General features: G+C 36.1%; 45 protein-coding genes (2 of these 45 cut by a window edge). 26 read left to right on the top strand and 19 right to left on the bottom strand.

Annotated features, from left to right (window positions below; translation table 11 throughout):
- The 4 genes from K350_RS30420 to K350_RS31735 form a co-directional block, all read left to right on the top strand.
- Window positions 1-70: the end of an imelysin family protein gene (locus K350_RS30420; RefSeq protein WP_211236780.1), read on the top strand. Its footprint begins 1,145 nt before the window's first position; the window shows 70 of its 1,215 coding nt (coding positions 1,146-1,215); the start codon falls outside the window, past its left edge; the stop codon is at window positions 68-70.
- A gap of 1 nt (window position 71) precedes the next feature.
- Window positions 72-1,514, top strand: coding sequence for a di-heme oxidoreductase family protein (locus K350_RS0125695; RefSeq protein ID WP_051313702.1), 1,443 nt, complete (start codon window positions 72-74; stop codon window positions 1,512-1,514).
- A gap of 10 nt (window positions 1,515-1,524) precedes the next feature.
- Window positions 1,525-2,646: an imelysin family protein gene (locus K350_RS0125690; protein ID WP_028982369.1), complete on the top strand. Its 1,122-nt coding sequence runs from the start codon at window positions 1,525-1,527 to the stop codon at window positions 2,644-2,646.
- Between the two features lie 222 nt (window positions 2,647-2,868).
- Complete coding sequence (locus tag K350_RS31735; RefSeq protein ID WP_081671149.1) at window positions 2,869-5,061, top strand: cellulase family glycosylhydrolase; 2,193 nt, start codon at window positions 2,869-2,871, stop codon at window positions 5,059-5,061.
- A 92-nt stretch (window positions 5,062-5,153) separates the two neighbouring features.
- On the opposite strand, the gene K350_RS30410 is transcribed toward K350_RS31735, so the two are convergent.
- From K350_RS30410 to K350_RS0125660, 5 genes are read right to left on the bottom strand one after another with little or no spacing between them, the layout of a single operon-like run.
- Window positions 5,154-6,959 (bottom strand): IucA/IucC family protein, encoded by a 1,806-nt coding sequence (locus K350_RS30410; protein ID WP_051313698.1) that lies wholly within the window; start codon window positions 6,957-6,959, stop codon window positions 5,154-5,156.
- Window positions 6,956-8,134 (bottom strand): MFS transporter, encoded by a 1,179-nt coding sequence (locus tag K350_RS0125675; RefSeq protein ID WP_162144214.1) that lies wholly within the window; start codon window positions 8,132-8,134, stop codon window positions 6,956-6,958. Before K350_RS0125675 ends, K350_RS30410 begins: the two co-directional genes overlap by 4 nt.
- 10 nt (window positions 8,135-8,144) lie before the next feature.
- Window positions 8,145-9,461: a lysine N(6)-hydroxylase/L-ornithine N(5)-oxygenase family protein gene (locus tag K350_RS0125670; protein WP_028982367.1), complete on the bottom strand. Its 1,317-nt coding sequence runs from the start codon at window positions 9,459-9,461 to the stop codon at window positions 8,145-8,147.
- A complete protein-coding gene (locus tag K350_RS30405) occupies window positions 9,454-11,916 on the bottom strand; it encodes a GNAT family N-acetyltransferase (RefSeq protein ID WP_051313696.1) in 2,463 nt (820 codons plus the stop codon). The genes K350_RS0125670 and K350_RS30405 overlap by 8 nt, the downstream gene beginning before the upstream one ends.
- Window positions 11,888-13,474 (bottom strand): pyridoxal phosphate-dependent decarboxylase family protein, encoded by a 1,587-nt coding sequence (locus K350_RS0125660; RefSeq protein ID WP_245598699.1) that lies wholly within the window; start codon window positions 13,472-13,474, stop codon window positions 11,888-11,890. The genes K350_RS30405 and K350_RS0125660 overlap by 29 nt, the downstream gene beginning before the upstream one ends.
- 182 nt (window positions 13,475-13,656) lie before the next feature.
- On the opposite strand from K350_RS0125660, the gene K350_RS31730 reads away from it, so the two are divergent.
- The gene (locus K350_RS31730) at window positions 13,657-14,652 is read left to right on the top strand and encodes an AraC family transcriptional regulator (protein ID WP_028982365.1); all 996 of its coding nucleotides are present in this window, start codon (window positions 13,657-13,659) and stop codon (window positions 14,650-14,652) included.
- Window positions 14,653-14,907: 255 nt separating this feature from the next.
- Here K350_RS31730 and K350_RS0125650 read toward each other — a convergent pair whose 3' ends face one another.
- Window positions 14,908-15,681 carry a DUF4397 domain-containing protein gene (locus tag K350_RS0125650; protein WP_162144213.1) on the bottom strand — a complete coding sequence of 258 codons (774 nt, stop codon included), beginning with the start codon at window positions 15,679-15,681 and terminating at the stop codon, window positions 14,908-14,910.
- Between the two features lie 176 nt (window positions 15,682-15,857).
- Between K350_RS0125650 and K350_RS0125645 the strand changes: the two genes are divergently transcribed.
- Both K350_RS0125645 and K350_RS0125640 read left to right on the top strand, forming a co-directional pair.
- Window positions 15,858-18,191: a TonB-dependent receptor gene (locus K350_RS0125645; RefSeq protein WP_028982363.1), complete on the top strand. Its 2,334-nt coding sequence runs from the start codon at window positions 15,858-15,860 to the stop codon at window positions 18,189-18,191.
- A gap of 2 nt (window positions 18,192-18,193) precedes the next feature.
- A complete protein-coding gene (locus K350_RS0125640; protein ID WP_028982362.1) occupies window positions 18,194-19,573 on the top strand; it encodes a PepSY-associated TM helix domain-containing protein in 1,380 nt (459 codons plus the stop codon).
- A gap of 99 nt (window positions 19,574-19,672) precedes the next feature.
- Here the strand turns inward: K350_RS0125640 and K350_RS30395 are convergent, their stop codons facing one another.
- The gene (locus K350_RS30395) at window positions 19,673-20,089 is read right to left on the bottom strand and encodes a LexA family protein (RefSeq protein WP_051313694.1); all 417 of its coding nucleotides are present in this window, start codon (window positions 20,087-20,089) and stop codon (window positions 19,673-19,675) included.
- Window positions 20,090-20,292: 203 nt separating this feature from the next.
- On the opposite strand from K350_RS30395, the gene K350_RS30390 reads away from it, so the two are divergent.
- A complete protein-coding gene (locus K350_RS30390) occupies window positions 20,293-21,699 on the top strand; it encodes an exonuclease domain-containing protein (RefSeq protein ID WP_081671147.1) in 1,407 nt (468 codons plus the stop codon).
- A 74-nt stretch (window positions 21,700-21,773) separates the two neighbouring features.
- Here the strand turns inward: K350_RS30390 and trpA are convergent, their stop codons facing one another.
- Entirely contained in the window at window positions 21,774-22,586 is an 813-nt protein-coding gene (gene trpA, locus K350_RS0125625; protein WP_051313692.1) for a tryptophan synthase subunit alpha, read from the bottom strand.
- Complete coding sequence (gene trpB, locus K350_RS0125620) at window positions 22,570-23,745, bottom strand: tryptophan synthase subunit beta (protein WP_028982360.1); 1,176 nt, start codon at window positions 23,743-23,745, stop codon at window positions 22,570-22,572. Before trpB ends, trpA begins: the two co-directional genes overlap by 17 nt.
- A gap of 261 nt (window positions 23,746-24,006) precedes the next feature.
- On the opposite strand from trpB, the gene K350_RS0125615 reads away from it, so the two are divergent.
- Entirely contained in the window at window positions 24,007-26,997 is a 2,991-nt protein-coding gene (locus tag K350_RS0125615) for a T9SS type A sorting domain-containing protein (RefSeq protein ID WP_037577285.1), read from the top strand.
- Window positions 26,998-27,045: 48 nt separating this feature from the next.
- Here the strand turns inward: K350_RS0125615 and K350_RS0125610 are convergent, their stop codons facing one another.
- Both K350_RS0125610 and gluP read right to left on the bottom strand, forming a co-directional pair.
- Complete coding sequence (locus K350_RS0125610; RefSeq protein ID WP_028982358.1) at window positions 27,046-28,665, bottom strand: GAF domain-containing protein; 1,620 nt, start codon at window positions 28,663-28,665, stop codon at window positions 27,046-27,048.
- A gap of 12 nt (window positions 28,666-28,677) precedes the next feature.
- A complete protein-coding gene (gene gluP, locus K350_RS30385; RefSeq protein ID WP_156027202.1) occupies window positions 28,678-29,946 on the bottom strand; it encodes a glucose/galactose MFS transporter in 1,269 nt (422 codons plus the stop codon).
- A gap of 301 nt (window positions 29,947-30,247) precedes the next feature.
- Between gluP and K350_RS0125600 the strand changes: the two genes are divergently transcribed.
- On the top strand, window positions 30,248-31,099 hold the full coding sequence (locus tag K350_RS0125600; protein WP_156027201.1) for a universal stress protein: 852 nt from the start codon (window positions 30,248-30,250) through the stop codon (window positions 31,097-31,099).
- A 29-nt stretch (window positions 31,100-31,128) separates the two neighbouring features.
- Window positions 31,129-32,736: a phosphoenolpyruvate carboxykinase (ATP) gene (gene pckA / locus K350_RS0125595; RefSeq protein ID WP_028982356.1), complete on the top strand. Its 1,608-nt coding sequence runs from the start codon at window positions 31,129-31,131 to the stop codon at window positions 32,734-32,736.
- A gap of 5 nt (window positions 32,737-32,741) precedes the next feature.
- On the opposite strand, the gene K350_RS0125590 is transcribed toward pckA, so the two are convergent.
- The gene (locus K350_RS0125590) at window positions 32,742-33,833 is read right to left on the bottom strand and encodes a BamA/TamA family outer membrane protein (RefSeq protein WP_028982355.1); all 1,092 of its coding nucleotides are present in this window, start codon (window positions 33,831-33,833) and stop codon (window positions 32,742-32,744) included.
- A gap of 385 nt (window positions 33,834-34,218) precedes the next feature.
- Here K350_RS0125590 and K350_RS0125585 point away from each other — a divergent pair, with 385 nt between their 5' ends.
- Complete coding sequence (locus K350_RS0125585; RefSeq protein WP_028982354.1) at window positions 34,219-34,803, top strand: hypothetical protein; 585 nt, start codon at window positions 34,219-34,221, stop codon at window positions 34,801-34,803.
- A gap of 101 nt (window positions 34,804-34,904) precedes the next feature.
- Entirely contained in the window at window positions 34,905-36,842 is a 1,938-nt protein-coding gene (locus K350_RS30380; RefSeq protein WP_051313686.1) for a biosynthetic peptidoglycan transglycosylase, read from the top strand.
- A gap of 224 nt (window positions 36,843-37,066) precedes the next feature.
- Here K350_RS30380 and K350_RS0125570 read toward each other — a convergent pair whose 3' ends face one another.
- Window positions 37,067-37,339 carry a hypothetical protein gene (locus K350_RS0125570; RefSeq protein ID WP_028982353.1) on the bottom strand — a complete coding sequence of 91 codons (273 nt, stop codon included), beginning with the start codon at window positions 37,337-37,339 and terminating at the stop codon, window positions 37,067-37,069.
- Between the two features lie 80 nt (window positions 37,340-37,419).
- Here K350_RS0125570 and K350_RS0125565 point away from each other — a divergent pair, with 80 nt between their 5' ends.
- Window positions 37,420-37,899, top strand: coding sequence for a TspO/MBR family protein (locus tag K350_RS0125565; RefSeq protein ID WP_156027200.1), 480 nt, complete (start codon window positions 37,420-37,422; stop codon window positions 37,897-37,899).
- Window positions 37,900-37,951: 52 nt separating this feature from the next.
- Here K350_RS0125565 and glgP read toward each other — a convergent pair whose 3' ends face one another.
- A complete protein-coding gene (gene glgP / locus K350_RS0125560; protein ID WP_028982351.1) occupies window positions 37,952-39,607 on the bottom strand; it encodes an alpha-glucan family phosphorylase in 1,656 nt (551 codons plus the stop codon).
- A 138-nt stretch (window positions 39,608-39,745) separates the two neighbouring features.
- Window positions 39,746-40,522 (bottom strand): DUF72 domain-containing protein, encoded by a 777-nt coding sequence (locus tag K350_RS30375; RefSeq protein ID WP_037577405.1) that lies wholly within the window; start codon window positions 40,520-40,522, stop codon window positions 39,746-39,748.
- A gap of 128 nt (window positions 40,523-40,650) precedes the next feature.
- On the opposite strand from K350_RS30375, the gene K350_RS0125550 reads away from it, so the two are divergent.
- From K350_RS0125550 to K350_RS0125505, 10 genes are all read left to right on the top strand, one after another.
- Window positions 40,651-41,037, top strand: coding sequence for a transmembrane 220 family protein (locus tag K350_RS0125550; RefSeq protein WP_028982350.1), 387 nt, complete (start codon window positions 40,651-40,653; stop codon window positions 41,035-41,037).
- A gap of 18 nt (window positions 41,038-41,055) precedes the next feature.
- Entirely contained in the window at window positions 41,056-41,973 is a 918-nt protein-coding gene (locus tag K350_RS0125545; protein WP_028982349.1) for an EboA domain-containing protein, read from the top strand.
- 10 nt (window positions 41,974-41,983) lie between these two features.
- Entirely contained in the window at window positions 41,984-42,913 is a 930-nt protein-coding gene (locus K350_RS0125540; protein ID WP_028982348.1) for a TatD family hydrolase, read from the top strand.
- Window positions 42,913-43,806, top strand: a complete 894-nt coding sequence (gene eboC, locus K350_RS0125535; protein WP_028982347.1) for a UbiA-like protein EboC — start codon at window positions 42,913-42,915, stop codon at window positions 43,804-43,806. Before K350_RS0125540 ends, eboC begins: the two co-directional genes overlap by 1 nt.
- A 93-nt stretch (window positions 43,807-43,899) precedes the next feature.
- Window positions 43,900-45,063, top strand: a complete 1,164-nt coding sequence (locus K350_RS0125530) for a 3-dehydroquinate synthase (RefSeq protein ID WP_028982346.1) — start codon at window positions 43,900-43,902, stop codon at window positions 45,061-45,063.
- On the top strand, window positions 45,060-46,289 hold the full coding sequence (eboE, locus tag K350_RS0125525) for a metabolite traffic protein EboE (RefSeq protein ID WP_028982345.1): 1,230 nt from the start codon (window positions 45,060-45,062) through the stop codon (window positions 46,287-46,289). The genes K350_RS0125530 and eboE overlap by 4 nt, the downstream gene beginning before the upstream one ends.
- The gene (locus K350_RS0125520) at window positions 46,277-47,662 is read left to right on the top strand and encodes an alkaline phosphatase family protein (protein ID WP_028982344.1); all 1,386 of its coding nucleotides are present in this window, start codon (window positions 46,277-46,279) and stop codon (window positions 47,660-47,662) included. Before eboE ends, K350_RS0125520 begins: the two co-directional genes overlap by 13 nt.
- 169 nt (window positions 47,663-47,831) lie before the next feature.
- Window positions 47,832-48,122, top strand: coding sequence for a hypothetical protein (locus K350_RS0125515; RefSeq protein WP_156027199.1), 291 nt, complete (start codon window positions 47,832-47,834; stop codon window positions 48,120-48,122).
- Window positions 48,123-48,223: 101 nt separating this feature from the next.
- Complete coding sequence (locus tag K350_RS0125510) at window positions 48,224-49,795, top strand: SulP family inorganic anion transporter (protein ID WP_028982342.1); 1,572 nt, start codon at window positions 48,224-48,226, stop codon at window positions 49,793-49,795.
- Between the two features lie 81 nt (window positions 49,796-49,876).
- Entirely contained in the window at window positions 49,877-50,470 is a 594-nt protein-coding gene (locus K350_RS0125505) for a hypothetical protein (RefSeq protein WP_156027198.1), read from the top strand.
- Between the two features lie 198 nt (window positions 50,471-50,668).
- Here the strand turns inward: K350_RS0125505 and K350_RS0125500 are convergent, their stop codons facing one another.
- From K350_RS0125500 to K350_RS0125485, 4 genes are read right to left on the bottom strand one after another with little or no spacing between them, the layout of a single operon-like run.
- A complete protein-coding gene (locus K350_RS0125500) occupies window positions 50,669-51,439 on the bottom strand; it encodes an MBL fold metallo-hydrolase (protein WP_028982340.1) in 771 nt (256 codons plus the stop codon).
- A complete protein-coding gene (locus K350_RS0125495) occupies window positions 51,436-51,711 on the bottom strand; it encodes a hypothetical protein (protein ID WP_028982339.1) in 276 nt (91 codons plus the stop codon). Before K350_RS0125495 ends, K350_RS0125500 begins: the two co-directional genes overlap by 4 nt.
- A gap of 3 nt (window positions 51,712-51,714) precedes the next feature.
- Window positions 51,715-52,092 (bottom strand): response regulator, encoded by a 378-nt coding sequence (locus K350_RS0125490; protein ID WP_028982338.1) that lies wholly within the window; start codon window positions 52,090-52,092, stop codon window positions 51,715-51,717.
- 12 nt (window positions 52,093-52,104) lie between these two features.
- Window positions 52,105-55,764, bottom strand: coding sequence for a PAS domain S-box protein (locus tag K350_RS0125485; RefSeq protein WP_028982337.1), 3,660 nt, complete (start codon window positions 55,762-55,764; stop codon window positions 52,105-52,107).
- 312 nt (window positions 55,765-56,076) lie between these two features.
- On the opposite strand from K350_RS0125485, the gene K350_RS0125480 reads away from it, so the two are divergent.
- The gene (locus K350_RS0125480; RefSeq protein ID WP_051313684.1) at window positions 56,077-57,171 is read left to right on the top strand and encodes a glycosyltransferase; all 1,095 of its coding nucleotides are present in this window, start codon (window positions 56,077-56,079) and stop codon (window positions 57,169-57,171) included.
- Window positions 57,161-57,671, top strand: the 5' portion of a protein-coding gene (miaA, locus tag K350_RS0125475) for a tRNA (adenosine(37)-N6)-dimethylallyltransferase MiaA (RefSeq protein WP_342665067.1). Its footprint extends 407 nt past the window's final position; only the first 511 of its 918 coding nucleotides appear in the window; it begins with the start codon at window positions 57,161-57,163; the stop codon falls past the right edge of the window. Before K350_RS0125480 ends, miaA begins: the two co-directional genes overlap by 11 nt.

Here is a 57,671-nt window from a genome sequence, read left to right as displayed (position 1 = left end):
ATCACTATATAAACAGGCTGATCTGATAACAGAAATAGCAGCTAAACTTGGAATTTCTTTTAATAAGTAGAATGAGTTTATTGAAAATTATAAAAAGCCGCACCAGGGGATTATTACTCCTTGGTACGGCTTTTTTATTTAGCTTCCTTTTTATTATCACTTCTTGTAAAAAGGATAAAGAACCTTCCAATGTAAATGCTGCAGAAGCTGGTGAAGAGCTGGCTGGTGGAGTGGCAACTGTTTTCGATCAGACTGAAAATGCTTTTGGCCATTCCATTCCTGGAATAAGCGTAGAAGACAATGCCAGATTTGTTGTTGGCAATTCTTTCTTTCGTGATAACTGGGTAATTGCACCATCTTCAACTGCTGGTCGCGACGGAGTTGGACCTTTGCTCAACACATTGTCATGTTCAGGATGTCATTTCAAAGATGGAAGAGGGCAACCTCCTCTCGATGGGTATGATCCTGTTTCTATGCTTATGAGGCTTAGTATTGAGGGTACAGACATTCATGGCGGACCGCTTGGGCATCCTGATTATGGGACTCAGCTTAGCCCAAATGCCATTTCCGGCGTACTTCCTGAGGGGACATTCAAAATAACCTACCTTCCTCTTGATGGCACTTTTGATGATGGAGAGGCTTATCAATTAAGGAAACCTTTATATGAATTTATAAAGTTAAATTATGGAGATCTTGGCGCAAATATATTATACTCTCCAAGGGCAGCCCAGCAGTTACCAGGCTTGGGCTTGCTTGAAGCTGTAGATGAAGCAGTCATTCTATCTTACGCAGATGAGAATGACTCTGATAAGGATGGTATCTCGGGAAGACCTAACTACGTTTGGGATGAAGCTCTGAAGCAGAATACACTCGGGCGATTTGGCTGGAAAGCGAATCAGCCAAATATCAGACAGCAGGTTGCAGGAGCATTCTCCGGTGATATGGGGATTACCTCATCTCTTTTTCCTAAAGAAAACATGAGTCCTGTTCAGTTTCAGAATTATGGCAATCTGCCGAATGGCGGTATACCAGAAATTCAAGATGATCTATTTGGCAAAGTAGTTTACTATACCATCACTTTGTCCGTACCCGGAAGACGTAACTGGACAGATACGAAGGTGTTGAGAGGAAAGCAATTATTTACTGAAGCCAAATGCAGTAAATGCCACATACCTAAAATGAAGACAGGCTTCTATAGTCCTGTCAATGAATTGTCAAATCAGGAAATTCGTCCATATACAGACCTGCTGTTACATGATATGGGAGTGGGTCTAGCGGATGGTCGACCTGATTTTCTTGCTAACGGGAACGAATGGAGGACACCGCCGCTATGGGGTATAGGTCTTGTTAAAAATGTAAATAAGCATACATATTTTCTTCATGACGGCCGTGCAAGAAACTTTCAGGAAGCCATTCTATGGCATGGAGGAGAGGCAGAGCAATCTCAGAAAGCATTCAAAGCAATGTCAAAATCAGATAGGGAAGCACTTGTAGAATTTCTCGAATCTCTTTAATTATTATCCAATGAAACACACTATATTCATTTTGCCCTTTCTATTTCTGCTTATTACCGGATGTAAAAAGGATTCAGAGCAGCAGCCTTCAGATGCTTTCAATTCCTTTGACAGAAAAGGAATGCTGGAAAATATAGGTAAAAATATTATAATACCTTCTTATAAGGAATTGAATAAGTCTTCACATACTATGACGGCTGCATGTGAAGAATTTGTAACTAACCCCACAGAAGAAAATCTGATTGCTTTGCAAGATGCCTGGAAATTATCAGCAAGTGCCTGGAAGAGATGTGAGCTTTATAAAATAGGTCCTGGTGATGATTTGTCTGTAGCTCTTTACAGCAGTATTGATTTTTCGCCCGTTAATACATCTTTAATTGAAGATGCAATTAATACTAACTCCGTAATTGATACAAATTATATTTACAATAAGGGTGCTTCTGTGAAAGGCTTTCCAGCTATTGAATACCTTATTTTTAACAATGCTAAAGGAAATGTTTATATTCTCGATAAGTTTGGAGGAACAGAGACTTTAATGCAAAACAGGAGAAGCTACCTGCTCTCTTTATGTATGGCTTTAGAAGCAAAGTCTCTTCAAATCCTTGATCTTTGGGAGTCCGTGTACATCAATACGTTTATAGCTTCAGATGGAAAAGGTATAAATAGTTCAATAGGAATGTTGGTTAATCAGCTGATCTACCTCACAGAGGTTGTCAAAAATAAAAAGATTGGAAAGCCATTGAACAATATGGGAGTCCCACTAATTAGTCAGCTTGAGGCTCGTGAGAGCGGAATGTCGCTGAGTCATATTAAAGAGAATGTTATTTCTCTTGAAAATGCATTCCTTGGTAAAAGCCCTAAGGGAGATCTGGCTGGGATTGAAGATCTTCTCGATCATGTCGGAGCCAGGCATGAAGATGTCCTATTAAGCACTAGGATTAAACAACAGTTTGATAGCATTTATATTGCGATAGATAGAGTAGAACCCTCTTTGCAGACAAGTCTTGAGACTTCTCAATCAAACGTTAAGGACCTGTATTTGAAAGTATTGGAACTCGTTGGTTTATTTAAAGTTGATATGACAACTGATCTTGGTGTTTTGGTTACTATTTCGGATAATGATGGTGATTAATGGATTAAAATGAGATTAGAATAGATGAGTCCCGAGTATTCGGGACTCTTTTTTTTGAAAAAAATTAAATAAAAGAACAAGGAATTCTTAGCTAAATACAATGAAAGTTATGCTTGGTTAAATATTATTGTATTATTTGTATAGACAGTTGGATTAAAGATTAAAATTGAAAATTGCGGGAAATTAATTTTGGGTAATTTCATCCTGGATATAAATTCTAACATGATGAATAAACCCATATTGTTTTTTTTATTGATTGTATTGCTGACACCGCTGTCGGCATTTTCTCAGTCTGCTACTCCCTGGCTTCACGTTGAGGGAAATCTGATTAAAGATCCAGCAGGAAACACTGTTATTCTCAGAGGTGTGGACTTTCAGGATATTAAAGAACAAGCCACTGATAGAACTGTTGGTTTGAATGGATTAATTGATGTAGTCACAAATCTTGATGATACATTATCTGAATCACCGGGGTGGTATACCAGGGTACTAAGATTTACAGTAGAACCACCTATATCAAACCTTGAACAATATTATCAGCAGACTTTAAAACCTGCTGTAGACTATGCTACTTCCAAAGGACTTTATGTAATTATAGACTGGCATTATATCGCAGATGTAAATGGTAATATAGAGTCTACCAATGCTTTCTGGACTTACATGGCTCCTAGGTTCAATAATTACTCCAATGTATTATATGAGGTATATAATGAGCCTATTAATAATAATCTTACTTGGGGACAATTCAAACCTTACATGCAGGCTTGGGTAGATCTCATAAGGAAGTATGCTCCGCATAATCTTATTCTTGCAGGTAGTCCTGTTTGGGATCAGCGAATGGGTGATGCAGCTACCAATCCATTAACCGGAGGCAACATTGTTTATGTAGCTCATATTTATCCTGGTCATTGGACAGCAACAGGCTCCGGATCTGTGAAAGCACAGGTAGAAAAGGTTGTAAAAGTTCATCCTGTATTTTTATCAGAGTGGGGCTTTAGCCAGACTGTTTCTGCTACAAGTACTTTATTAAAAGGTAGTATTGCAAGTTACGGAGATCCAATAGTTAACTGGGCTGAAGGCCTTGGATTAAGCTGGTCAGCTTGGGTAGCTGATAATGACTGGGAACCAGCCATGTTTACAAGAGACTGGAAGTTAAAAGTTGGTCCTGGTGAAATGGGGGGCTTTGCTAAAGATAAACTGTATGAATTTAAAGATGATCACCAGCCTACTGATGTACCATGTTTTGCTCCGTATTTAGGCCTTCCACAGACTTTGTGCGGTAAGAACTCTGTTACGATCGGACTTCAATCAACTGCTGAAGAAGTATCTTTCAAGTGGTTTAAAGATGGAGAAGAATTAACTGCTCAGACTGGCACAACATTAGAGGCGACTGAAACAGGCAAGTATAGGGTAGAAGCTACCTTAGGCACTTGTGTCATGGCTGATGAAGTGGATGTTGTAAAAACTATGTTTCCTATTAGCCTTGGAAAAGGAGCTGTTCTCAAAAAAGATCCTATTGTTATAAAGGTTGATAATGCAGAAGAAAAGTTTACTTACCAATGGTATCATAACAATAAACTGATCGAAGGGGCAGATTCAAGCTCATTAGCTGTCTTTGATACCTGTGGTGCATTTTATTCTGTACTTGTTTCTTCCGAAGATTGCGGTTCTGTCTCTGACACATTTAAAATTTTATGTGCAAGAGGATATTTTAAAGGCAAGCCTTTTGATATCCCTGGAATTATTCAGGCTGAGGATTATGATTTTCAAAATATAGCGAATACAACCTATTCTGACTCGGATCCTTCAAATCAGGGAGGTGCATACAGAAATGATGAGGTAGATATTGAGGTAACCAAAGATGTCAATGGTGCATACAACGTAGGATGGACAGCGGCGGGAGAATGGTTAGAATATTCTATATCAGTAAAAGAAAACGGAGAATATCCTGTATATCTTAGAGTCGCAGGAAATCCGACACCTGCTGTTGGTGCAAATGTTCATATAAAACTTAATGGTAAAAAAGCATCTTCTACACTTACACTTCCAATTACTGGAGATTGGCAAAAATGGGAAACAGTATCTTTGGGTATTGTTACTTTTAGTACTACTGATACTTTGTTAAGGTTCTTTATTGAATCTCCAGGTTTTAATCTGAACTATATAGAAGTTGGGCCTAAGGTAGAAACTAGTATTTTCGGTAGAAGCAATGCATCTTCATTAAAAGTTTACCCTAATCCGGTAAATGATCTCGTTTTCTTCTCAGACGAAATACCATATGATTGGACAATCACTACGCTTATGGGAAATGTATTACTTAGCGGAAATGGTATTAATGCAGATGTGAGCAGCTTAAACAGAGGTACCTATTTATTGAATGTCAATGGTAATGTTGTAAAAATAATGAAGTATTAATAGTTAAGTGAATAAAGCAGTGTAAAAAAAGAAGGCCGGATTTCCGGCCTTCTTTTTTTACACTGTATAAACAGTTGTAAACTTTATGCAATTTAATTCTTAATAGGATTCTCAATAGTCCCGCAAACCTCTGGTACTGGTATATCAGTGTTTTCAGCATATCCATAGGTAAGAAGTCTTACTCTGTTAATACAAACTCGGATAAACTCAGGAACAAACAAATCAAATTTTTCATAAGATGCGCTCAAATCAGGATGTCTTTGCTGATATTGAATAACCACATCTTTTACCTGATTCCAGAACTTGTCTTCAGAGTATCCGACATAAGTATGAAGTATGTTGGATATATACCTGAATACACCATCAAATACCCCTGATAAAATAAACAAAGTTGCATATTGATCTTCTATGTCTCGCAGTATAGGTCTGATATTATCAGGAACATTTTGTTTACCTTCTTCTGTAAGTACAATCTCTTCAACAAAGTCTTTGATAATAATCCTCTCAGGAACGTAGTTCTTCATTACAAGTATTGTATTTTCACCATGAGGACTAAAGAAGAATTTATGTTGATAGAAGATGTGAAGTATTGGGTTGAAATAGTTATGAAGATATTTTTCCACCCATTCTTCTGCCTGGAGACCTGACTTTTCTATCAGCGATGCAATAAATGATTTGCCGGTAGAATCTATATACATTAATGAAGCCATGGTCATCATATTTTCATCTTCATTAAGATAAGGCGTAGCGCTTTCTCTCCATATAACTCCTAGAAGTTCTTTATATTGATAAGGAGCTCCTTCAACCAGTTCGTATTCCGAATGCTTATAGCCAACAGTTGCAACTTCTCCTAAAAGGGTAAAGCCAATGGACTGAAGTTCATGGTCTGAGCTCAGTTTATCCTTTACCCATTTTGTCACTAAAGGTGCTACTGTTAATTTTTTATGGGATAATCCTCTGTATATAGAAGTATTTAAAATTGAGATGGCTGTTTTTACATAAAATCTTTCAGGATTGGATATGTTAAAGAAAGTCCTGATAGATTGTTGGGGTGTATAGTCATCTTCTCCTGGCCCAAGTGGTACAATGAAGCTGGAAGCAATATCTCCGGCAAACTGAAATACTATTTTATTTTTCCATTGCCAATCATGTACCGGCATCATCCAATAGTTTTCAGGGTTGAGGTTTTGTAATAAAAGTACTTCTTTAAATTTAGAATATTGTTCATCTCCTAATTCCGAATAGGCAAGGGTTTCAAATGAGAGCCCTTCGATGTTACTGTATTCAGCTTTTGATTTGTGAACAGCTATCCAGTTTAATTTTACTATCTGGTCTGCTTCTGGGACAAAGGAACGGTAATCATCAAGATTAAACCCTATACGTCCTTTATTTACTGTTGCCCATGGATGCCCGTCCATCTGATGCTCTATAAGTTGGTATCCTGAATCTACAAGCTTGTCGGATTGTATTTTTCCTTTAGCTTGCATAAAAGCATCTGCATAAAGGGTATGGTTGGTTTCCTCAATGAAGTGTGTTAAGGTAAAAGGTTTAATTCCGAAAGTTTCCTGCAGCTCTATAAAAAACAGAGTTGCACTTATGTCCGTAATTTCGTTTTCATTATGGAATTTACTCAAAGAATCTTTATGGATATGCCAGTAGTCCATTTTGCGATGTTCACCAGTAAATTCATAGTAGGTGCTCAATTTGTCCGTATACAGCCTAAAATGTATGATTTTTTTATCAGAAGAAAGGATTACAGGAGTTAAAAGTTTTTCATGCATAAGCTCTGTTATTGCTTTGCAAAGGTATGCCCTGTTTACTTTATTCCAGATGTTAATATTCAATATGTCTGTTCCTGGCAGCTGTGCCACCAGATGATTTATTTGTTCTTCTATCATGATATTTTCGGATCTAATATGGTTAAGTGTTTTTTTGAATATTTGAAATGTAGCATTAAAACGACAGGTAGGGATAGCATTGCACATATTGATGCCATCTCAAATGGAGCTGTATAGCCATCTCTGCCAACTAAAAATCCTGCTAATAAAGGTGCTGTCATGTAGGCAATATTTTGTGTAATATGCATAAGGCTATAAGCTTTAGCAGAATCCTTACCTGAAGTTGTTTCGAAAAAAGATATGTCAAGATGAACGAAAATCAGGAAAATAGATATTCCATATAGACTTCTAAATATTATCTCTGAGATCAAAGAATTGACATATGCTTGTAAAAGCAAAACAATAGATATGATGAGAATTACACCACAAATGAATGTAGTGTTTTTAATTATTGTACTTCTGCCCGCAAGCGGCAGTAGAAATAATGCAGATAAGCTTGGAATTATGAATAATACTGCTGACCATGCATAATTAGCCACTGGTGCATACCTGTCTATGATAAATTCAGTATAAAATGGTCTTATCAATGTTGATGACAGATAAAACAAAAATGTGATCATACAAATCCATAAAAGCTTTATTTGGTCAAATGCCATAGATTCAGAATGGGATTGTAGCTGAAAACTTTTTTTTATTCCAATTAACCTTAGGCTAATTGCCATCTGGATAAAATCAAATAGTCCTATGATGATAAAAAGATACTGAATTGAAATTTTATCTATGATGAAAGCACTTGCTATTGCTGAAACAATCATTGATAGCTGTACCAATATACCTAGCTTTGCAACTGTTGATGTTTTATTTTCACTCTTGCTTATCAAATACGGATACATTAGCAGGTAACTGCTTTTGAAAAGAACCATCAATATAGAACATGCATAAAATTCAGTGAGGTCTTTCGTTAAGCCGCAATAAATGCTGGTCATACCTGCTGTCAATTGAGTTAGGCAAAGTAGTCTGAAGATATCTGTCTTTTTTGATACCCAAGCCCACAAAGGGTAAGATAATATAAATGTAAGTCTGAGTATACATAAATATGCTCCTGTATATGCAGGATCTATAATGCCAAATGTGTCTTTGAATATCCTCGGATAGAAAGGAGCCGGAAGAGACTCTGCTAATGCAGCGAGAAACGCAATAAGTAAAATACGGTTATTGACTTTGTTATCTGTCATAATATTACTTTTATATAACAGACTCATTCATTACTGCCATAGCAGAGGCCGAGAATGACTGGAATGCGATTTGTTTCTCTACAGCATATATTTCTTTACCTGCAATAGCATTTATAATCCTGGCATTCCGATATGCGCCCATGCCCAAATCTGGAGTTACGAATCCATGTGTATGCAGTTCAGCATTCTGGACAAATATTTCAATACCTTTATGGTCTATTGAATAATTCCTATTTATATCAAACCTGCCTGAATTATCCCACTTAATTCTGTCATGAACCGGTCTGATGCAGTCTGGAATTCTGTACTTATAACCAGTAGCAAGAATTATAGCATCAGTTTCCAATTCTGTATCCTGATCAGTCTGAACATGCTTGAAGAAAAGTGTTTTCTTATTCATTACAGATGTAGTGATAGCTTTTAATTCATGGCTTGGTTTAATACTTACAGGAATAGGTCCTTCCAGAGTCAGATGATAAAGGGTGTCGTATATTTCATTGATCAGATCGTAGTTGATTCCTTTATAAAGCATGCTCTGTTTATTCAATACATCTGTTCTTTTATCAGGAGGCAATGAATAAAAATGGTCTACATATTCAGGAGAGGTAAGCTCAAGTGTAAGTTTGGAATATTCCAGAGGAAAGAGCCTGTCGGGCCTTGTGTACCAGTTTAGTTCCTGTTCTTTAAATGAAATATTATTAAGCAGATCATGAAATATCTCTGCTGCACTTTGCCCTGATCCTATGATAGTGATAGATTTCTGTTTTAGAATTTCATTTTTTTTGAACAAGTATTCTGAAGTATGAAAAGTATTTTCCAGTTTTTTATTTTTAACAAAAGCAGGAATAAACGGAGAAGTACCCGTTCCGATTACTAACTTTGGTGTATGGTAGATACTTTCTTTATCTGTGTTGTTTTTCTTAACTATCACAGTATATAAATTTTCTTTTTGATCAAATGTGACAGCCTCTACAGTATGTCCAAAGACGCATTCAGGAAGCTGCCTGCATGCCCATTTGCAATACATATTGTATTCTTTTCTCAGGATAAAAAAGTCTTCTTTGATATAAAATTTATAAATCCTGTTGTTCATTTTCTGATAGTTCAAAAAGCTGAATGGGTTGCATGGATCTGCCATTGAGACAAGATCAGCAAGAAAAGGAACCTGAAGTGTAGCATTGTCAAGCATCATTCCAGGATGCCAGTCAAATTCGGTATTACTATCAAAGAATATTCCACGTAAACCTGGTTTACCATGAGTTAAAGCGGCAAGGCCCAAATTAAACGGACCTATACCTATTCCTATAAAATCAAAATGGTTATTCATTTTCCTGATTTAATGGTATTGATGAATGAACATTTATGTCGCAATTGGGGAATCTTTCTTTATACCATTCCCTTGTACAAAAAGTAAGGTTTGAAGTTTTGTGAGGCATCGCAATTACCTTTTGCAGTTTAAAACCTAGTCTGGTAACCAGGATATGCATCGGCTTGGCATTAATGTCTGCTTCACCGATGCATTTTCCCACCTCTGGCTGACTGAAGATAAATTCCATTGTGACTTGCCCTACCGGCATTGTAAATTTTTTGTTTTTATCTGTTGGTGCTATCAGAAGATGCGCGCCATAGTCCCCGGGAAGTGATTCATAATATTTTCCTACTGTATCTCTCATTGGCCAGTATGGTTCCAGTGTAAATGTTGGTTCACCGTTAATCATTCCAATAAATCCATTCGAGTGATCGGCATCTTTAAGCATTATATAGAAGGCTTCCAGGTCTCGTATAGGTCCATCCATTTTCCAGAATGCTTTTGTATGCTCCTGGTTGAACCAGTCATGTACCATCTCCAGATCCCTGGATAAGTCAAATGGTCTAAGCGTTATTTCAATTCCGAGATCAGGGAAATCTTTCTTGAAAGAAAGACTGTTGATGTCGGGTTTAATTATGTTTTTTGAAAAATACCGGAAAACAAGAGGGTTGGGGTAATCCACGTATTCAGCAGGATTTTCAATAGGTGCACGAGCTTCGTCTTTATTCCCCAATGTTGTAAGGAGGTTTCCTTTCGCAGTCCAGTCTCTGGTATAAAGGAGGTATTCCACTAGCCCTGTTGTGTCTTCTATCTGAAGTGCTTCCAGTTCCTTTATTAATATTTTAATGAGATGTTCTTCATTGGCAAGACCATTTGATCCGAATGCGCCAATGATTCCGAATATATTATTGATAAGGAGATAGTAGGTGTACTTTGGGTGAATATACTCTTCAGGAATAATGGACTGGCTGGTTTCACCAAGGTCAGGAAGTAGGAAATGAAGTTCTTCTGCTTTTCCTTCCCTGAAAAAGTATCCCTGATTGTCTCGGAAGTACAACTGTTTAGGGAATCCTATACTATCCAGCTCTACCATAATATTTTGCTGGTGTGCTTCACAGGCAAGTCCAAAACGATTATATATTCTTATCAATGGCACAAGGCTTATCCGCAGGTACTTTTTCAACCATTCTTTTGCGAGGTCTTCTGTTGATCTTTTGGTTCTTAGCGCTTCACTTTTGATGATTACAGATAATCTGGAACCCTGCCCAAGCAGGCCATCCTGAGTTAGTGCAGCAATAGGAGTAACATTCTTCTCTGCACCATCTCCTTTTTGGAAGATATTTTTTCTTATTACAGTATTAAAACCTTCAATGAAATTTCCATCAAGATTTTTTACTGCAATGAATCCTGGATCGGTAACGAATATTATTTCAGGGAAATCATCTTTTAATTGTTCTCCCCAGGTTGTATGCATAAGTCTACTTATATCATAGCCTCTATACAACTCTCTTTCAAGGTTTACACGCTCTGAATTGGTTATTTTTACGTGTAGTGAAAATTTAAACATGAACTCACTGTAAGCATTATACACTGTTCTTACAGAAGAGGTGGCTGTGTATTCAGGTCCGAAAGGCCCGACATAAATGAGTTTACCTGCTTCTATAAGTTTGATTACATCAGCTTGTTTTAGCAAATGTAAAGCTTCCCATGGATGTATAGGCAGAAGCTTTTTGTCATTGTGAAGATTTATAAATCCTTTTGTTTTTGGAGAAGTCCTTGGATCGTCTATTAATGAAGTTCTTATCTTTTGAGTTATATCTATGGTATAAGTGCTTTTTTCCACAACTAATTCCGGATCGGCAAGGAAGTAATGTAGTTGAAAGCTATTGCGCATTTCAGGAGTATACAGACCAAGTTCTTTTCTGCTGAAACCCATTCGGCTTTTTGATACCGGGTGAAGTTGATGTCCCAATAGCATTGATTGCTCGGCCTTAATAAAGGGTATTGAAAGGTTGTTTAGCTCTCCCAGAATATTGTCATGTAGGGCCTCTTCGAGGAAAATGGCAGTATTGGTAATGCTGTCGTTAATTCTTTCAAGCAGAAGATTTTGATGAGAGCTGTTGCCTAGCTCATTTGCTATAAGAGAAAGAAATGACGCAATGCTTATTTCAGATATTACATCTGTTTCTGTATTTCTTTCTATTATGGGGAATTTATATAAATGTCTGCCTGTCGCTGAATAGTATGTGAGTGGGCAATACACTTCATTTCTTGATTCAGGAAAAAGAATTTTTATCCATTTATCATGATTTACTTTTAAGAAGTAATCTCTTAAAGTCTGATCATACTTAGGCATGTAGAAGAATCTGTGCCAGTTTTTATACTCTCTTAGAAAGCAATTTAAAAGGGCTGTAAAATTTATTTCTTCTGATATATGCTCAATCTTAGTTGTTCTTTGCATAGTCGCATCCATAGAGTTTAATTAGTGTCAGTATATTTTTTATATCATCAATGGTTGTTTCGGGATTTAAAATTGTAAATTTCAAATACACCTCTTTATTTACCTTAGTGCTTGCTATTAAGGCTTTTCCGGATTCAAACATTTTCTTTCTGATATAGGCATTGATGGCATTCAGCGATATATCATTTACACCATATGGATTGTATCTGAAAAGAATTGTGCTGATTTCCGGATAGTTGAGTAGCTCGAGCTCTTTGTCTTTTTCTATTGATTTTGCAGCTTTCGCAGCAAGTTCGATAATGGCATCGATATAGCTTCCAAGAGTTTCTTTTCCCATAAGACGAAGCGTAAACCATAATTTTAATGCATCAAATCTCCTTGTCGTCTGAATAGACTTATTAACCTGATTAGGATATCCATCCTTTTCATGTTCTTTGGGGTTCAGATAATCTGCATGGTGAGTAATGTGTTCAAAAGAAGCTCCGTTTCTTACCAGTAAAGCGCTTGAGCTAACGGGCTGGAAGAAGGCTTTATGATAATCAACAGTAACCGAGTCCGCATGCTCAATACCATTGATCAGGTATTTGTATTTATCAGAAAGTAGCAATCCGCATCCATAAGCTGCATCCACATGAAACCATAGTTGATGTCTGGTGGCGAACGATCCAATCTCTTCAAGTGGGTCTATACTTCCGAAATCTGTTGTACCGGCAGTAGCAACAATTGCGATGGGAATATTGCCTGCTGCTTTTTCATTATCAACACACTCCTGAAGTGCTTTAATATCTAACTGATATTGCTTGTTAGTTTTAACTGGTACAATAGCTTGCTCTCCGAGGCCTAGCAAAATAGCAGCTTTACGCAAGCTGAAATGACTTTTTTCAGAGCAGAAAATTCTGAACTTGCTAGCTTCAGTTGGAAGTCCTTCTTTTTTTACATCCCATTGAAGTTTGTGCTTCAGGAAGTAATCTCTTGCGAGCATCATTCCCATGAGATTTGATTGGGTACCACCACTCGTAAATACTCCATCAGCTAGTGGTCCTAATCCTAGTTCTTTGCACGTCCATTCAATTAATTTCATTTCCATTAAAGTACCGCCTGCACTTTGGTCCCAGGTATCGAGAGAGGAGTTTAATGAGCTAACTATAACTTCAGCCGCAAGTGCCGGAATTAGTATAGGGCAGTTAAGATGTGCAATGTATTGAGGCAAGTGAAATAGGATAGCGTGCTTCGTATATATATCATCCACTTCAGCAAGGACTGCGTCCAGGCTTGTAAGGGGAATATTCAGGTCAATGTCATTTACTTTAGGTCTTAATAGAGCAGGAGTCACTCCTGAAAAAGGCTTATGAGAACTTCTAAGGTGATTGGATATGTAATCAGTAACCTTTATGATGGTTTTTTCATAATGCTGGATGTTGGATTCTTTATGGTTGAATATATTTAGATCGTTTGCTTTCGGACGGACAAACATCGTCTGGAGGGTCTTTTTTACCTTTGTAATCATACTCTGAGGATTTTTTTCAAAGGTATTTCTGCTTTGGCTGATCGAATGTGCTATTGTGGACATTTTATAGGCTAAAAAGTATAATCTTGTAAAAATACAATTGATGTGTTGTGTCCTATTCATGTTTTATCTACATAAAAATCATTTTTATTTAATTTTTTTTGACTTTAAAACATATAATATGCTAAATTAGACCTTTAATTATATTTAGACTATTTATAAATAACTATAAATTGTACATTTTTATGAAAGTTTTTAGCATTCATGATTTTCTAAAAAGCCTTCAGACAATCGGAGCAACTGTATATTCTTTTAATCAACATTATAGCAAGCTTCAGATAAAGAGGAAAGATGTATGTGGTGATATTTATGGTTATCAGATTGACAATGGTGTGGTAATGGCGATTCATGATCTGGAGATCTCCCAGCCACTTTGTTTTCCATCATTAAGTCAGGAAGAATATTTTAAAATAAGTTTTTTCATAGAAGGTGATTTCAGGATGACCAATTCTGTCTCAGGAAAATCTCAGGAGATACAAGGCGGAACCTGCAGAGGTTTCTTCTTTCGTAGTAAAGGCATCAATAGGGTTTATCCTAAAAAGAAAAAGATAGTTTCAGTTGATCTGGGAATAAGGTTAGGGTTATTAAAAGAAGTATTAAAGAATCTTCCATCCAGCAAGATAAATCTTAAGATGATACAGTTGATTGATTCTTTTCAGAACATATCCATATTGGGAAGAATTCCTCCTAATATCAATAAAATTCTAACAGAGATCCTTCAAAATAAAGAGTCTGATTTTGCTCAGTTGCTTGTTATCAGGGCAAAGGTTTTTGAGTTGTTGGCAGAGTTGATGAAGTTATCGGATTCTTTTATCTGGGAGAATAATCAAAGTAATTTTCTTTCTGAAAAAGATCTTCAAAAGTTATTCAAAGCAAGGGAATATCTGGAAGACAATATCAGTAATCCTCCAACTTTAAAAGAACTTTCAAAGATTGTTTGTTTGAATGAGTTTAAACTGAAAAAAGGATTTAAAGAATGTTTTCAATCCACTGTTCACAACTACCTCGTGGATCGCAGGCTGTGTGCTTCATGCACATTGCTTAAGAAAAGTGATTGTCCTATCAGTCAGATTGCCTATGATATCGGCTATCAATGTCCAAGCAAGTTTATACATTCATTCAGAAAGAGATTTGGGGTGACACCTGGCCAGTTCAGAAAGCAAAATGGGCAACTTGTTTAAGTTTCGTAGAGACGCCATGCATGGCGTCTCACTATCCATAGGCATGGCATTAAATTAATCATTAGACAATAAATTATAGATTTATTTTGTTGCTCTTGCCCAAACCGTTGCTTTCAGGGTACTAAGCATGATTGGAAATTGGCTGGCTCATTGAACAGCCAAGCAACTGAAGAATTTATATTGAAGCAATTTTTGATAAATAAAAAAGCCACTTCATTTCTGAAGCGTCTTTCAAAGTATGGATTGGTTGAATTTTTATTGTTGTATTTGCGACTCATGTTCAATGATAGCTGAAGAAGCATTGCTATCTTGTCCGAATACAACTATGCTATAGTGCTTATTTAGACTACCAGAAAATGTTACAGGTGCTTCATAGTAAATTGTCTTTCCGCCAAGTCTGTAAATAATACCTGAAACATTATACTCTTTAGTATCTTCGGAACCTGATTTAATAGCTCTCCATTGTGCTGCAGCGCCAGCAGTATATTCTGTAAATGCACTTGATTTTCCATAAGCCACATATTCGTGAGCACCTGCTTGTGTAGCCCAAAGTTTATATGATGGATAATAAGCCTGCATGGAAAGAGAATCATTTCCTGCTTTGAATAAATTTACAAATCTGTAAGAGAATTTTGTTAAAGGATCACTTACATTTCCAAAGTCGTCATTCAAAACCTCAATCTTAGGAGCAGCGACAGTTCCGCTTAATAGTACAGTGTAATATTTATCTTTTTCAATCTTTAAATCAAAAGAAGTATTTGTTCCTCCTGCCGAAACTGTCAATTTCTGATTACTTTCAGAGACCTTGATATACTTGGAATATGCTTTTGTTGCTAAATCTGTAAGAACTTCGTTTCCAAACTTAAACTGAGTATTTACTGAACCATCAGAAAGTCCGTTTACGAAAAGTATACTAGTGTTTTTTGGTAGAGTGTCAGGCGTAGGTGTATCTTTTTTCTCTTCTTTACATGAAGTGAATAAAAATACCTGAAGCGCAAATAGTAAGACAATATTTTTTAAAATTCTCATAAATTTTTTTGACAAAATAAGCATAACACCCACTTGACTTAGTAGTCCATTTGGTATTAAAAATATGCCTATCGGTATTTTAAAAAATCCTGAATGGCCTATTTAACCTCCTGTTTTTCCTATTCGGCCTATTCTTATTATTTGTAATTATGTGTTTGTTATGTGATAATTCTTTTATGCTAAAGTTTGTACTTCATCTGCTGATTCTAACAGCTTTTTTATTTTTTGGTAATTTTTCATTTGCTCAAAAATCAATTTCCGGAACTATAATTTCTGATGGCGGTCCTGTTCCTTTTGCCGTACTGGAATTAAGTGCCAGTAGTGGATCAAGGCAAGCTCTGGCAGATGATAAAGGTAGCTTCCGTTTTAATGATCTTACTGATAGCTCTTGCATTCTCACTGTTATGTCAGTTGGCTTTGCGATCTACAAAGAAACTGTTTATGCTGGTTCCGTTCTTGTTATTCATCTGAAATCCGAAGAGATCAAAGAGGTAGTTGTTTACGCCAGCCGCATAGGTAAAAGGGAAGAAGAGGTGGTATCTGTTTCTGTTCTAACAGAAAAAGAACTTCAGCGGCAGTCTACAATCAATAATAATCTTAACGATATTTTGAGTAAAACGACTCCAGGTATTGCTCAGAGTACGGAATCATCCAGCAACTATGGACAGGGAATAAGAGGAAGGGATATGTTGGTCATGCTGGATGGTGTGCCTCAATCGACTCCTATTCGCAGCGCTTCCAGAGAGTTGAAGTCTCTTGATATATCTTCAATAGGCGAAGTTGAAATTGTCAGAAGTGCTACAGCTGTCTATGGGCATGGTGCTACAGGAGGTGTGATTAACTTCACTTCAAAGAGTCCTAAGTTTAAAAATGATACTGTATGCTTTACAACTTCTGTTTCTGGGAATTCTTCTTTTGTCTTTAATAATGACGCCATTCAGAAAAAGGATCCATTGGGGGGAAGAATTTTTCAACAGATTATAGGTAGGGCTGGCAGATTCAACTTTCTTGCCAATGGAGCTTATGAACATATTGGGAAATACTATGATGCACAGGGGGATCTTATTCCTGTTGATCCATTGGGGCAGGGAGGTGCAGCGAATACAAACAATTTAAGTTTACTCGGAAAAGTTGGTTATGAAATCAATAATAAGGCAGGTATAGAACTGAAAGGGATGTATTTTAATAGCATTCAGAAGCCTGGATTTATAAGTATGGGTGGTGAATACAGAGTTCAGAAAGCAGGTACACAGTTTGGAAATGTTTATGATGATCAGTTAGGTACTGCAACTAAAAACCTTAGTTTCACTTTGCGATATTATAATGAAGAAATATTCAGCAGTACATCATTTAAGGTTTTAGCTTACCTTCAGAATAATTTTGCCCGTTTTCCTTATGAGCATTCATCAACATATTTCCCTCCTTTGGATAGCGTCAGAAGATCAGCACAGAGTTATATTTCATCCGATAAAATGGGTATTCGGATGGACTTTAAAACTGAACTGCCTAAGTTGGTCAGAAGTTCTCTTACTTATGGTGTAGATCTGGTAGAAGACAATACATTTCAGAAGCTTACAGATGGCAGGATCTGGGTGCCAGGTATCAGGCAGTATAACCTTGCTCCGTTCTTGCAAGCCAAAATAGTTCCTGTAAAAAAACTTGTACTTCGAGCAGGGCTAAGGAATGAAACAGTTATCCTTAAAGTAAATGATTACAAACAGTTGAGGTCAGGTGAGATGGTGCAGGGTGGTACACTCACTTACAATAAATGGCTTTTTAATGCAGGTGTCAGGTATAATCTGCATAAATTGTTCAGTCCTTATATTTCGTACGGACAAGGCTTTGCCACAACAGAAGTGGGACGGGAGCTGAGAGGTACTGCTGCTAAAGCTGTGACAGATTTAAAACCTAAGCCGCAAGTGGTTAATAACTATGAGTTCGGTTGGGATATGGGCCATGCAGATCTTACGGTTCAAACTGCTGTTTTCTACAATACCTCACAATATGGTGTCACAATCTTTGGAACTTCATTTGATGTTCAAAGAGCGCCTGAAAGAATTTATGGAGTAGAGTCAGTTGTGGATTATAGTTTAAAAAGATGGCATATCAATGCATCTGTTTCTTATGCAGAAGGAAAAAGTGATCCTGATGGAGATGGCAGAATTACTGATTATCTATTGGGTTCTCGTATTGCTCCTTTAAAGCTTACAGGAAGTGTATTCTGTAAAGTGACCAAAAAGATGGATGTTGGTCTTCAGGGACTTTATTCCGGAAATAGAAATCGCTTTGAAGGACAACCCGGAGGATTTGGTACAGGCAAGGTTACAGACTATTATCTTGTGGATTTAATGGTAAACTATGCTATATGGAAAGGTACTTTCAGTATTGGCATAAACAACCTTTTTAATAAATTATATTTTCCTCCAATTTCTCAATGGGCAGGTTCCGGAAGTACCTATGTAATCGGAAGGGGACGAACCATTAACTTTACATATACGATCAACTACTAATAATGCCTATCAGAAATATAGATGTATTCAAAGTCCATTCATGGGCAGGAATCATTGCAGGAATTGGATTACTTATCATCTCTCTTTCAGGATCGATTCTATGCTTTAAGCATGTTCTGGAAGAAGTATTGCATCCTGAATTATATAATGCAAAGTATCTCTCTGCCCCTTTAGCTTCAGATATGTATGCCGAACTAAATAAGCAATATCCGGAATGGTGCGTTACAACTCTTTATCTTCCACAAGAAAAAAAGCAGGTTTACAGAGCTCATCTTATTAATAGAAACAATGCTGATAATAAAAGAAAAGTTTATCTGGATCCTCAAACTATGAAATGGCAGGTTATGAAACATGACCCCATTAATTTTGCTGAAGACCTGCATTACTACCTTTTATTACCAAGATATCCAGGATTAATAGTTACGTTTATATTCAGTATCGGCCTTTGTGTTGCAGTGGTTTCAGGAGCATACATTTATCGTAAGAAACTGCTTCAGATCCTTTCATTAAAATTTAAGAATCTAAAGAACTGGCATAATTCCATTGGTATGTTATCTCTGTTTTTTAATGCACTGATGGCAACTACAGCATTATTAATTACGCTTTCAGGAGTGATAGGAGGGCCGCGTGGTTCTTCATTTTATCAGACAAATTTACCTAAAAGCTTTGACCTAAATATGCTTGAGGTTGAAGCGAAAAAAGCCAATCCGGATAAATATGAACCCATCAAAAATATTTCCTTTCTTTCAGGAAGAACTATGTTCCACTTTCAACACAATGATGGAAAGAACGGAGCTCTTGGCGCTTATCATAGAGTGTTTCTTCACCCAGAAACAGGTAAAGTACTTTCAGTAGGTGGAAAGAATGAGACACATCTAATGAGAGCATTGAATAGTAGTGTCTCTTTTCATTTTGGAGATTTTTCTGGATTGGTGCTGAATATAATTTATTCAATTGGAGGAATTCTTATTTCTATCCTAACTATTTCAGGTGGCATGATTTGGTTGAAAAGAACCAGAGGAGAAATGAAACCTAAAAAGTCGAAGAAGGAGCAAGCAAATTTTGAATATAAGTTCAGTCGATATTTTAAAAAAGGATTTAAAGCATTTGGATTGCTGCTGCCATTTATGATAGGAGGAGGAGCCGCATGGGGAATATTTGCTGGAAACATTGTGTTAAGTGCATTATACTTTACCACCTTGTTGTTGTTTCCGTTAATTCTTAACTACATTATTATTCTGATACTATGGGTTCCAATAGGAACAGTAATGTTAGTTAAGAAGACAAAAGCGTATAAATTTAGAATATACAATGCAGCATCTACTGCACTTTTTGCTGGAGCTTTAATTTGGTATTTATTGATGTGGTATTTGAAATTTTAAAAAGGATAACATTACTGAATTTTTAATAAAAGAGGTATAAAAACAAAAGGGGCATTTGCATGCCCCTTGTTGTCTGTCAAAAAAAGTAACCAACTTTTTTTACACCTTGTGAATTATAAAATTCACGACACCCCAAATTGTTAAATCCATTGTATCTGTAATTTCGACTGGCTTTTCAGCATTGTCAGAAAAAAGGTACAGCTTATTTTGATGTTTTCCAACCCTTTTTAAAACCATTTCTCCGTTAATTATTGCAATTACCATAGAATTCTGGCCGGGTTCTTCTTTTCGGTCTACTACTAAAAGATCACCTTCTGTGACCCCGGGCAATTGAAGGTTGTTACCCTTTATACGGACATAAAACGTCGAGGACGGATTTTTAATGATAAGATTCTCCAGATTTTTTTCTTTTTCATTTTCGGATACTCTTATCGACTGATTTACAGTTTTTTCATTAAAAATAGCCTCTTCTATTTTTAATGAAATCCTCTGGTCATTTGCAGATATTCTTAGCATGTCCGTTAATTATTTTAGCAAATATATGTACGTTTTGCTAAATAATTTAGTTTTGGTGAAAATATTTTTTTTAACTTTGAGTCGTTAATCGGGAAGCTTTAATAATTGAAAAAACGGGTTGTCCTGCTTGTCTGTTCTAAGAATTTTATATTCCTCATTATCAAGTGCAGGAAGTAAAATGAGTTTAATTTAACAAAGATTTAATGCTTTTTGCAATCGTCGATATTGAAACAACGGGAGGGTATTCCGAAGGTAACAGGATTACTGAAATAGCTATAATTATTACAGATGGCTATAAAATAATAGACAGATTTGAATCACTTATAAATCCTGGTGTGCCGATTCCTCCTTTTATTACAGGACTTACGGGAATAGATAATTCCATGACTGATGATGCACCTTATTTTAATGAGCTGGCAGAGGAGATTCATGGTTATCTGAAGGACTGTATTTTTGTAGCACATAATGTTAGTTTCGATTTCAATTTTGTGAAGTCAGAACTTGCCGAAGCAGGCATTGAGTTCAAATCCAAAAAACTCTGCACTGTAAGATTAAGTAGGAAGATATTTCCTGGATTTCCATCTTACAGCCTAGGCAACTTATGCAGATTCTTAAATGTGGAAATTGAAAACAGACATAGGGCAGGTGGCGATGCTGAAGCAACTTATGAAGTATTCACAAAATTGGTAGCAAATGATTCGGAAGGATTTATTATTACTTCTTTAAAAGCCAATTCAAAAGAAACCACGCTTCCTCCAAATCTCGATAAGGATCAGTTTAATAACTTACCATCTCTTCCTGGTGTTTATTATTTTCATGATGAAAATGGTAAAGCTATTTATGTAGGCAAAGCGATTGATATCAAAAAACGCATTGCAGGACACTTTAGCTCCAGAAATTCAGCGGAAGAAAAACTTAGATTTTTTAATAATATTCATAGTATCTCTTTCGAACTTGCTGGCAACGAGTTAGTAGCTTTTCTGATGGAATCACATGAGATAAAAAGGCTCTGGCCGGCTTACAATAAAATACAGAAATTTCCGGAAGCTCAGTTTGGTATTTTTTCCTACTATGATCAAAATGGTTATCAACGGCTCAGCATAGGCAAAATACAGAAGACTGTCCCTTTATTTTCTTTTAACTATATGACTGATGCCAGAGACTTTCTATATGCTGCTGTCAGAGACTTTGATCTTTGTCCAAGATTGTCAGGACTTCAAACTACCAAAAAAGCTTGCGTGGATTACAGTCTGAAAGCCTGTAAAGGAGCCTGTGTAATGGAGGAATCTCCGGAAGATTATAACACAAAGGTAGAACATGCACTGGATGGAATGAAACAGGAAAAGCCCACATTTGCTATTATTGGGAAGGGTAGATCCCGATATGAAAATTCAGTAGTCCTTATTGAAGATGGAAAATACCAGGGTTTTGGCTTTGTAGAAGATAATACGCTTAATCATCTTGAGGATTTCAGAAACGTCATTACAAAACAAAAGGAAAGTAAGGATATCCAGAAAATTATAAATCAGTTTGTCTCAAAGCAAGAGAAGGGAAAATTGAAAGGATATAAATTTATTCCTCTCACATCTGATAAAATTCTTGTTGAATAGGAACGGAGACTGCTTCCTGAGTTCTTTATGTTATGTTAAAAGAGTCCCGAACAACGAGACTCTTTTTTAGACAATTATTCAGCTTTTTTATATTTCTCAATAAAATTCTTTATCTGGTCCTGTTCAACGCCATTGGATATAAGTCTTATAAACTCTGATCCAATGATAGCGCCTTGTGTATATTTACAAGCCATATCAAAATTTTCCTTAGTCCGTATGTTAAATCCTGTTAATGTCGGTGATTGTAATTTCTGATCTCTGATTTTTTCAAAGTATGAATTTTTGAATTCTGTTTTATCATTACTTCCTGTGGTGCTATTAGATGATAGAACATATATAAAACCTGTAGTCACTTCATCGATAAACTTCAACCGCTCTTCTGAAGTCTGAGGACTAACCATAAATATTGAAGATAGATTATTCGCTTCATACATTTCTAGATAGTCTTCCTGAAATTCTTCTGGTGGCATTTCTGGAAATAAAACTCCATCTATTCCACACTCTTTACATGCTTTGCAGAATGTTTCCATACCAAGTCTAAAGGCAGAATTATAAGATCCCATCAATACTAATGGTATTCTGATCTGATCTTTTATTGTTAACAACTCTTGTAACAAAAGTTTAAGTGTCATTCCATTATTCAGTGCTTTATTGTTACTATCCTGTATGACAGGTCCATCCAAAAGTGAGTCTGAAAAGGGAATACCGATCTCTATCATATCTGCGCCAGCTTCCTGCAGTATAAGTACAAGCTTTGTGGTATCATATAATTCAGGATAACCAGCAGTAAAATATACAGAGAGAATTTTATCTTTTATCTTAAGCGTTTTTGTTAATTTATTATTTATTTTGGTAACTGTTTCCATAGTTTTAATTGTAGTTTTCATAAGTACTAAGGTCTTTGTCCCCTCTTCCTGAAAGGCATATGACGATAACTTCATCTCTTTCAAATTTCTTTTTCTCAAGTACTGCCAATGCATGAGCTGATTCCAATGCAGGGATTATACCTTCTTTGGCAGCCAGTAATAGCCCCGCTTTAATAGCTTCGTCATCTGTGACGGGAATATATTCTGCTCTTTTAATTTCATGCAATCTGGAATGTAACGGCCCAATTCCTGGATAATCAAGCCCAGCAGAGATAGAATGAGCCTCTGCTATTTGCCCATCATCGGATTGTATAAACAAGGTTTTACATCCGTGAATGACACCTGGTCTTCCAAGATAAGTGGTAGCCGCTGACATGCCTGATACTATTCCATGTCCTGCTGCTTCAGCTCCGATGAGTTTTACTTCAGGCAAATCAAGAAAGTGATAAAAACTTCCTGCTGCATTACTGCCACCTCCGACGCAAGCAATCACATAGTCAGGAATAGTTCTTCCAGCAACTTGGTAGAGCTGATTCAATATTTCACTACTGATAACAGACTGAAATTTTGTTACCATTGCAGGATATGGATGTGGGCCAAAAACAGAACCTATAAGATAGTAAACATCTTCAGGGTTATTAATCCAATATCTTAATGCTTCATTGGTTGCATCTTTAAGTGTTTTGCTGCCTGATTTCGCTGGAATAACCGTAGCTCCAAGCATCTGCATCCTCTTTACATTGGACTGTTGTCTTTCGATATCTTTTTCTCCGATAAAGACAGAACAAGATATGCCAAGCAGAGCACAAACTGTTGCTGTCGCTACTCCATGTGAACCAGCACCTGTCTCTGCTATGATGTGTTTTTTGCCAAGCGTTTTGGCCAACAATGCTTGGCCAATAGTATTGTTGATTTTATGAGAACCTGTATGGCAAAGGTCTTCGCGTTTTAGTAAAATTTTAGTTCCATACATTTCTGATAGTCTTTGCGCATAATATAATGGTGTAGGCCGGCCCGTATAGTGCTTAAGCAACCACAAGAATTCTTTTTTGAATGCTGCACTGTCAATAATCTTCAGATATTTGTTCTGAAGTTCTTCTATGTTTGATATCAGTGTTTCGGGCACATAGGAGCCTCCGAAAGTGCCATAATAGCCTTTCTCTGTTACTTCAAATTTCATAGGTTATTGAGTTAGGTATAAAACAAAAAAGGCTCACCGTGCACAGCGAGCCTTTTATATCATTATAATATTATAATCTAATATTCTTCAGACATAACTATACTGTCCACAATTTCTTTGGAGGAAATGTGCCAGTGCCAATAGTTATGTTTTAAATTATTCATAAGGCAAGTATAGAAAAAAAAAGCAGTTAATCAAAGTTAAATGTATGTAAAAGTTTAAACCTTTACCTTCCGAAGTGGTTGGATTAAAAAAAATACTATGATGTTGAGGATAAAATCCGGAATTAATCTATTGCTATTTTTGGCTTTTTTTATTTACGCCCAAAACTCATTTGCTACTAAAGTTTGGATACCTTCATCCCTTACTGATGTATTCGGAACTAATTTACATTTCACAATAAGTGATGACGGAAAGGTTTCTCCAACAAAGAATTATAAGATAAGTCCTGGTGATACTATGGTGTTGCAGCATGGTATGAGAAGCTATTTACTGTTTAGGGGAATTTTTGGTACTCCCGATAAATGGATTACGATTACCAATCAGGAGGGGGGAATTGTAGATGTTAATTATCTGATTGTAAATCCTGTCTATTATAATTCTGCTTTCCGCCTTCAGGAATGTCAGTATGTAAAAGTATCAGGAAAGGGATCTCCTGGTATTAAATATGGCATTAAGATTTCGCATTCCTGTTGGGATGCAGCACCTATAAATGGACAAATAACAAAGGGCGGAGGATGTCACGGAGTTGTTTTTGAATGGACTAACTCTTCTATACCTAAGGAAAAACTTACAAGTCATATTGAAATTGAAAATATCGAAGTGATGAATGCCGGAGCTTCGGCTATTTCCTGCAAGATAGATGGAGGAGGTAATGGACTTGATGGAAGAGATAATTCCTTTGTCATGGAAGATATATTTATTCATGATAACTATCTGCATGATATAGGCATGGAGGGCGTTTATATAGGGCAATCTACAGAATTGCCGGTATGGCATAGTACCATTAATGTAAAAATATATAACAACCTGATTGTAAGAACAGGATTTGAACCTATTCAAGTCAGGAATGCACTTGAGGTTGAAGTGCATAATAATATTTGTTATCAGGCAAGCCTTCTCGACGGAACAAGCTATGGTGTAGAAAATAATGGATTTCAGATAGAAAGAGGTACAAGAGGGAATTTTTATAATAACATTATTATGGATGGTAAAAATGAGATGGTGCATGGAATTAACAGGGAAGGTTTTAAAACGGCATTTTTACCTGATCTTCCGGAAGGTAATTTGATAAATAAATTAGGTGCCGGTATAGAATTTTATAACAACTATCTTGATGGAGGAGGGGAAACATATACGTGGAATGACACAAGTGATGTTAATGATTTCAACAGTGTTTCTGCAGCATTTTATTGTGAATCTGACTATCTGGGGACCGAGAATCGTGTTACAAACTTTGAAGGCAATTATGTAAGGAATATTTACAGAGGAGTCAATGATCCTGGAAAACCAAAGGCTGATCTTGAATACTTCTTTATTAAGCAGGACAATCCTGCTACGCCTGAAGATGATGAAGATCCTGTTATTTATAACATCTTCAATAACTATTTCTCCGGAGGCAATGGAATAGAAACCCATGGTACTGTTCCTACTTTACAATTGGGAGAAAATCAGGTGAATCTTGATCTGGAAGAAATTAAGTTTATAGATCCAGTTTATGGTAAAGATAATTTTTGTATAGTGCCTGGATCATTTTATTATGACAAAGGAATGTCTTCTTCAAGGCCTGATGCCAAAGGGCTAGGCATACCTTCTTGTATTGTCTCACATCTCAATGTGAATAGTAATGTAGTAAATGTTTCATCACCTAAAACTTTTGACTTTACTCTGAAGGTATACAACAAGTTTGCAATATCATTCATTGAAAGTAAGGCAATATTAATGTACAGCCCTTGTGAAAAATGCACACCTGTAAAGATTTCTGATGCCTATGATGTAAGAGGAGGAGTGCACGAGGTGGAGATAACGGGGAAAAGTTTTTCTGTTAATCCCTCAGATCTTAACTATGGAGTGGGGACTGTCTATGCTGTTATATTCGATCCTCAGGCAAATCATAAAAGCAATGAGATAAATCTTGTACAGAGCTCAGGAACTTCAGGCAATGAAATTCTGACCACTGACAAGGTGTTTTACTCCAATGCACCTGCATCATCAATTGGGGCTATTGTAGGAAACTCTGTTAGTGGTTCAATACAATGGGAGAGGAGTAATGATCAAACCAACTGGACACCTTTGTCGAATGGAGACAAAATAGCTTATGTTCCCGATGATGACTTAAGCACTACTACTTATTTCAGGAGGGTAAATAATGGAAGTCCAAGTAATGTATTTACGGTAGCTGTAATCGCAGGAACGATCACGCATTCTTCAATCGGGTCTTCTCAGTGGTTTGTAAATTCCGGAGATCCTGTTGAGTTATCCGGGAACCCAGATAATTTAAATGGAGTAGAGCAATCAGGTAATGTCTATCAATGGCAAACAAGTATGGATAATATTAACTATTATGATATCCCTGGAGCAAATGGATTATCTTATGATCCTGAAATTGTTTATGTCACAACTTACTATAGACGAAATCTTATTGGATATGAACCTTCTAAAAATATAGTGAAAATAGGAGTCAGTCATTTATCCTGGGCAAATGATACTGCATTTACAACAACAAATTGTTTACCTGCAACTTACAATATTCAATACAATACTTCGGGCAATTTCCCAGGTAATGCAGTATTTAGACTTGAATTATCTGATAATACCGGTAGTTTTGATAATCCTATTGTTATTGGGACTTCAGAGACAAAGCCCACTGGAACAATTGCAGGGGGGATATCCTCATCTTTGCCTGAAGGAAATTATAAATTGAGATTGGCCAGTTCAGCCGGTATTGGCGCTGTCACAGAAAGTAAAGAGTTGTGTTTCTATGTATTATCAAATACTTCTGCAGCAGCGATTGATGGATATAAGCTTTTTCCGAATCCTACACGAGACGAAGCAAACCTGGTGATAGAGCATCTGAAGGGACAAGAAGCTATGATTTCCGTGGTTGACCTATTTGGAAGAAAAGTAATTTCAAAGAATATTATAGTAGGAAATGAAGAGCTTATCGGAGGGAACCTAGCAGCAGGAACTTATTTTGTAACAATAGATTCAGGCAAAGAGAAAAGGACATTGAAGTTTATTAAGGTGAGATAATTATAAATAAGCTAAGCAGAGCTTTAATACTCTGCTTAGCTATAAAAGTTATTCAAGACCATTCATTTTCTCTCTCAGTATATCATTCTCCTGATTTAATACTTTTAATTGCTGGCTCATTTCCATTTCTCTTCTCATCATATCTTCCTGAGTTGCTCCAAGTTCTTCCAGGTTTTGTCTCATTTGCTCTTCCTGCTCTCTTAATTGCTGAGATTTTACCTGTGTTTCATCAAGAAGCTTTTTCATTTTCTCTGCTGTCATTGAATTTGAAAGAGAAGCAGCAATGTTTTCAGATATCTTTAACAGGAAGTCAATTTCGTATCCAGTAAATACCTTAAAGGATGCGAGTTCTATGACTCCATATATTTCTTCATTATACTTTAATGGAAAGACGATTACTGATCTTGGCATTGCCAGTCCTATCCCGGATTTGATCTGAACATAATCTTCCGGTACTTCAGACATAAATATGTGTTCCTGTTCAACCCATGCTTGCCCTGCCAATCCTTCTCCTTTTATATAGCGGGTTTTACCAAATTTCCTTCTATTCCATGCATAGGATGCTATCTCTTCAATATACTCTTCTTCATTTTCTACTTGACACACAAGGAACATCCCTTGGTTTACATCAAGATATTTTACCAAAGAGGAAAGAATGGTGTATGCAAATTCTGTTCTATCGTTATAATTATTTCTCAAAAGATCATTAAACCTTGCATTACCTTCGTTCGCCCAATTTCTGATCTTGTCTTCTTCTGAAACTTTTTTAAGATTGTTCCTCATTTCAATTAATGAATTGCCAAGAACATCCTGGCTGCTTAAGGGGCTGAAGTTTGCTTCAAAATTTCCTTTCCCAATATTTTCTGCAAACTCAGAAGTTTCTTTTAATCCCTCAATCAAGGTATTGATTCCTTTAGCCATTTTACCAACTTCATCGTTTTTTACGTTTTGAATTGGGGCCGGATGTAAACCTTTGCTTAGATCTTCTGTAACCTGTCCAATCTTTTTAATCTGATTGAGAACTGTATTAGACGTGTAAACTGATATCACAACACATACTACAATGATTAATATACCGGAAATGAATAAACCATTTTTGAGAGAGCCGAAAAACTCTGTCATCATAAGTTCATCTTTTTCTTTTTCGGTTTCTTTAATCTTGATTATTATATCAGTCTGCTCTATAATTTTGCTGGCAATCGGAATCACTGTTGCCTCAAAATTTTCACTTACTAAAGAATCAGATGAATTCGTTTTGTGATTATTAATAATTGTAGTTTCAAGAGTAATAAGTTTGTCTACATTATTCATAACATCCTTCAATAGCTCTTTCGATTCATCTTCTTCCCAGAATACCCTGTTGGCAAGCAAATCTTTTTTTAATTTGTGTAAATCACTTATATAATCTATATCAGAGGATTTATCAGCCTGTACCGGAGGATAACCATAAACAAGCCCAGAGGTGTTGTGTATACTCTGAAGTACCTCGAATCTGAACTGATTAAGATTTTGCAAAGAAGGGTCTTTCTCCTTTAAAATTTCCCAAAGGGCTCTTTGAGAATTGTTAATGGCTGAAAGATTAAATACACCATTCAAACCAAAGATGATTATTAGAATGAGGAAACCTCCAATGATTTTCTCTCTTATTCCGAAGTTTTTTATTTCCATTGCTATAAGGTTCTATTCAACTATCTCAGAATGTTTTTGAAAGTATCTGCCGTAATAGGCTATATAAACGTAACAGATGAAGGCTATTATAAGCGCTACCTTAAGACCTGAAACCAAACTTAAGGATTTGTAGATTAAAGGAATAATTGCTCCACCTGCAATGCCCATAATCAGTAATGAGGCTCCTCTTCCGGTATAATCACCTAATTTGTGCAATCCTGATGCAAATATTCCTGGAAACATAATTGAATTGAAAAAGCCAATTGCAGCTAAAGAATATATGCTGAGCTCCTCAGAGCCTGCAATTCCAAAGGTAAGTAAGCATAAGGTGCTTAAGGCAAAAATGAGAAGCAGTTTACCTCCATTAACAAACTGTAATATAAATCCACCTGCAAATCTTCCTATCATTGCCAGAGCCCAATAAGTGTAAATTACTGTTGCTTTATCACTTGTCATGTCAGGATAGTATTGATCTATAATGGCACCAAGGTTTGATCCTATTGTCACTTCAGCCCCCACATACATAAATATACCAAGTGCTGCAAGATAGAGATTAAGTTTAGAGTTGTTCTGTTTATTTTGTTGTATAGATTGATTATTCTTTACAAGATCCGGCATAGGAAGAAAGAATATCAAAGATCCCAGAATTATCAGCCATATGGCCACTGTCCAATATGGAGATTGAACAGCTATAGCTTGAATTTTTCTGAAAGAAAGTAGTTGGTCAGGTTGTAGTAAGGAAATCTCTTCATGCGTAAGGTTAGCTGTTTTCATTATCAGAAAAGTTCCAAGAATTGGTCCCAATGTAGCTCCCAGAGAGTTTAAAGCCTGAACGACAGTTAGTCTTGAAAATGAATGTTGTGAAGAGCCGAGGTTTACAATATATGTATTCGCAGATATCTGCAAAAGAGTTATGCCTGAGGCCAGTACAAAAAGTCCTCCCATAAAAAGGGGGAATGAGAGTAAGGTAGAAGCAGGATAAAAAAGGTAGGCTCCAGTGGCTGCTATACCTAATCCTGTTACTGTTAGATATTTATAACCGAAAAGACTCAAGAGGTCTTTTTTGTATTCGGAGAAAAGAAAAAAAGCCAGCGATACAAAGAAGTATGTTCCAAAGAATGTCAGGTTTATAAGACTCTTTTTAAAGTCATCCAGTTCAAATATATAATCAAGTTGGGCTATAAGAGTACCATTTAATGAGGTGAGTAATCCCCATCCGAAAAATATTATGCTGAATGCCAGTAAAGTGGTGTTGTGAAATGGCGGCGGTTGTTTTTTCATTTTTATATATACATCGATAATATAGTGATTTTCATATTGAACTCTCAACGAAAAGCGGTTTAATTGGTTGTGCTAAAGTATTGATTTTGTTAGATTTTGCTAAGATTTTTATGCCTATAGCTAATCATTTTGTGTTCAGGATGGTATAAAAATAATTTACGTTTTGGTGTTGAATGATGCTTTTAAGTAAAGTGTTGATAATGTTTGATTAAGGTCTTTAGAATAAGTGGTAGAGAACCATTTATATGAGATTCTGTTAAATAAAAAAGGAAGGTATTCAGACAGAAGAAGGAGGAGGGGTATGGAAATGATATCAAAGATTATTTGTCCTACAGATTTTTCAATCAATTCGAGTAATTCGGTACGTTACGGATATGAGCTTGCTAAGGTTTTAAAAGCTGAGCTTGTATTATTTCATTGTATTGAATCAAAATATAAAGATGCTTTAGATGAAAGTATTTCCCGCGAAAAGGAAAAAGCCTTAAAGGAGCTGGATTCAATTGCTGATGCGCATCGAATAAGGGATAAATACGGGAATGTAGCAATTTCATCAATAGTATCAGCAGGGAATCCTGCTAATGAAATCATTAAGACGATAAGAGCTGGAGAGGGAAATCTCGTAGTCATGGCTACTAAGGGTGTATCTGAAAGGTATGCTCCATATAGCCGAATTACCTCAGAGGTAATTGAAAAGACATGTTGTCCTGTTTTGGAAGTGCCTCCAGGGACAACCTATACACCAATACAGAAAATAGTTTATACGAGTGAACTTACCGGTGAGGACGAAAAAGAGGTTGTAGATTTTGTAGTGGAACTCGGAGAATCTCTTCACGCTCATATAGATTTTCTAACTATTCAGGATCAGAAAGCACCATCAAATGCTGATGATCTTATTAGTTATGGTTATAATAACTTCTTAATGAAAAGTGATACGAGCGATGTAGCCTTTTTCGTCCTTGAGAAAAAAGACATCATCCAAGGTATAAATGAATTTACGGAAAGGCATGAAGCTGATCTGATTATTATTTCCCCTGGCCATGAAAAACTTTATGATAACTTTATAGAGGAAAGTAATACTCATCAGCTGATTAATAAAACAAATTATCCTGTTCTTGTAATGCATAAAAATAAAGAATGTCTTGTGACAGCATAACACATTAAGAACTCATTAACTCTGTAAATATGGAACAAGCAGGATTGAAGTCATTGGTTGCTGGTATAGAGCGGATTGGTATTAACAAAGCTAAAAATATCTACTGGAATCTTTCTCCGGCAGAACTTGTGGAACATGCAATCCGCAATGGGGAAGGTATACTAACCAATGATGCTGCACTTGCCTGTGATACCGGAAGATTCACCGGAAGAAGCCCCGAAGATAAGTTTTTTGTAAAGGATGAATTAACAAAAGACTCAATTCACTGGGGGGATATTAATCATCCGATCGATGGGAAATACTTTGATGTTATCTTCCATAAAATGCTTGATTATTCTGAAGGGAAAGAATTATATGTTCGGGATGCCTTTGTCTGTGCCGATTTTAATTACAGAAAATCACTCAGAGTAATTACAACAAAAGCATATCATAATCTTTTCAGTTATAATATGTTTATGAGGCCTGAATTATCGGAGCTTCAGTATATAGATCCTGAGTATACTATTTTATGCTTCCCTGATTTTGAAGCCAATCCTACGACTGACGGTGTAAGAAGCAAAAACTTTTCTATAATAGATCTAAGGAGGAAGGTGATTCTTATTGGAGGAACAGCATATACCGGAGAAATCAAAAAATCAATATTTTCAATATTGAATTTTATACTCCCTCATCAGCATCAGGTGCTATCTATGCACGCTTCTGCCAATATAGGAAAAGATGGTAAGGTAGCAGTGTTCTTTGGTCTTTCAGGAACTGGAAAAACAACTTTATCCGCAGATCCTGATAAATTTCTGATTGGTGATGATGAACATGGTTGGGATGACAAAGGGGTGTTTAATTTTGAAGGTGGATGTTATGCTAAAGTTGCTAATCTTAACCCGGAAGCTGAACCTGAAATTTATGGTGCAATAAAGTTTGGATCAGTACTTGAAAATGTAAGATGCTTCCCTTATTCACGAGATGTCGATTACACTGATACAAGCATCACTCAGAATACAAGGGTATCATATCCTATAGAGTATATACCTAATACAGTACACCCATCCAAAGGTGGTTTACCTGCTAATATTTTCTTTCTCACTGCTGATGCCTTTGGAGTATTACCTCCAATATCAAGGCTTACTCCGGCGCAGGCTATGTATCATTTTATATCAGGGTACACTGCAAAGGTTGCTGGCACTGAAGAAGGAATAAATGAACCCAAACCAGTGTTCTCTGCCTGCTTTGGGGCACCGTTTATGCCTTTGCATCCTACTGTATACGCTAATTTGCTCGGCGAAAAGATGAAGAAAAATAAGGTGAATATCTGGCTTATCAACACAGGATGGACTGGAGGTGTTTACGGTACAGGCTCCAGAATAAAACTGAAATTTACAAGAGCTATGATTACAGCGGCACTTGAAGGGAAGCTTGAACAGGTCAATTTTAAAAAAGAACCTTTCTTTGGGTTAATGGTACCTGATATGTGCCCCAATGTGCCTAAAGATATTCTTTTGCCTTATAACACTTGGAAGGATAAGGAAGGTTATAAATTGACTGCAGAGAAATTGTCAGATGCATTTATAAAAAACTTTGAAGTATTTAAAACCTATGCTAATGAAGAGATCCGTGCCGGAGCTCCAGTTATAACAACTTGAGGAGGTCAGAAAGCTTCTGTTAAATATAGATAAAAGCCTGAGGAGTTTTTACCTATCGCGAAATCTACCCTGAGATTGATACTTTCTTTAGGGACAATGGCAAAGCGTATACCCGCTCCCAATGAGTATTTTAAACCATTAATGGAATAGTCTTTCAATTGTTGACTAACTTCCCCTAATCCTGCAAAAGCAACAGCACCGAACCTTCTCCATACACGCATCCGGTATTCGCTTTGTATTGCAATCGCATTGTTGTCTCTATATCTACCCAGATAATAACCCCTCATAATAAAGGGCCCTCCGATGTATGACAGGTTTCTGACTGGCACATCACCAGATGTGATTTGCGAAAATAACTGTAAGGCAAGAACATTCTGACCACCTAATTTTATGAATTTTCTGAAATCAAAAAAGTTAGTTTGAAATTTAAAATTACTGCCGAAGATATTTCTGAAAAGCACATAAGAAACCTGCAGATATGCTCCCTTAGTAGGATAAAATGCATTGTTCCGATTATCCCAGGCAATCAAAGGGCCAAGGCCGGAACCTGTGCCACCGTTTCTCCCTAATATATTCTCCTGATCAAATAATCCTCCTGGTTCATAATCAAGACTAATCACATCCTGTAATTCATAATCAAATCCACCATATAACTTTTTATATATTTTTCTCATGTATTGAGATGTAAGGTATATTTGTCTGTAGGTATATGTCTCCATGTTACTTTTAGGAGTGTTGTTACCAAGACCATAGAATCTGTCGGGGAAGTAGCTATAGGTTCCAAACCATTTAACTATGTAGTTCTCTTTCTTAAAAAATAATCCTCCGCCACTCTCTACAACAATTTGCTTTCTTTGAGTATATATGATGAATGACTGTACATTTGAAGACCTTACAGAAGTATCTTTACCTATCTTAAAAATTACTGTACCAAGTGCCCCTCCTCCAAACTTTGTTTCTGGTGTATTTATAACTAGCGGAAGTACAAGGAATGCTCTTTTCTTTCTGGGAGCTATCGTGCTGTCTTGCGCAGAGGAGATTGCTATAAGAGACTGTGTCAGTAAGAAGAATAAAAAAAAAGTTTTAATAAATCTCATATATAAATACTTCAGGTTAATTTTTATAATTATCTGCGAAGGTTTTTGTTTTTAAATCTTATGAATATCTGTTTGAACTTTGAATGGATATTTTTTGACATTATTTAAGTTTAAACAGGATTTATTCATTTAGTTTCAAGAAAATCATGTGGAAAAATAGTTCTGAATAAGATTATCTTTTATTTTTATCTTCCGTAAACAGAGATGGAATGGACGAATAGGGATATTATAATAGTCGGAATTGAATGTAGGTAGCCGGAAGCCAAAATCCGCTAAAAGTAAATATGAAGCTCTTAAATATTACTGAGTTATATATAATCCAAGTTTAGTACTCACAACAGGAACAACCTGGAATAAAAATTACTTAACCTAATTCAATGCTGCTATGAAAAAGATTCTTAACCTTATTTTGTCTTTCTTTTTTTGTGCAATATTTCTTTCATGCGAGTCGCTCGTAAAAAACTCATTTTTTATTCCTTCTCATCTTAATAGCTCTGACAATCATGATTTTATTGAGCATGAACCTCAGGAATGTATTGCGTCGGTTGAGTTATTTGATACTTTGACGAACTGGCAAAACAAAAAGTTTGATCCTTCCAGAGAATTGGAAGGGTATATTCAATATTCTGCTCAGATATCGCATGGAATAGGGGAGTATGGCCTTCTTACCTATCTCAATAAAAGAGATTCTTCTTTTGTGATGATCTTCGCTAAAACCGCTGGTGATATGGTTTGTGAAGTAAAAGGTGTTAAACGAATTATGGTACAGGACAAACAAGTTTTGTTCGAAACATTATGCAGAACTCAATGTGATTTTGAACAACCGGCTACAAGCATGATAAAAATTGATAAAGAGGGAAATGTGAGAACAATAAAATCATGGGTAGTAGATAAATCAGTGGGCAAAGTTTACAAACTCAAAACTTCCAAAGTAGACTGTGTTGAAGCCTATTACACTGAATATGAATAATGAGTAATTCTCATTAAGACCTCCAAAGCAATAGTTAGTAAAATATTTCAAAACCCTGATTTTAATTGTACCTTTGCACTCAGATAGAAGAGTAATCTAATATGAGTTTCAGTAAGTTGCAAAGGGTAGTTGTTATTCTTGCCGTATTATCGTCAATATTTATCCTTACCATATTTTTTCTAAGGGCTTCCATTGCCAACTGGGCCCTGGGTAAGGTCAAAGAAAAATTCAAAACTGATTATCAAGCTACACTTTCTTTCAATAATATATCTGTTCATGGCCTCTCCGGTATCAGTGGACAAGAATTTTATATCGTTCAGGATAACAAGGATACTCTAACTAAAGCAGAAGCACTTTCTTTTGAACTTGACTTGTTTCATACCTTAACGGGCGATTTTAGATTTAAATCTTTTTCTATCAGAGACGGTTATTTTCATCCTGTAAAGAAGGGTAAGGAAGATAACTACTCTTTCTTATTGAAGAGAGGCACAAACCGTGAAAATTCCGATACATTGAAAGGTTATGGTTATATCCTTAACAGGATTTTGACTGCTTCCTTCAAAGCATTGCCTCCGAGATTAAAAATTTCAGGATTTAATTGTGCCTTAACTAAAGACAACAACGAGTATATTTTCAGAATAAAGAAATTTTTTCTTTATGACAAAAATTATAAAGCATCTATAGAAATTCCGAACACTCATCAGGTACTGATTTCAGAAGGTCAAATTAATAAACGCAAAAGATTGATCAATGGAAATTTATATGCTGAAATTTCGGAGCTGAAAGTCCCTTATCTCAATGATCTTTATCAATTGGACTTTAGATTTGATACGCTCAAGTTTAATCTTGCAGATAATGAATTCAATGATGAACAGCTTGATCTTAAAGGAAAATTTAGATTTGATGCTTTAAAATTAAAACACCCTAAACTTGACTCCAACGAACTTGCTTTAAAAAAGATAGATGTAAATTATTTCATTTCCCTTGGTAAATCTTCAGTTACTGTTGAAAGCGACAGTACTTTTCTAAATGATATCTGTCTTAACGGAAAAGCTACTATCGACAGGAAAAATAAAGGCATATATGCTTTAAGTCTGAACATGCCTGAACTGGAAGCTCAAAGGTTTTTTTCTTCATTGCCTGCTGGCTTATTTTCCTCTCTGGAAGGTATCAAGGTTGAAGGGAAGCTTTCATATCAACTGAATTTTTATCTTGATAAGAGCATGGTTGATTCACTTAAGTTCAGCAGTAACTTCAGTGAAAAAGGATTTAAGGTGATCAGTTATGGAAAAACGGATTTTACCAAAATGAATAAGCCGTTTGTTCATACAGCTTTTGAAAAAGGAGTGGCAGTTAAAACATTTACTGTCGGTATTGACAATTCTGAATTTACGCCTATCGATCAGATTTCTCCATATGTTAAAAATGCTGTACTTTGTTCTGAAGATGGCAGCTTTTACTGGCACAGGGGCTTTAGGGAGGATGCTTTTGTAATGGCAATGAAAGATAATATCCGCAAGGGGAAATTTGCAAGAGGAGGAAGCACTATATCCATGCAATTGGTAAAGAATGTATTCCTGAGCAGAGAAAAGACAATTGCGAGAAAAGTAGAAGAAGCTCTGATTGTATGGCTTATTGAAAATAACAGACTCACAGGAAAGGATAGAATGTATGAGGTTTACCTTAATATTATTGAATGGGGGCCAGGCATCTATGGCATTGGTAATGCTTCAAAGTTTTACTTTAACAAAAGGCCATCTGAACTTTCTGTTGAAGAAAGTATTTTTCTTGCGAGCATAGTTCCCCAACCAAAAGCGTTTAAGTACTATTTTGATGAAGGTGGAAAGCTAAAGCCCTTTCTGAATCATTACTTCAGAAAGATAGGTACGTTACTTTTAAGAAAAGAAATTATTACAGAAGAGCAAAATAGTAAAATCTCTCCTTACGTAAAGCTTACTGGTGGAGCAGCTCAGTATGTATATCAGGATACACTTGCAATTGATTCCTCTTTATTTCAGCATGAAGAAATTTTACCTTAGTATTAGATAAAAGAATAACAAAATTATCATAGTGTGGTTAAGGTTGAAAAATCTTAAAAACATGGGAAATAAAAATCAGCCTAAGGAAAGAGATAAGGCAAAAGAGAATCCATCTGAAAAAGATAAGCTTCCAAATAAAGGACCATCTCAGCCAAATCCTAAAGAAAGAAATCGTTAAAGAAAAAAGGGAGCAAGCTCCCTTTTTTCTTTTTTAAATCTATAGTTTATTTCTTTTTATTCTTTATGGAGTCCGGTATAGCTACAGGCATATCATCCTTTGATTTGGGTTTTAGCACAGTTTCAGTATCATTATTTTTTGGAGGAAGTTTAGTGGGGATTGTATCTTTTTGACGGGACGTGTCGCTCTTTAAAAGTGTTGTATCGACCATATCGGTACCTGTATCAACAGTGGTAGAAAAAATTTTTTCAGCTTTTCTCTCATTGCATCCCTGAATATTAAGGCTTAATATAATAGTGAACAGTCTGAAATATCTCATACCCTTTTATTTTAAGAACAATAGGGATATCAGATTGTTTGATTCTTTATAAATACATTCCATATTTAATTTCTGAAAACATGGATAAATTGTTAAATCAGCTTCGATATATTAAAGCTGGAGCTATATGTATGTTCTTTGCATTATGTAGTAACCTTTTCAAAGGCGATGCTCTTGTCAGTTGGTATGCTCAGCTCAGGTTGCCTTCATTTACCTTACCCATTTTATATTTCTTTGCCATGGGATTTATCTTCTACATCATCTGTGGAATATTGCTCTACAAGCTTTTCTCAGAAGAGAATAATAAAAATGAAACGGTTTTTCTGATCACTCTGGTTGTCATTATGATGGCTTACTATACCATTTGGGATCTCGTATTTTTTGGTTTAAAAAGCCCCATGGCTGGCTTTTTTGCTTATATACCATTCACCTTATTTGTGTTTTATATCTTTTACAGATTCGCAAGATTATATCCGATTATATCAATTGTTTTTCTGCCATTTATTGGATGGCTTGGCTATGCATTCTTTTGGCTTATCAGCTTGTGGACTTTAAACTAAAAAATAATAAATCCTGATGTATCAACATCAGGATTTATTATTTTTTGTATTCCTAAGCGTGATAAAGTTTCTGATAATATTCGGTAGCCATTCTGTCTGAATCAAACTGGGGATATACATCACACATAGCTTGTTTCATTATTGTTGTCCATCTGTTTGGATCTCTATAGTAGGTAGGAATAATTTCGTCTTCCAATACTCTGAGTAATTCTTTATTATCCTGATCATCTCTTTGAACCCAGGAATCGGTTTGCTGAGAGTTGATTACAAAGCTGTTTATTCCATGTTTTGCAAATTCAGGGAACCAACCATCAGGAATAGAAAAGTTAATGGATGCATTCATTGACGCTGTCATGCCACTTGTCCCTGATGCCTCTCTTGGTGGAATAGGATTGTTAAGCCATACGTCAGATCCTTTTTTTAACATGGCAGAAAGTTTCATTTCATGGCCTGTAAGAATTGCACAACGATCAAATTTCTCTACTGTATGATTGATATAATTAAATATATCAATTCCTAGCTTATCCTCGGGATATGGCTTTCCTGCCCATATTACCTGAATAGGTTCATGCTTCCTGCTTATGAGTCCAAGGAACTTTTCATAGTTATGGAGCAAGAGCTGTGCTCTTTTATATCCGGCAAATCTCCTTGCCCATACAAGAGTAAGTACATTCGGGTCAAAAATCTTTCCGGTCTGATCCGCAACTTCTTTAAATAACTCTTGCTTTAACTCTTTCTTTCGCTTTACCAGTAATTCATCGTTATTAGTGTTTAATGCCTCATCAAGTATCTTGTCTTTCCAGAATTTCCTGTTTTGGGCATTGGTTATATGGATGATCGGGCATACACCTTCATTTCCCTGCCACATAGATTGAGATACTTTAGAATGTATCTCGGAAACGCCGTTAGCGATTTTGGATAATCTTAATGCCGTAAGGGTATAGTTCAATGTATCTCCACTAATTTTGGCAATTCTTTTCACTTCATCTAGAGGTATGCAATGTAGAAAGCTCATTTCTTCAAGCAGGGCCAGCGAATGCTCCTCATTACCTGCAAGTTCAGGTGTATGTGTTGTAAATACCATACGGTTTCTGACAGCCTCTTCGCTTCTATATTTGGAATAAAGGTAAAATACCAATGGCAGTGCATGACCTTCATTCATATGATAAACTTCTGGTTCAGCTCCGATAATATCGAGAAGCTTGGCCCCACCTACACCCAACACGATTGACTGTGCAATCTTGGCGGCAAGGTTGGAATCATATAGTTTATGAGTAATGGTCCTCGATATATAATCGTTTTCAGGGATGTCAGTAGAAAGTAAAAATAATGGTGCAGTACCGAACTGATCAGGAGGAAGGAAATATGCTTTCACATTTACTTTAGTATCATGAATTGTGATCGGAAATATTATTCCGGTATCTTCCAGAAAGGAATATTCCTTTTTCACAAATTTAGCTTCCATATAATGATCCTGATTCCAAACCTGATCATAATATCCGTATTTCCATAAAATACCAATTCCAATCAGGTTTTGCTTAAGATCATAAGCACTTCTTAAATGTGACCCGGCAAGAAAACCCAGTCCTCCTGAATATATTTTCAGTGATTGATCAACAGCAAACTCCATTGAGAAATAAGCAGCCCTTTTGCTGAATTTAGGGTTGATATCATAAGTATGAAGTTTATTTAGAAAAGTCCCATGCATAGAATTTTGCTTTATTTAAGTATTCATCTAAATAATTCAATAGACTTAATTTTGTTTCTTTCGATTAAAAGTGCCGAAGGAAAGATGTGAATTAAGATATCTAAAATTTATGAATACAAGGATAAGCTTTTTTGATTTTTATGCTCTGGTGTAATTTGGTTTTGAATGTTTCTTTTTCCCTTTCTGTAATGTTTCTTTCAGATAAAGGGCATTAAAGGGAGCATAAGCATTCTGATCATTATCAAAGTATATATATACATCTTTACCCTCGTCCAACCAGTTTTTACAGCTTTCTGCCCATTCATTAAGTTGCTTTTTGGAATAATCTCCTGAATATTTTTCTTCCGGTCCGTGTAATCTTATATACACAAAATCAGCCGTTGAAATTACGGGTGACATATGATGATTTAGTTCATAAATACAAAAAGCACAGTTGTTCTTTTTTAATAGCTTATATACATCCTCAGTATACCAGGAGGGGTGGCGGAACTCAAACGTATATCTGAACCCTGAAGGAAGAAAACCAATGAATTCTTCTAACCTTTGAATATTCAATTTCATATTCGGAGGGAGTTGAAATAGAATAGGTCCAAGTTTTTCTTTCAGAGGTGAAATGCTGTCAATAAGCTTTTTTATCCCTTCTGAGGGCATATTGAGGCGTTTAATATGTGTAATATATCTGCTAGCCTTAATACTGAATAAAAAACCCTTTGGTGTAATTTTATACCAATTTGAAAATTGTTCTGATGAAGGAAGTCTGTAAAAGGAATTATTCAATTCCAGGGTATCAAAAAAGCTATCATAATAATCTAACAAATCTTTAGATGCAGTTTTTTCCGGGTAAAATTTTCCTATCCAGTGCTTATAATGCCAGCCAGAAGTACCCACATAAATTTTCCCTTTTTTTTCCGACATAACCTTTTTTTTATAAAACATTATTCGATAAGATATTAATTCATTTAACTGAATAGTATCAGCTTTTTTCTTCCCTGCTTCTTATGGATAGTCATAAACAATACCTTGTTCTGAGGGTTTAGGCATTTATGAGAAAGAACAATTTAACAGGGATGATCCCTTCATTATGGGGATTCCTATTCATCGGTTTTGCCATTGTTCAGTTAAATGATCCGGATCCTTTGGTATGGATTTCAATTTACTCATTTGCAGCTTTGATATGTTTCTATTCTGGGATAAAGAGGATTCATTCATTTATACTGTTGTTATTCACATCGTTATTTGCTTCCGGATGTATTTATTTATGGCCTTCAATCTATGAGGGCATAGTGATGCCAATGGAACATAGCTCCAATATTGAATTGGCAAGAGAGTCTCTGGGTCTTCTTATTTGTGCGATCGCCATGATGAACCTCATATTTCTCAACTATATTTTTATGAGGAGATTAAAAATGGCTAAAAAAAGAGTTCACTAAAATCTGAAGATACATTATATGAAAAATACTTTTTCTATACAGGAAGTAAAGGCCGCGAGGCATTTTATAGAAAAAAAAATTGCTCTTGTTATTACTGAAGATCAGTACAGATGGTACATAGAACAGATTGAAAAGGTAAGGTCAGGAGTTTACAGAAATATATATTTCGCTTTCAGTAAAGTATCAACAGTATTTGGGAAACGAATACTTGATTTAAATGAGGACGACCTAATAGAAACTGTCATCATTAGAAAAGGCTGGAATCCTTCGTTCTGGACAGTCACCGAGTTTATAAGGATAAATATGCTGATGGAACTTACTTTTCTTAGTGGAGAAGAATTTCTTAATCTGATAAAAAATATTTTTGGTACTGCAGACCTTGATGAAAGGGTAGCAATTTTAAAAGGCTTGTCAATCCTGCCTTATCAGAATCGATTGACTGAAATTGCCTCTGAAGGGGTGCGCTCCAATTCCCAACTGCTATTTGAAGCTATCGCCTTGAATAATCCGTTTCCTTGTGATTTTTTTAATGAATCACAATGGAATCAGATGGTACTAAAAGCAGCCTTTATAGATAGTCCTATCAGTGACATTTTTGGTTTGGAAAGACGTGCCAATGCCGCACTATCCGATATGGCAATCGATCTGGTTCATGAGAGAAAAGCTGCAAGCAGGGAAATTACCCCTGAAATCTGGAGAATCATAGCTCCCTTCCTTTCAACGAATCACCTAAAAGATGTGAAGGCTTTATTTGAAGATAAGAATCAGTTAAGCCAGGAAACTGCAGCACTTACATGTTATGTGAGCAATACTGAGGAAGCTGTTCTGATGCTGCTTGACCATAGACCTGATCTGCATGGTAAGATGATAGATAATGAATTGTCCTGGCAGGATATTACCAATAAGTGGAATAAAATGAAATTACAGGAGTTTTAAAATTTTATATATGAAAAGATTTATTGATCCTCATGTACACATGGTTTCCAGAACTACTGATGATTATCAGAGAATGGCTGAAGCAGGTATAGTAGCTGTAATAGAACCTTCTTTCTGGGTAGGACAGCCACGCACTGAAGCTGGTTCTTTTAAAGATTATTTCAGCGGACTTATTGGTTGGGAAAGATTTCGTGCAAGCCAGTTTGGGATCATGCACTATTGCACAATAGGTCTTAATTCCAAAGAATCCAATAATCAGCAATTGGCCGAATCTGTTATGAATATTCTACCTTTATTTCTATGTAAAGAAAAGGTTGTAGGTGTAGGCGAAATCGGATATGATGAACAAACTCCATTGGAAGAAAAGTATTTCAGACAACAGTTGATTTTATCTAAAGAGACTTTATTACCTGTACAGATTCACACCCCGCATAGAAATAAAAAGCGAGGCACACTAAGAAGTATGGAGGTTTGCCTTGAACATAAATTAGATCCTTCATGGGTTGTGATTGATCATAATAATGAAGAGACAGTTAAGGATGTATTGGATCAAGGATTCTGGGCCGCTTTTACCATTTATCCGAATACCAAAATGGGTAATGAAAGAATGGTGGAAATTGTAAAAAAGTATGGTAGTGAAAGAATTATTATAAACAGCGCGGCCGATTGGGGCATCAGCGATCCATTAGCTGTCCCTAAAACTGCCTTATTGATGGAAGCAAAAGGAATCCCTTCAAGAGATATTGATAAAGTATGTTATAGCAATGCACTGCAGGTATTTGGTCTGAGCGGAAAAATAAAGGAATCGGACTGGTTGAATGCGGAAGAAAATATTGACAATACTTTCAATGGTAATTCTGTATTAAGGGGAGATCAGAAATTGAAAAAAGTTGATAAAAAGTCATTACCAAAAAATGATAGTTCAAATATAATTGTCTGATGGGAAAGTTACAGGCATATTTGACAATTGCGAGACCCGCTAATGTATTGTCTTCTACTGCAGACGTTATAAACGGTGCATTGATTGCTACATCTGCATTAGCTTGGTCTGGAGATAGTTCTCTCTTGTTAAAGGGGCTAATGCTTGTATTGTCTACAGCATGTCTTTATGCCGGAGGAATTGTATTTAATGATGTTTTCGATTATGATATAGACAGAATAGAACGTCCTGAAAGAATGATTCCAAGCGGAAAACTCACAATTATTGAAGCAAAACGGTTTGGCATTTGTCTTTTTTCTTTTGGGATTTTCTTTGCATTAATGGTCTCATTCTCCAGTGCTGCTCTGGCTCTTTGTATAGTGATTTCAGCCTTTACTTACGATGCGAAAGCTAAGCATTCTGTTGTTTATGGTCCTTTGATGATGGGAATATGCCGAGGTTTGAATATGTTACTGGGGATTTCAATTGTGAGCAACAGTATTATTCAGCATGTTTATCTTGCTTTAGTGCCCTTGTTTTATATCATTGGTATTACACTTATCAGTAAATGTGAAACAGGACGAATTAAAAAAAATATTCTGGATGCTGGCTTCTTCTTTTATCTCCTGGCATGTTCAGGTCTTATTACTATATTGCTGGTTAAAGAATTTTCGTTACTAAGTATACTCCCGTTCTTACTAGGCTTTCTGCTGCTTACTTCTATACCAATTATAAAAATGCAGATGAAAGTCAACTATGGTGTAATAAGACAGGCAGTTAAAAATGGTATAATAGGAATAATCCTTTTGGATGCTACTCTGACTGCAGCATATGCCGGTCCTGAGTTTGCTCTTTCTATATTGGTCCTGCTGCCAATGTCTATTGCGCTCTCCAGATACTTTGCTGTAACCTGATTTGTATATCCTTAATATTGTAAAGGTTGATCTATAATTCTAAATAGATTGGTTTGTGTTTGTTTGATCACTCATAGTTGATGGAAAATTATTATGAAAAGTTTGCAGCAATCATTCGTCGTCCCTTTTACCTATAGGGTATTTTTTACGGAAGATATATTTGATGAAAGAAATCATATTCTGAAAGGATTAATTAACAAGTCTTCAGAAGAAAAAGTGTTGGTGGTTGTTGATGAAACTGTCATTAGCAAAAGCCCTGATTTGTTAACTAAGACCACTAGATATTTTAATAATAACCTGACGGGACAACTTACGGAAATTATGATTCTTCCTGGGGGAGAATCAGTGAAAAATGAAATGGGAAGAGTTAATGAAATTCTTGAAGCAATTGAGAGAGGGAAGTTGTCTAGGCATTCTTATATTATTGTTGTTGGCGGTGGTGCCTTACTGGATCTTGCTGGATATGCAGCTTCAATTGCACACAGAGGTATTCGCCTGATAAGAATTCCTACTACGGTGCTTGCTCAGAACGATTCAGGAGTAGGAGTAAAGAACAGCGTGAATTATTTTAATAAGAAAAACTTTCTGGGATGTTTTGCTCCACCTTTTGCTGTGATCAATGATAGAAAGTTTCTCATGACATTGAGCCAAAGGGATTGGATTGCAGGCATTGCAGAAGCAATTAAAGTTTCATTGATAAAGGACGAAGAGTTTTTCCATTTTATAATGAATAATGCATCTTCTCTTGTTGCCAGAGACCAGGATATTATGCAGGATTTGATCTATCGGTGTGCAGAGCTTCATATGCAACACATAGGCGGAGAAGATCCCTTTGAGCGTGGGTCTTCCCGTCCTCTTGACTTTGGACATTGGGCAGCACATAAACTGGAGCAGATGGACAATTATAAAATAAGACATGGTGAAGCTGTAGCAGTAGGAATAGTCCTTGATGTTACGATTTCATATCTAAGAAATTACATCTCACTGCAAAGCTGGCATCAAATACTGGATTGTATAAACCGATGTGGATTCAGAGACATTGTGAATGAGTACTTATCTTTTCTAATCAGCAATTATTCTGAATTGGAAATAGGATTACATGAATTCAGAGAACATCTCGGAGGAAAACTTACAATCATGCTTCTAAGTGCTATTGGAAAAGGAGTAGAGGTGGGAGCAATTGAGAGTGGTGAAATTATAAAGAGTTTACAACAAGCAAATTCATATTACCAAAAAAATGAAATGAGCCCGTTATGACTTTTAAGAAAGGCTTTCATCTTACGTATTGCACGAATATCCATCCTGGAGAAACCTGGGAAGAAACTTTTGGAAACCTGAAAGAATATCTTCCTTCTATCAAAGAGAAGGTTAATCCGGGACGGCCATTTGGTATAGGTTTGCGCCTGTCTGACATAGCGGCAAGAGAATTATTAGCAAATGATAACCTCTTCAGATTCCGTCAGTGGCTGGAAGTTAATGGCTTCTACGTATTTACAATCAATGGATTCCCCTATGGAGGTTTTCATAGAACCATTGTGAAAGATAAAGTACATTTACCTGATTGGAATTCCCGTGAGCGTATTGAGTATACTGTTCGTTTGATTAAAATTCTGAATTTTCTTCTTCCTCAAGGGATAGAAGGAGGGATCTCAACTTCACCGGTTTCTTACAGACATTGGTTTAAAACCAATGAACAGATGGATCACATATTCAGGAAGGCAAGCTTTCATTTTGCTCTGATAACGGAATACTTAATTCAGGTGAAAAATGAAAGCGGAAAAGTAATTCATCTGGATATTGAACCTGAGCCCGATGGAATTATAGAAGATACCAGAGGAATGATCAATTTTTACAACAACTGGCTCGTTCCCGGAGCGATAAAGTATTTCTCTGAAATAAAAAATATGAGTGCGCAGGAGGCAGAAGCAGCAGTTAGAGAACATATCAAGGTTTGTTTTGATGTATGTCACTCTTCTGTATTGTTTGAAAATCCTGCAGAAATGCTTGCTCTATATAAGAAAGAAAAGATAGGGATCGGCAAGATACAGATAAGCGCAGCATTAAAATTCAAGCCTGCAGGATTAGATCATAAAGACCTTTCCACTAAACTCAAATCTATAAGTGATAAGATTTACCTTCATCAAGTTGCCGGAAGATATGATAAGGAAATTAAGAGATATAATGATTTGCCTGATATGATCCATGACAATAATTATGGATCATGCGAAGAATGGAGAATTCATTATCATGTGCCTCTTTTTGTATCCAATTATGGAATATTGGAATCCACTCAGGATGACATATTAAATGTATTTCAATTGCTGCAACATCAGTCAATCACTAGTGTTTTGGAGATAGAAACATATACCTGGAGTGTATTACCTGATGAAGTTAAAATAGATTTAACCGAATCAATTGTGAATGAATTCAAGTGGGTGCTTGAAAATATGAAAGTTCAATATCAGAATTTATGGATAAAGTAGTTGTGATTAACCTAGTGGCTTTGTCCTCAAAGCTGCTTGGAGATTCTACTCCTTTTCTGAAGGAGTGGTCTTCCAGAAAAAAAACAGTGCCGGTAAGACCAGCATTTCCAGCGGTTACATGTACCGCTCAAAGTAATTATTTAACAGGCAAAACTCCTGCAGAGCATGGTATTGTGGGAAACGGGTGGTATAGTCATGGTGATTGCGAAATTAAGTTCTGGAAGCAGTCCAACAAACTTGTTAAGTCAGAAAAAATCTGGGAAGCAGCCAAAAAGATTGATCCTAATTTTACATTTGCCAATATGTTCTGGTGGTATAATATGTATTCATCTGCTGATATCTCCGTTACCCCAAGACCTCAGTATCATGCTGACGGAAAAAAGTTGGCTGATGTTTATTCCAATCCCTCAAGCCTGAGAGATTATCTGCAAAAGAAGCTGGGTACATTCCCTCTGTTTAATTTCTGGGGGCCTAATACTTCTATAAAGTCGAGTAATTGGATAGCAGAAGCTTCCATGCTGGTAGATGGAATGTTTAATCCTACTCTTACATTGATATACCTGCCTCATCTTGACTATTGTCTGCAGCAATATGGGCCTGATGATTCCAGGAGCAAAGCAAACCTTAGAGAAATAGATGAATTGTGTAAGAGACTGATTACTTTCTATGAACGAAGAGGAGCTAAAGTGAATATCGTTTCTGAATATTCAATTTCAAATGTTTCCAATCCTATACATATTAACAGAATTTTAAGAGAAAAAGGATATTTGAAACTAAGGGAAGAAAGTGGTCTGGAACTTCTGGATGCAGGTGGTTCCAGGGCTTTTGCAGTAGCAGATCATCAAATAGCGCATGTATATATTAACGATAAGTCTATTAAAGAAGATGTTAAAAAACTTCTGGCTTCATCCAAAGGTATTGATGTAGTTTTAAGTGGCCTGGATAAAGAGCTTTTAAATATTGATCATGAAAGAGCGGGAGATTTAATCGCAGTTGCGGATAAGAACTCATGGTTTTCATACTACTATTGGTTGGATGATCTTAAAGCGCCAGACTTTGCAAGAACCGTAGAAATACATAAAAAGCCGGGTTATGATCCCGTGGAATTATTTTTTAACCCTGAAATAAAATTTATTAAAGCAAGGGCAGCGATTAAATTGCTAAAGAAAAAAATGGGCTTCAGAACACTTATGGATTTTATTCCACTGGATGCAACTTTAGTTAAAGGATCTCATGGAAGGGTTCCTGATTATAGGGAGGAATGGCCATTGCTGATAACCGGAGAACATTATAAATGTCCGGACTTTATTGAAAGCACAGGAGTGTACAGGGTGTTATTAGATCAGGTCTTTTCTGAAGTCCCATATTTATAATTAAATGTATTTTAGAAGCTAGCTCTCTGAGGATATTTGTGATAATTAAAAATGTTAGGTGGTAACCACTGTTAATAGATCGTTAAATTAACTTCTTTTTGAATCGTTTTTATTACCTTTGTCTCAGAGGGATTCTTGTATTTACATGCTTAAAAACTTTTTGATATTAATGTTATTTTTTACAGTCATGGTTCCGCAGGTGTTTTATCTGTCGGCGGGATCAGGTATGGCATTGAAGAAAAAAGTTTCGTCAGTAAAGGTAAATATCGATGAAGAAGAATCAGAAAATGATAATGAGAATAAGGAGGCAGCAGAAGCTAAAGAAAAAATATGCCTTAATCCATTGAATACATTTATACTTGAATTTCTAATTTCTAATTTACAGTTTCCTTATTCAAATCCCTTCTTTCTTCTCGGCCAGTCCCGGGAAATGGTAACTCCACCACCTGAAATAGTTTAGAAACATTACCTGGTTTTCAGATTACTATTTTTATAACATAATTATATCCTGCTTGTCTCATTGTGGGGTATAACGGTTTCTAACCTACTTAAAATTTTAGCATGAGTTTATTACATAATCTTTCAAAACAAATATCTGCCAATTTAAAATATGATATTCCATCAGGTTTGGTGGTTTTTGTGGTTGCTTTGCCACTTTGCCTTGGTATTGCTCTGGCTTCAGGAGCCCCGCTTTTTGCAGGTATTATTGCCGGTATAGTGGGAGGGCTGGTGGTTGCATTGCTGAGTGGTTCTCAGCTCAGTGTAAGTGGACCCGCAGCAGGACTTACCGTTATAGTTCTTAATGCTATTACAGAGGCAGGATACAGCGCTTTCCTGCTAGGAGTAGTGATCGCAGGAGCGGTACAGATTATATTAGGTTTTATAAAAGCGGGGTCGATCAGTTTATTATTCCCATCATCAGTGATCAAAGGAATGTTGGCCGCTATTGGTATAATTCTGATCCTTAAACAAATTCCTCATGCAATTGGCTATGATGTAGACTATGAGGGAGATTTTTCATTTGATCAGTTTGATAAAGAAAATACTTTTTCTGAGCTTTTAAGGGCTTTTCAGTCATTGAATAAAGGGGCCATCATAATATCTGTTCTTTCTCTTCTTGTTATGATCTACTGGAATAAGATCACGAAAGGTTTTTTAAAATCAATACCAGCCCCTTTACTAGTGGTAGTATTAGGCTCTTTATTAAATATCATTTTTGCTGAGAAGATACCTATGCTTGCATTAGACAAAGAACATCTTGTATTAATTCCTGAGATCAAAGGATTGAGTTCTCTTAAAGGGCTTATAATATTTCCGGCATTTAATGAGATTACAAATTTTAAAGTATGGAAAATAGGGCTAACACTTGCTGTGGTAGCAAGTCTGGAAACGCTGCTTAGTATTGAGGCTGTAGATAAGCTGGATCCTTTGAAAAGACATACACCAACAAATAGGGAGCTTAAAGCACAAGGTGTTGGTAATATCTTGTCTGGTATCATAGGAGGCTTACCAATGACGGCTGTAATTGTCAGAGGAACTGCTAATATCTCAGCAGGAGCGAGATCAAAATTTTCCTCTTTTTACCATGGTTTATTACTCTTGTTGTGTGTTATATTTTTACATAAAATCTTAAATAAGATCCCTCTGGCAGCATTATCTGCAATTCTTCTTGTAATCGGGTATAAGCTTACTAATATAGGACTGTATAAAACTATTTTTAAAAATGGAGTAGAACAGTTTGTACCGTTTATATTGACTATCCTTGCCATAGTGCTTACAGATCTTCTGAAAGGAATAGTTGTTGGTATTATTGTCTCAATTGTATTTATTCTTAGAAGAAATTTGAAACTCGCCTATTCCTGTTCTATGAAGGAGAGTGAAGATGCAAAGGTTATGAGGCTAGATCTCGCAGAAGAAGTTTCTTTCCTGAATAAAGCGAGTATTATGACTATGCTTCGGGAAATTCCCGATTATTCAAAAGTCATCATTGACGGATCAAAGGCAAAGTATATTGATTATGACGTGATTGAAATATTGAATGACTTTAAGATATCTGCCAAAACCAGAGGGGTGGACCTGCAGATGGAAAACATTAAAGAGAGTTATGATATAGGATATAAAAATGGGAAATAGTCAGACTGGCAGATAGCTCATAACTTTTGAAATTCTTTTATAGTTCTTTTTATGGATGTGTATGTGAAAGGAGAGAATTATATGAGAAAAATTAAAAACCTGTTATTCCTTCTGATAGGAGGAATGTTATCCTCTTGTGCTTATGAGGAAATAGGAGGACATCAGCAGTTTACGACATCTTCATTGCCAGGACAGAAAGTAAGCTCTGCGGATAATCAGAACTCGGGTCACCATAGCCCTAGTTATTTTCATGAGTGGTTTGAGGATGAAAAAATCACTTCAGAGCAAAATACTCTTAAGCTCAATTCTTTTGGGAACCATGTTATCTATGAAAATATGGATTATGAGTATAACAGGTTCAATGATTACCTGGGAGGAAGCAATCCTCACAGATATCCCGAAGGTGATGTAAATCCTATAAGGTATGAAGATTGGATTGGTCTGGAGGTATATTATGCCCAGAGAGACTCTTCTTATCTTCAAAAAGGATATATATATCCTGAAACCGCGTTTATTCCCCCTGGGTTCTATGAGGAACTTCAAAGCAGGGACTCCGCAGATGCAGAGGTTCGTACTTGTTGTCCTGGAAGAAAAAAAGCTAGTGAGGCAACAGAGGAAGTTAAGAATGAAGTGCTTCACGGAGAATCTTGTTCTAAAATGAACAAATCATTGTAGCAAACGGTTATATTATTAGAAGGTACGAGGGAGAAAGGAAAGTGAAGAAGGAAACCTTCGAATATCTTAAATAGCTAAAAGTTATTTAAATATATGGGCTGCCTGTAAAAGGGCAGCCTTTTTTTATCGTAATAAACTAGCCCAATTTATTTGCGATTCAGATAGAACGAAGCAAGAGTGTGAGCAAGAGCAACAAATCTAAATGCTGCTCATATCTATAACTTGTCCATCATAAGCCAAATGAACGTTGGCAGGAAGTTCAATTTCCACACTTCGATGTAAACCCATTTTATGGGCCATATGTGTAAAGTATGCTTTTTGAGGTTTTATTTTATCTACGATATGCAGAGCCTGTTCAAGATTGAAATGTGAGATATGCTCTTGTTTTTGCAGGGCATTCAGTATTAAAACTTTTGTACCCTGTATTTTTTCAAGTTCATGATCTGAAATATAATTAGCATCAGTGATATAGGTAAAATCCTTTATTCGGAAACCAAAGACCGGCATTTTGTAATGCATTACCTCAATTGGGGTAATTTCGGTTTTCCCTATACTAAATGGTTTATTTTCAATTTCAACAAGCGTTATTTCAGGAACTCCCGGGTATTTAAATTCAGTGAAAGCGTAAGAGAATTCTTTTTTCAACTGCTCCAGAGTGGCAAGCCTGCCATACACCGGCATATCTTTTTTCTGAGAATAATTGTAAGCTCTGATATCATCGAGGCCTGCCGTATGATCTTTATGTGCGTGAGTAATTAAAACGGCATCCAGCTTCTTAATTCTTTGTCTTAAAGCCTGGGTTCTGAAATCCGGGCCGGTATCCACTACAATGCTTTGATCCTCCGTTTGAATATGAATGGAAGTTCTGAGCCTTTTGTCTCTGAAGTCAAGAGAAGTGCATACCTCGCAATCGCAGCCGATTACAGGTATGCCCTGAGATGTACCGGTACCCAGAAATGAAATGATCAAAGCGATAATTCAGTTTGATTGATTTCCAGATAAAACTTTTTGTTTTTTTCACTCAATCTTGATACATCAAGCTTAATGGAACGAAGAATTTCTATTAAGCAGTTGATTTTACCTTCAACCGGAAAATATTTATTGACAACCGCTACTTTTGTGTCTTTTAAAATGCAGTAGCCTGAATGAAAATTGCCTTTTTCATATCTGAGCATATATTCAGACTCTGCGAAAATATCTTCCAGTTTATTTAAAAACTGATTGGTGTATTTTATTTGCATAATTTATAAAGTCCATTTTTTCACGGTTTCAACCAGTTTGTCGAAATCGAGAGGTTTCTGAAGATACTCATTTATTCCGGCATCAACAAAATCTTTATCGCTATAGTTTTTAGCATTTCCTGTTATTGCCACAATGGGTACTTTCGATTTTACAGAATCAGGGTTTTTTCTGATTTCTTTAGCGCAAGTCATACCATCCATAAGTGGCATGTTTATATCCATTAAAATTATGTCGTAATTCTCTGATTCAACAGCTTTTAATACGTCCTTCCCGTTTTTTACGCTTGAAATTTTGTAATTCTGAAATTCCAGGATCTTTTTGGTCAGGTTTTGAATTACTGAACTATCCTCGGCAATAAGAACTTTCTTGTAAGTGCTCATAATCTCTATTCTTTAAAAAATATTTTTGTAATAATCTCTGAATTCCTGAAAGGCGTTATCTAATTCATTCAGACCCTCTTCCAGATTGGTTAAATTGTTTTGTTTTAGCCTACCCTCTATTTCTCTTGCCAGCTTCTCCACTCTTGCTATTCCGAGAGTTCCGGATGTCCCTTTTAAAGTATGCAAATTATTTAAAATATTCTTAATATCTTCTGTTTTAAAAGAATTTTTACATGCCTCTATTTGCTCAATAGCCTCTGTTTCAAAGTCGTTATAGATATTTAGTAAAGTGTCAGAATCAGCAAAAACTTTCAGTTTATCCAAAACCTCCTGATTCAGAATTGCATCGTTGGTTTTTAATGTTTCCTGATTGGTATTTGTCTCGGATTTTGTCTCAGACTTTTTATGTCTACTCCATTCTCTCAGCTTATTAATTAAATTTTCAGGTTTTATAGGTTTGGATAAATAGTCGTCCATTCCATCTTTAATAAACTTTTCCTTATCCTCCTTCATGGAATAGGCCGTCATCGCAATAATAGGAGGTGTTTGAGCAAGGTTTAGCTTTCGTATTTCTTTTGTTGCTGTTACTCCGTCCATCTGAGGCATTTGAATATCCATAAAAATCAGGTCATAAGACTTTGACTTTACTTTTGCAATTGCTTCAATTCCGTTTTCGGCTATATCCACTTTGCAGCCTGCTTTCTTCAATATCTCATTGGCAACAAATTGATTGATCTGATTATCATCTACCAGCAGCACATTCAATGGATCATCAGAATAAGATTTGCTTGTCTCGGATAGGTTTTCCGAAAGGCTTGCTTTAGGCGATACCCGCTTACTCTCCTGTGCTTCGAAAGTAAACCAGAAGGTACTACCCAAACCTAACTCAGATTCCACACCAATCTGTCCGTTCATCATTTTACACAGCTCTTTCGATATAGACAACCCTAAACCTGTACCTGCATAGGCTTTGGTGGAAGAGGTATCTACCTGACTAAAAGATTCGAATAGCTTTTTCTTATTTTCTTCGGAAATACCAATCCCAGTGTCTTTTATCAATACTTTTATTTTGTAGGTACTTCCTTTTTTCTCGTCAAGCACCAGCTCGATATTTACACTTCCATGATCGGTAAATTTTATTGAATTACTGGTAAGGTTAGACATGATCTGCAATAACCTTATTTCATCAGCAAGAATATATTTTGGAATGTTTTCGTCAATAGTAAAGGCAAAATCAATCTTCTTGGAAGCTGCCTGTTGATAGAATAATGAAAATAATTTTTCAACGGTAGACTCAATTGAAACTGAAGTAAGACGAAGCTGCATCTTACCTGCTTCAATTTTAGAAAGGTCAAGTATGTCATTCAGAATGGTCAAAAGAGTCTCTGAAGACTTCTTTATAGTTTGAACATACTTTCTCTGTTCTTCATCGAGGTGAGAATCAAATAACAGATCAATCACTCCGATGATTCCGTTCATTGGTGTTCTGATCTCATGACTCATGTTGGCAAGGAAACTTTCTTTTACTTTCAGTGATCTTTCTGCTATTTCCTTAGCTTTAAGCAATTCTTCCGAAGCCTTCTTCAAATATGTAATATCTCTGGCTACTCCATCTACAGCAATAGGTTTACCTTCTTTGCTATAAATTAGCCTGATATTTGAAATGGACTGGATTACCGTTCCGTCTTTTAGCACCAGGTTGTTCTCATAGTTTCGGATAGTACCTGTACGTAGCAATTGTTTTACAAGCGCTGTTTGTTTTTTAGGACTAACATAGAACTCTGTAATGTGTCGCCCAATGATCTGATCCTGGCTATATCCGCTTAGCTCACATCCAGAAGGACTTATCATATTGATTCTGCCATGAACATCTGTTCTGTAATAGATGTCCTGAAAGGATTCAAATATATTACGAAACTTCTCCTCGCTTTCTTGCAGAGCTATTTCCCAATGTTTCTTTTCTGTAATATCATGTGAAATACCTGAAACTTCTTCTATTCGTCCATCCGGAAGGAATATAGGATTCAGAAAGGTTTCTCTCCATGTTTCCCTTCCATCAATGATTGTTCGGGCTTCAAAGTGTTGCTGCTTTCCTTCAAATGCTTCTTTATACCTTGCATTGACGAAATCATGGTAAATTTCGTCTGAAAGCATTAATATTTTAGGTTTTTCAGAGGCTTGGTCAAGTTCCGGATAAGAACCGAATTTCCTTTTTATAGCTTCAGCATAATTTCTGTTGAAAGAGGTAAGCCCTCTTTGCCTGTTAACAGACCATATCAGGTGAGAACTGCTTTCAAAAATTGAATTTAATCTTGCAGTTTGTTCAAGGATCTTTTCTTCATTTCTCTTTCTCTCAATTGCAATGGCAATCTGACCTGAAATAAAATCCAGAAGATCAAGGTGCCTTCTCTTGAATTTATTTCTGTCACTATGGCTTTTTACTGCAATGACTCCAATGGTACGGTTTTCCAGGCGTAAAGGAACTCCCAGCCAAATTTTGGGTACCGGACCCATTAATTCTACTTTTCCTGAAGCTGCCAGTTCGTGAATGTCTTCTTCATAAAGAAAAGTAGGCTTGTCGTTAAAGAGAGAATATTCAGTTAAGCCTTTTCCTACAATCCTTTTTTGGGTAGTAATTCTATCTCCGAAGTTTTCATCAACATAGTATGGAAAGTTCAGATAGTTTTTATCCTTATCATAAAGTGCAACGTGAAAGTTGTTAACAGCAATGATTGTCTTAAGCTCCTGGTGGATATTGTAAAGGAGAGATTCCAGGTTATTGCTGCTTATGGTAAGGTTGGCAATTTTGTAATAAAGGGTAACCCCTCTTTCTGCTCTTATCCTTTCAGTGTTGTCGTGAAATATGCCTCTGAATGCAATTGGCTTTTCTTTCTCATATCGAACGTTTACACTACCTATAACATGTATGGATTTACCAGCTTTCGTAGTGAAAACAGTTTCAATTTTGTCGCCTTTCTCTCCGCTTAATATTTTTTGTAAATGATCAAAGGTCGCTTGCTGGTAGTCCTTGTGAACAATCTCTTTAAAATTAAGACTAGTAATCTCGTCATCTACATACCCAAGGGTATTCTTCCAGGCATTGTTTACAAAAATAATATCACCTTCAAGAGAAAATACCTGAATAAGGTCATTAGCATTTTCAAAAAGATCGTGAAGTTGCTCATTACTTTCTTTTAAAGCTTTTATTACCCTCTTTTTTTCTGTGACATCTTCCCCCACGAGAGTAGTTTCTGAAAGCTTTCCATCCGAATTGTTTTGAATCAAAACCTGAAATCTGACAGTTCTTATTTGTCCGTCTTTGGCTATGATTTTTCTCTTGATATTATTAAAAAGTTGGCCATTCTCAATCAGGCTAAAAATCCCACGATCATCCTGGCCTTTACCTTTATGTACAATACTTGTCCATTCCTTTCCTAAAAGGACTTCCTTAGATGCTCCAATAAAATCAGCAAAAGTCTGGTTGCAATAGGCAATTTTTCCGTCCTGATTGATACTCAGAGCGAATAGGGTAATTTTTTCCAGGGCATTACGAAAATTAAGGTCAATCTCTGGTAATTTTTTATCAGATTGCCTTTCAATTAAGTTTATTTTATCCTGAAGCTTCAGGATCTCCGCAGCTAGTTCTTCTCTCGATTTATTTTCTAATTCCATGGGTACTCAGAGGATGGATCGACTTAAACAAATATAATCAATTTGATCTATAAAATCTTTTTTTACGCCAAAAAGCCTTTGATTGTAAGTTGCTGGTTATTAAAATGTTTTAAATGTATTCCTTGAAAAATATTTTTCAGTTCATTTATAATACAATAATTCAGGCTACAATTTTTAACTCAAAATAATCATAGCCGTTGAAAATCCTGTTAATCATTATAATCTATACTTTATTATAAATTCTAATGAATTGATTAATAATGATATTTTTTTTAATGCTTAATCCCGGTTTAATTTGCAAAAAAATAGGCAATGGCCAGAATCATTTTTACGGTAACAAACGATCTATCTTATGATCAAAGAATGCAAAGGATTTCATCCACATTGGCTAAGGCCGGGCATTCTGTTCTTCTGGTAGGTAGGAAAAGAAAAAAATCTATAGAGTTAAAACATCAATTGTTTGAGCAAAAGAGGCTTGATTGTTTTTTTGAAAACGGGAAGCTTTTTTATCTGGAATATAATTTTCGTCTTTTATTTTTTCTTATGTTCAGAAGGGCAGATATAATCTGCGCAATTGACCTTGATACAATTCTTCCCTGTTATGTTGTTTCGAAGGTGAAAAATAAACCTTTGGTGTATGACGCTCATGAGTTATTTACAGAGGTAATTGAAGTTGTCAGAAGACCTGTTGTAAGGTCTATGTGGCTGAAGCTTGAGAATTATATAGTGCCAAAAGTAAAGTATTCATATACAGTGAGTGAAGGAGTGAGGAGAATCTTTGAAGAAAGGTATCCCGGAGTTAGTTTTTCCTTGATAAGAAATCTTCCTTTGTACAAGCCGGTTGACCCTGAAACATCCAAGGAAAAATATATAGTATATGCAGGAGCAGTAAATGAAGGAAGAGGTATAGAACAAATGCTCAATGCAATGCCTGAAATCAATTGCAGCCTTTATATCTGCGGAGATGGAGAAATGTTTGAAAGCATGAAGGCTAAAGCAAAGGATATGGATCTGGATGGTAAAGTGAAATTTTTGGGTTATGTGGAACCTGAAAAATTAAAGGAAATTATTCGTGGAGCATATGCCGGTGTATTGCTTTTGGAAAACAGAGGGGCCAGTTACTACTATTCTCTTGCCAATAAGTTTTTCGATTATATGATGGCCGGAATTCCACAGGTAACTATAAATTTTCCGGAATATAAACATCTTAATGATGTATATTCATTTGCTTTACTGGTTGATCTTAAACATGAAGAAATTGTAAAGGCTTTCAATAGATTGCTGAATGAGCCTGCACTCTATGATGAAATCAAGCAGAATGCTTTGAAAGCAAGAAAAATTTTCAATTGGGAAAAGGAATCTGAGGCACTAGTTGATTTTTATAAAAGGGTTGAAAGTGGGAAGTAAATATCTGATAGTAATTGCAGGACCGACTGCAGTCGGCAAAACTGACCTTTGTGTCGAACTGGCGCAGCATTTTGCTGTTCCGGTAATATCAGCTGATTCAAGACAGTTCTTCAAAGAAATGAGCATAGGAACTGCCAAGCCTACTGCAGCTGAAATGAAAAGTGTTGTTCATTACTTTATCGATAGTCACTCCATTGCAGAACCATTCAATGCAGGATCATATTCAGAGGAAGCTTTAAAGTTAATTGATCATCTTTTTACAGAAAAGGATTATTTGATCCTTACTGGAGGGTCTGGATTATATATCAAGGCTGTTTGTGAAGGATTTGACGAAATGCCTGAGGTGGAAGAGGAGACCAGGAGTCAGCTGGTTTCAGAATTGTCTGATAAAGGACTTTCACCTTTATTGGAAGAATTAAAGGTGTCTGATCCTGTTTATTATGAACAGGTCGATAAGTCCAATCATCAAAGGATTCTCAGAGCTCTTGAAGTGATCAGAA

The sequence above is a fragment of the Sporocytophaga myxococcoides DSM 11118 genome (assembly GCF_000426725.1).
In the GTDB taxonomy this organism is placed as follows: Bacteria; Bacteroidota; Bacteroidia; order Cytophagales; family Cytophagaceae; genus Sporocytophaga; species Sporocytophaga myxococcoides.
This window is presented reverse-complemented; position numbering and strand designations above follow the sequence as displayed.

Coding starts and splice junctions, on each gene's coding strand:
- K350_RS0125615 (WP_037577285.1), top strand. CDS start 24,007: ATGATGTTGAGGATAAAATCCGGAATTAATCTATTGCTATTTTTGGCT.
- glgP (WP_028982351.1), bottom strand. CDS start 39,607: ATGCATGGGACTTTTCTAAATAAACTTCATACTTATGATATCAACCCT.
- K350_RS0125610 (WP_028982358.1), bottom strand. CDS start 28,665: ATGGAAATAAAAAACTTCGGAATAAGAGAGAAAATCATTGGAGGTTTC.
- trpB (WP_028982360.1), bottom strand. CDS start 23,745: ATGAAATTTGAAGTAACAGAGAAAGGCTATTATGGCACTTTCGGAGGC.
- K350_RS0125520 (WP_028982344.1), top strand. CDS start 46,277: ATGGATAAAGTAGTTGTGATTAACCTAGTGGCTTTGTCCTCAAAGCTG.
- K350_RS0125690 (WP_028982369.1), top strand. CDS start 1,525: ATGAAACACACTATATTCATTTTGCCCTTTCTATTTCTGCTTATTACC.
- K350_RS0125530 (WP_028982346.1), top strand. CDS start 43,900: ATGAAAAGTTTGCAGCAATCATTCGTCGTCCCTTTTACCTATAGGGTA.
- pckA (WP_028982356.1), top strand. CDS start 31,129: ATGGAACAAGCAGGATTGAAGTCATTGGTTGCTGGTATAGAGCGGATT.
- K350_RS0125670 (WP_028982367.1), bottom strand. CDS start 9,461: ATGAATAACCATTTTGATTTTATAGGAATAGGTATAGGTCCGTTTAAT.
- K350_RS0125570 (WP_028982353.1), bottom strand. CDS start 37,339: ATGAGATATTTCAGACTGTTCACTATTATATTAAGCCTTAATATTCAG.
- eboC (WP_028982347.1), top strand. CDS start 42,913: ATGGGAAAGTTACAGGCATATTTGACAATTGCGAGACCCGCTAATGTA.
- K350_RS0125645 (WP_028982363.1), top strand. CDS start 15,858: ATGCTAAAGTTTGTACTTCATCTGCTGATTCTAACAGCTTTTTTATTT.
- K350_RS0125540 (WP_028982348.1), top strand. CDS start 41,984: ATGAAAAGATTTATTGATCCTCATGTACACATGGTTTCCAGAACTACT.
- K350_RS30410 (WP_051313698.1), bottom strand. CDS start 6,959: ATGATAGAAGAACAAATAAATCATCTGGTGGCACAGCTGCCAGGAACA.
- K350_RS0125495 (WP_028982339.1), bottom strand. CDS start 51,711: ATGCAAATAAAATACACCAATCAGTTTTTAAATAAACTGGAAGATATT.
- K350_RS0125675 (WP_162144214.1), bottom strand. CDS start 8,134: ATGACAGATAACAAAGTCAATAACCGTATTTTACTTATTGCGTTTCTC.
- K350_RS31735 (WP_081671149.1), top strand. CDS start 2,869: ATGATGAATAAACCCATATTGTTTTTTTTATTGATTGTATTGCTGACA.
- K350_RS0125600 (WP_156027201.1), top strand. CDS start 30,248: ATGGAAATGATATCAAAGATTATTTGTCCTACAGATTTTTCAATCAAT.
- K350_RS30405 (WP_051313696.1), bottom strand. CDS start 11,916: ATGGATGCGACTATGCAAAGAACAACTAAGATTGAGCATATATCAGAA.
- K350_RS0125640 (WP_028982362.1), top strand. CDS start 18,194: ATGCCTATCAGAAATATAGATGTATTCAAAGTCCATTCATGGGCAGGA.
- K350_RS0125695 (WP_051313702.1), top strand. CDS start 72: ATGAGTTTATTGAAAATTATAAAAAGCCGCACCAGGGGATTATTACTC.
- K350_RS30380 (WP_051313686.1), top strand. CDS start 34,905: ATGAGTTTCAGTAAGTTGCAAAGGGTAGTTGTTATTCTTGCCGTATTA.
- K350_RS30390 (WP_081671147.1), top strand. CDS start 20,293: ATGCTTTTTGCAATCGTCGATATTGAAACAACGGGAGGGTATTCCGAA.
- K350_RS0125565 (WP_156027200.1), top strand. CDS start 37,420: ATGGATAAATTGTTAAATCAGCTTCGATATATTAAAGCTGGAGCTATA.
- K350_RS0125510 (WP_028982342.1), top strand. CDS start 48,224: ATGAGTTTATTACATAATCTTTCAAAACAAATATCTGCCAATTTAAAA.
- K350_RS0125490 (WP_028982338.1), bottom strand. CDS start 52,092: ATGAGCACTTACAAGAAAGTTCTTATTGCCGAGGATAGTTCAGTAATT.
- K350_RS31730 (WP_028982365.1), top strand. CDS start 13,657: ATGAAAGTTTTTAGCATTCATGATTTTCTAAAAAGCCTTCAGACAATC.
- K350_RS0125480 (WP_051313684.1), top strand. CDS start 56,077: ATGGCCAGAATCATTTTTACGGTAACAAACGATCTATCTTATGATCAA.
- K350_RS0125505 (WP_156027198.1), top strand. CDS start 49,877: ATGAGAAAAATTAAAAACCTGTTATTCCTTCTGATAGGAGGAATGTTA.
- K350_RS0125515 (WP_156027199.1), top strand. CDS start 47,832: ATGTTATTTTTTACAGTCATGGTTCCGCAGGTGTTTTATCTGTCGGCG.
- K350_RS30395 (WP_051313694.1), bottom strand. CDS start 20,089: ATGCTAAGAATATCTGCAAATGACCAGAGGATTTCATTAAAAATAGAA.
- K350_RS0125590 (WP_028982355.1), bottom strand. CDS start 33,833: ATGAGATTTATTAAAACTTTTTTTTTATTCTTCTTACTGACACAGTCT.
- K350_RS0125650 (WP_162144213.1), bottom strand. CDS start 15,681: ATGAGAATTTTAAAAAATATTGTCTTACTATTTGCGCTTCAGGTATTT.
- K350_RS0125550 (WP_028982350.1), top strand. CDS start 40,651: ATGAGAAAGAACAATTTAACAGGGATGATCCCTTCATTATGGGGATTC.
- K350_RS0125660 (WP_245598699.1), bottom strand. CDS start 13,474: ATGTCCACAATAGCACATTCGATCAGCCAAAGCAGAAATACCTTTGAA.
- K350_RS0125545 (WP_028982349.1), top strand. CDS start 41,056: ATGAAAAATACTTTTTCTATACAGGAAGTAAAGGCCGCGAGGCATTTT.
- K350_RS0125485 (WP_028982337.1), bottom strand. CDS start 55,764: ATGGAATTAGAAAATAAATCGAGAGAAGAACTAGCTGCGGAGATCCTG.
- K350_RS30375 (WP_037577405.1), bottom strand. CDS start 40,522: ATGTCGGAAAAAAAAGGGAAAATTTATGTGGGTACTTCTGGCTGGCAT.
- gluP (WP_156027202.1), bottom strand. CDS start 29,946: ATGAAAAAACAACCGCCGCCATTTCACAACACCACTTTACTGGCATTC.
- eboE (WP_028982345.1), top strand. CDS start 45,060: ATGACTTTTAAGAAAGGCTTTCATCTTACGTATTGCACGAATATCCAT.
- trpA (WP_051313692.1), bottom strand. CDS start 22,586: ATGAAAACTACAATTAAAACTATGGAAACAGTTACCAAAATAAATAAT.
- K350_RS0125585 (WP_028982354.1), top strand. CDS start 34,219: ATGAAAAAGATTCTTAACCTTATTTTGTCTTTCTTTTTTTGTGCAATA.